Here is a 43,106-nt window from a genome sequence, read left to right as displayed (position 1 = left end):
GAATTGATGTGTCTCCTTGTTCATAGGCTTTAACTATTTTTTGGCGAAACTCGATCAAATAAGGTTTCATTTTTTCTGCGATCGCTACTGAACATAGTGTACCACAGATACATGGAATTTGCTATATTTTTGCTTCAGCACAAGTAGCTAACGAATAGCTCTCCTCTGGCTACCGCCAGCAAGCAAGGCGATCGCTTACCCTTAAAATTGACCAAATGCCACAAAAACACTACGCGGCGACTGAAATATCGCATCCAACCACTGCTACCGCCCCTGAACCGAATGCGATCGCCCTGCCTGACTATTGGGCGCAACCCGATTTCAAATTTGGGGATACGGTGACAGACAATGAAGAATCTTATATCGTCATGGGCCTAGTAATGGACACAGACTTGGACATTTGGAAGTACCTGTGTCGCAGCCGAGATAACACAGAACACTTCTTCTGGGAACATCAACTCAGACTTGCTTAAACTTCCAGCACGAAATATTGACACTTTGTTGAGCGACGGCGATCGCGAATAGCCGTCCTCAACAACAAAGCACGATGGGCTGTAAACCATGCTCAACAATGATGCAATTTACAGCCTTAAAACATCACAGTCAAAAGCTACAAGCAATCCAGACAGCAGTATCCACCCTCGAATCAGCCATCTGGATGATAAAAACTGCTCTAGTAGCCTCTCACTAATGCAACTTGTGACCTAATAAAACATAAACCGAAAGAAACAGGCTCATCTCCAACAGAATTGCTGACAATTGAATCAATGAAAGCAATGGATGAATCACCGCTCAAACCTAATCCCTTGCTCTTCAACTTAGCCTTAATAAACCATTAGTTAGCCCTAGAGAATTGATGTGCTTACAACTGCAACTCTCCCCAAAAACCAACTTGACAAACCCAACGGAAAAACTGAAGTCGTCCGAGTACGTCTAACCACCTTTGAAAAGGCAGATTTAGTGAAACGTGCCGCAGAAGCAGGTGAAAAAAGCCTGTCAGACTACTTGCGTAAACGCGCTTTTAGCCTTAACCACACAGTCCCCCCTATCAATGAAGGAACTTGTGCCCAACTGCGAAAAATGAGCATACACATTTGCCAAATGACCAGAGGTGTAGAGACAGCAGTAAAAACAGGAAAGTTACCCAAACAAAGCCTAGAAGTTCTGCAAGAATTCAGCCGAATGCTAGGCGAATATCACCAAGAACTAAGAGGGAAAATCAGAACAGAACTTTTGAGCGAAACCCGCGAAGAAACACCCAATCAAACAATCGCGCAACTAGCCAATAGTCATCTTTGACAATCTCAAGCACAGCTAAAAGTTCAACATCGAACCTAACAATTGCATCAATATAGGAGGTGAGAAAAAATGGCAGCCAAACTATCAACTAAAACCAACTCCCAAAGACAATTTTCTGCCCCAAAGCGTACTTGGTCTGTCCTAACAGCCACAGATCCCAAGCACGTCAAAAAACTAGAACACATTCAGGAAACCCTCGATGCTGCCATAGAAGCAATCCAAGAAGAAGGCGGCATTGAGGACTGGGAAGAGTTCAAAAACTTCGTTGAATCCTTCAACAAACGACCTGACAGAATCAATGAATCTGGCAATCAGAAAGCTAGTGTCAGCATGGATTTAGTTACTGAAGGAAAAGAAGGTGAAGTGTCTGGCTTTGTTTTCTATTTAACTAAAGACCCCAGCCAGAGAACCAGCGGTGTTTATTTAGTAAAAAATCTGAAACAGGCTGACGTTGAAACCAAAAACAATAACAATTACTATACTCCATCCCAAATTATGGGCTTAATCGGGCTGGATGCCAGTGATGAATTAGAGGAGGACAGCATTTCCGAAGAATTTGATGAAGAACTTGATGATGAATTGGAGGATGACTTAACTGATTTAGAAGAAGATACAGACCTTCCCAGCCACAATACCTCAACTCGCAAATCATCCCAGTCTAAACAGCAGCTAGGAAAGCCAACAACTTCTCAAAAAACTGCCAGCAAAACGCCCCAAAAGGAGGAAGAATATGATATTGACGAGTTACTATCCGATAGCGAGGATGCTCCTATTCCCAATGGTGTCTTGGGTAATATCGCTAAAAATCGCAGCATTCAAAATAATAACGGACAAATCAAACAACAACTGCCTAAAAACTCCGAACCAAAATATCCCTTACTCGACACCCTTGAAACTGTTCTAAAAGAAACCGAACGCCAAGGTGGAAATGTCGCTGCTACAGGAAGCGAAATTAACGGATTAACCGTAAGTGGCTTAACCGTCCAAACTGCCTCTTTAATGGGGCTAATTGGAGCCAAAACTATTGGAGAACTAATTGATTACATTGAACGAGCAAGGGAAAAAGAACAGGCAGAAAAACTCGAACAAATTCTCGAACAAATTGACTCATTAAACACTCGCACCGACCGAGTTGCTACTCGTGCTAAACAAGCTGATGTCATTGCAGGTATCGAAGCAATAGATACACGCACAGAAAAACTTGCTGAACGGGCTAAGCAGGTATTAGAACCACCTGCTGCAACTGAACCAGAGGAACTGGAAACGAGCCAGCCTCAGAGAATAGATCCCGACATTGAAGCCAAGACTGCCAAGGGAATTAAAATCACCAATCCCGAAGCCAAAGCAGATCAAATTGGCAAAAAAATTGACGACCTAGAGAGCAAACTTAACCCAAACTCCCAGAAATCTAGACCTCTACAGCTCGATAAAAATACCAGCATCAGCGAACAGCTAGACCAAATCCAAGACTATCTAGGCAACCTCTCAAAAAGATTGGATCGCCTGGAAAGCATCGTTGACAAACTGGAGCAGAAAATGACCATTAAAATGCCTGTTGAATCAGAATTTAATCCTAATTCAAAAGTGCCAGAAGCTCGCCAAAAAGTTCAGCCCACAGTTAACAGTATCAACGAAGAGGAAGGCGAACCAGAGGATCTTCTTAGCAAAATGGTAGCTCAAACAAAAGTACAACAACAGCGAGAAACTGTGGCAGATTGCTTAGTCAATTATGCTTTCGCTACAGGGCAATCTCCCCGATCGGGAATTGCTTTTGATGGTGGCGGCAGCTTATATGTAACTGCTGAAAACAACGAAGTTAAACTTGTCGTCAAAGGCAGCGATAATAGCGAACTTTTTTCAGGAACCAAGAAAGAAGAACGCTGGAAATTTGAGCCGGGGGACAAGCTAACTCCAGAAGAAAAAGAAGCCATTTTCAAATTGCCTCAATCGGAAGCAGAGTATAACAATTTAGCAACTGCCCAAGCTTTAGTTGAAAAGTTTCAAGACACCTTCCCCAAACGCTTCAGCGGGGAAAAAGATCCAGTGTTTCCTTGGAGAGAATCGCGTCGCGAAGACGGCACTCCAGGGGCAGTCAAATACGAATTTGAAATACTGGATCTGCCGGACGGGTCAAAACAACTGATCGGAACTGACCCCCGCCAAGGTGACGCACAAGTGTTCGATGCCGTACTGGTCAAAGGAAAGCCGCCAGACATTCGACAGTGCCACATTGCTGTTGAAGAAATGGAGGCTGTAGTCGGCTCCCCAGAGCCACAAAAAACCCAATTTAGAGAGTCTCACGCATCTAAAGACTACAACTATACCTCGCCAGAACGCAAAGAACGATCGCAAGAAGACAGCAACGAATTGCAAGCTTAAACCACTTTGAGGACAAATCCAATGCAAAACGATTACTTACACAACAACTACCACTCTCATAGAGATCGCACCAGCGTTGCTAACCAAAGCATTATCCACAAACGCCGCAGCCATTTTAGCAAATTCATGCGTAAATTCAAACTCAATAACGCCGATTTAGCCTTCATTGCAATTTGCCTAATTGCAGCCATTTATCTAACTCTTGTCCAACCCTTATTCGTCAGCGTATTTAGCTGTGCATCTCTGCTGTTCTTCGGACTGTGGCAAATTGCCCGCAGCGTTCCCATCCTCGAAAAACTGCTAGGCAGCAAAATTCGCTTCTGGCACTTAGCCGTTGCTGTCATCACAGTCACAATGTTCCTGAATAACTTTCAAACCCCAGCCCAAGCCATTTTTCTAAGCGGTCTCCAAGCATTTATGACCAATCTAGCAACCGAAGCTGGAGCCGCCGGAGGAGGTACAGCTATTGACGAATCAACCATCGCTTTAATTTTCAATGCCATTCGAGGCGTATTTCTCTTATTAGTAGCCGCCGCAGCTTTATTCGCTTACAACCAAGCGCAGCAAGGCAACGATTGGCGGCCAATTGTCACCCAAATTGCCCTCGCCTTCGGCATTGTAATTGCCATAGACGTTGTTACCTTCTTATTCGTCGGCGACGGCAGCGGTACAACAGCTCGTTTTGCCCCCAACCTGCCACCGCTGGGAGTAATTACAACTTTGACCTTTTAGAACTAAAAAAAAGGAGTCACCAATGGCTTTACGAGATCCCGAAAAAGACTTTATCAGAGTCAATAAAATCCTGGGCAAACAAGCAAGTATCGGGTTCATACCTGCCAATCAAATTCTACCTTGGTGCTTCTTAACCGCCATTGCCTACACCTTAACAATGGGTCTATTTAGCCTGGGATTGGGTTGGTTCTTCACTGTCTCGCTTTGGCTAATTGTAAGCTGGTGGCTCCTCACAGGAAATCAACCCCACCTCTTTACTGACAAATTCCGCAAGCCCCCCGGAGATGAGTGGTGTAGCGGCGACAGCTTCTATATTTCTCCCATCTCTTCCCTGCGCCCTCCTAGCATCCAAGGCAAACCTTACGATTCACAAATCCGCATCAAATTGAAACCCAAAATTGTACCCAATCAATATGGGGGAAGGAGCAAATTTATGCCTTTCCAAAATGAAATTAATCTCTGTTGTTTAGTGGAAATTGAAAAAGATGGCAGGCAAGTATCTGGGATGCTCCTCAATAACGGGACTAGCTACCAACTGGTATTTGGATTCCGCCTCCGAGGACTTCATAACCTACTATTTAGGAGCGAAGTATCAGCATTTGCAGCTTCTCTTGAAGAAGGAATGAAAGACATCCCAGCCAGTGAAAAAATCACTTTCTGCACCGGTTGTTACAGTAGCGATGCTGCTCGGCAAAAAGAATTAGAACAACTAGCTGACACCGCTGAACTCCAACCCGTATCTGTACTGCTCAGAAATGAACAGCGCCGCCTCCAACAACAAACTCATCAAGGCACTAGACAGGTATGGGAGCAAATTGCTTTCTGTACTTGGACTGCCGATAACGAAGGCGAAACCATCTCCAGGGATTTCATTGGCAAAGCCATTGATGGAGTTAAAAAATTGTGCGATTCCATTGTGGAAACCATTGCAGGTAACACCCGAATTTACAGAGAGCAATTTTACACCAAGCTGCTTCTCAACTCTTTTGAACAAGGATTCCTCCGCTGGGAAATTCTGTTAAATACCAAAATGGGACTAGAAATTAGTCCTATGAATTCCTCAGAACTTTGGGAGTGGCTGTGGCTGCGATTTAACAGCAGTAAACCACCGCAAATCCCTCAAGTTGTTAAACTTGAAGAAACCCATTCTGGCTATCAACTCAGCGAAATTAAGACAACTGACAAACACATTTGTACAGTTTTAATTGAAGGAACGAATGGCGTATCCTCCTGCCCCGAACACCGCAAGACCAACAACCGCGTCTATCTCACCGGCAAGGGAAAAGAATGCGCTGTTCTGACAATGTATGACGCGCCCGCAGGCTGGATTAATACCCGCCAGCAATTGAAATGGATTTGGGAGGTAATGTCCTCAAGCTACGTCCGCGATACAGAAGCTTGGATAGAAATTAGCGCTGGAAATTCCCTTGTAATTAATGATAACTTAGCCCGACAAGCGAAAGGAGCAAAAGCCGCTAGTAGCCGAGCGATAACTAAAGGGCAAGGGCGCGATATTGGCGCTGAAATTAAACAGGAGGAATCTTTTGATGCCCAGCGCCGACTTTACCAAGGAGCCGTACCTCTAAATGCAGCCGTTGCCTTTTTAGTGTACAGAAACACAGCGGAAGAATTGAGCCAAGCCTGCAACGTACTCTCTAATAGTTTTGGAACTGCGAAAGTCATCCGCGAGCGGAACGTTGCCTGGGATATTTGGCTGCAATGCCTACCGATTACTTGGAAATGGTTGCTGCATAGCGGTTCATTTTTGAGCGAACGCCGCCTCACCCTCGACACTGAAACTGCCGCTGGAATTCTGCCGCTAACAGTTCCCCGCGACTTGGATAAAAAAGGAGTTGAATTTATCACCCATCGAGGCGGAAAGCCAATTTTTATCGACTTGTTCTACAACCAAATTAGCCGTGCTTTAATTACTGGCGAATCGGGTTCAGGCAAAAGCGTTTTGGGCTGGCGTTTTACCCTTGAAGCCTTAGCGAATAACATCCCTGTTGTCGGGATGGACATCAGCAGCGGCGGTAACAGTACCTTCAAAACCGCCATCGAACTTTTGGGCGACCAAGGCGCATATTACGACATCAGCCAAGGGTCTAGCAATTTAGTAGAACCACCAGATCTCCGCAAGTTCGACAAAGCTGAAAGAGAACGAAGAATGGAATCTTGGAAAGAATTTATCCGCAAAGCTGTGGTGGCGATCGCAATGGGCAAAATTCACAACCCCCACTTAGCCCAGCGGGTCGATTCAATTATCCTACGAATGCTCGATATGTACCTTAGAGATCCAGAAATCATCGCTCGGTACAACAAAGCATTTGAAAAAGGTTGGCAATCCCCAGAATGGCAGCAAATACCAACTCTCCAAGACTTACTGAGATTTTGCAGCAAAGAAAGGCTCAATCTTAAGTCCTTTGAAGAACTGGATAGGCTAGCCATCAATCAAATCCTCAGCCAAGGAAATGCTTTGCTAACATCCCGCTTGGGAAAAGCCATCGGTCAGCCCAGCACATTTTCCCCAGAACCGGCTGTTAAATTCTTCGCCCTATCGGGACTCTCTAACGAACAAGATGCCTATTTAATGGCAATTAACGCCCATGCTGCTTGCATCCGCAACGCTCTTTCTCACCCCAAAAGCTTATTTATTGGAGATGAATTGAGCGTCCTACTCAAAAAAGATGGTTTTGCATCAGTTGTTGGCGAACTTTGCGCCACTGGCAGAAAAGATGGCATAGCTGTCTTGCTATTAAGCCAAGATTTTGATGCTATCTGCGAATGTTCGGCAGGAGCACAAATTCTGCAAAATATGGTCTACCGAATTACCGGCAGAATCACCAATTCTGGGGTAGCAGCCGCTCACAAATATTTAGGGTACGACCCGCAAATTATCAGTTCAAATGCAACGGAATCTTTTCTGCCAAGGGCTGCTGACCTCTACTCGTGCTGGCTGATTGAGAAAGGAGGAAGATTTTGGCGATCGCGATTCTACCCCGGAGAGATGATGTTGGCATCAGTTGCTAACAATCAAAATGAAAAAGAAGCCCGAGATCGCATCATGGCTCAATACCCTCCTACCCTCAAAGGGCAGCTTCAAGGGCTAAAGCATTTCACCCAAGAATACATTGCAGCGGTGAAAGAAGGAAAAGGCTTCGACCACATTGGTCAAAATTTAGAAATTGCCACCATAGCTGCCAATCCTCAGCCAAAAGTAGCATCCGACGTTCGCAGTAACAAGTCTCAAGTTTTTGCAAAAACACCAAAATAACTGCCATGAAATATCAACTTCAATTAATGCAGCAACCTGCTACAAAACTAGCAGCAGTTTCCCTGTTAGCCAGTTTGGAATTAATCGTTCAAGTCAGGCCAAGTTTAGCTCAAACAACTCCTCCTTTCGTACCCGGTACACAAGAAACGACTGTAAAAACTCCAGCCCCAAGCGTTTTCGTACCCGGTACACAAGAAACGACCGTAAAAGCTCCAGCCCAAAACATTTTCCTGCCAAATACACCCGAAACGACCGTGAAAGCTTCAGCCGCAACTGCGGGAAGTTTCTTAGCACCCATTCAAGATGTTTTCAAACAAGTCAACGATTTTATCGGCGACATCCAAGGTTTCGTGCAAAACGAGCTATTTGGCTCTTTAAACGAACTCCTGTCCTCCTCTCTCGGAGCCATCCAAATTCCCGATTTAAGCCAAGTCAGCAGCCAAATTATTAAAGCTCCAACATCCCAGACAGAAGGAACAAAACTGTCAGATTTACTCGAAACTAAATCGAGCAAATTAGACGGCAAAGGTTCATATAACATCATGTCTGACTTAGACGCTCAAGCTCAGCGCAGCGCCGCCATCGGCATAGCTGACGGAGCAACCCTCAGCAAAGAAGCTCAAAACAACAGCTTCCAAGTATTACAAGCCACTCGCCAAGATACCGAACAAAACATCCAATTGGGCGAAGAATCCCAGAGCCTCGATGTTACTCAACAAATTCTCCAAAACCTCTCGCAACAGACTGCATTAAGCGCACAAGTCCAGATGCGAAATTTACAGGAAGCTCAGCAAGCTCGCACAGATCGGGCCATTAATAATGTGCTGCTGTCGCAAGCTGCTAAGGAAATATCCGCGCTCAATACGGGAGAGCGCCGAGGCAGCACAGCGTCTGGAAACCAAGCCAGCTATCAGGCGGGAATGCTGATGCTCCCCGGCGGTGGCTATTTGGGAAAACCGAATGACAGCAGCACAACCCCGATTTCAACTAACAGATTTGTCGCTCCCAATTAATGCTCCTAGCAGTTAAATTGAATCCGCAATTCTTGGCATAGTTTTTGTACCGAATAACCGCCTGATCAAATACAAAACTGAAGTTTTTTCGAGGAAAAATGAAAGAGTTTCTAGCACAAATTACACCACCGACGAGTGGTGCAGAAGGGTCAGCCTTGGACATCGTTAGCGAGTCAATTAACCTGGCTAAGACTACCTCAGAATCTTGGGACAAAGTTTGGATTAGCACGATTGACCCAATCGCTTCTGGGCTATGGGTCGGTCTAGTATCCCTCGGCATCACCCTAGCAGCCGTCAGCATCCTGTTCTTAACTCTAAGCAGCGGGAAAGACATTATCGAAAAGCAGTCATGGTCAGAACTGGCAGCACTGTTCGTCTGGCCGCTCGTCATCATGCTGTTCCTCGGCGCTAACGGCAAATTGCTAGCCAATACCGTCATTTTTACCAGAAGTTTTGCCTACAGACAAGTTCAGAGTGTCCTAGAAGCGCAACTAGGAGAAATGACATTTAGGGACGCGATCGCCAACGTCACTATCAGTAACATCGGCCGCCAACAACTCGAAAATCTCTACGGTGAATGCCGAAATAAAGTCGGACAAGAACTCGTAACCTGCTGGAATTCCAAGCAAGAAGCGGCTCAGAAAATCGTTAGCGAAGCTGAAAGGCAAGCCGCCGGTTCTGCCCCTCTGCAAGCGCTGCGGGCTTTTGGTGAAACCCTGTGGAATAATAGCTTGCTCGGTGCTGCTCAAGATGCCACGACTTTCATAACTGACCCCGGTTCAGTGTTTCGAGAAAAAGCAATACCGATCGTCCGATTCATTCTCTATAGCATCCAGTGGGCGTTTGTCAACATCCTTGAAGCAGCCCTTTTACTAACAGCACTCTTTTCCCCAATCGCCATGGGACTGTCGCTACTTCCCTTGCAGGGTAGACCTATTTGGGCTTGGGCAACTGGATTTCTAAGCTTATTTGGTGTCCAACTTGGATACAACATCGTCGTCGGGCTAGCAGCCACCGTGCTAGTCAATTCTGGAGCCGAATTAGCCAGCGATGTCGCCTTCCTCTTTTTCATCAGCATTTTCGCACCCGGCTTAGCCCTATTAATCGCCGGCGGCGGCGGAATTGCCCTATACAACGGCATTGCTAGCAATGCTAAACAACTCGTCGATGTTTTGAGCAATGCCATAGGAGCAGCCGCTAATTTGGCGATGAACAAAGGATTTAAGTAATGTCACTAATTACCAAAAGATTTTATGAAGCTACAAAGATTTTCACAAACTGCATTGTTGCCAGAAGCTAAAAATCTACTGGCATTGTGCTTCCTCATCCTAACTGGAGTAAATATCCTCGCCCTAATTCTGCACCTCTTCGTCGCGTACCGAATCAACTCCGTAGCTGCTATGAAGACAACGCAAGTCCAGCTAATCAACGGTCAAACTTACTACGTAGCGGAACGAGATCGGTTTTTTCGGTATCCCTCAGTCATCCAAAATTTTGTCAAAACTTGGGCCGAGTTAACCTTCAACTGGGACAATAAAATACCAGGAACTAACGATACAGATTCAGGGATTAAAGTCAATTCCAAACGAGTTCCTACCAGCACTTATTTTGCTTCGTTACTCCTAGAACCTAATTTTGGCAAAGCTTCCCTCCCTGACATCGCTGAACTCGTCCCCAATAAAGTTTTTACGGGTCAATTGCGAGCAACTGTCATCATTTCTTTTTTATCCGAACCCAGAGAAGTTCGTCCCGGCGAATGGGAAATTGACATGATTGCCACCCGGCTACTTGTAGATCGCACGTCAGGAATAGATCAAAGAATTCCTTTCAATCGCACTTTCCGAATCAAAGCAGTAGAAATCCAAACCCCGCCGCTAGGTAGCCAAGCCTCAGCTTTTGAACAGAAAGTTTATGAGCTTCGCTCGGCCGGCTTAGAAATCAACAAAATTACCGAATTCAAACCCAAATAATCGGATAAAAACCCAAATAATAGGAGATAAAAACATGAGTGGAAAAGAACTTCAAAATGGGCGCGGATTTGATGGCGAACCCGATGAAATTGAAGAAGTTTCCTACAATACGCCACCTAAAAGCACAACTAGCCACCCTTTTAATGGCAACAATTCCTCTAATGAAGCCAATAACTTTTCCCACAGTTTTAATGGCAACAACTCCTCTAATGAAGCCAATAACTTTTCCCACAGTTCTAACAGTTTTCAGGCAGCTAACGCTCCTAACGGCGCTGGCAGCAATGGCAAAAAGACGTTCGGCTCGACTGAGCGCGAGCCATTGAGCCGTGAGGAGGAAAGAGAACTAGCTGGACATGACGGAGAAGCCGATGAATTATTGACCTCTGAATACAGAATTAAACAGGACAACGAAGGAGCAGAAACTCATCCTGTTTCTGAGAAGCCCGAAGTTCGGACGTTTTCAGTATTAATGGGTACTGGCGCAGTTCTCGGCATCTTGGGATTCTTTTGGTTTGTCTTCTTTGCTCCTAAACCCGTCCGCCAACAAGCAAAAACGACGAACCCTAAACCGGTGCAAGTTTCTGAAGACGAGTCAGGAGAACTAAAAAGCCGACTGGCATTTCAAGATCAGCAGCGGACGCTAGAAGTTCAGCCACCTGAACCTAAAAATCGACCGACCCCTGCTCCCAAACCGACACCTGCACTAAAACCAGCACCAGCCCCTAGAAGGTCTGAACCCCCAAGGCCGGTTCAAAACTTTAATCCGCCACCGCCAAGGACAGTACAGACCATTCCTCAGCCACAGCCGCCTGCACCGCGCCCTTATCCTACGCCATTACCGCGCCCTGTCCCGCCGCCCGCACCATTGGCACTTCGACCTGTGCCACCACCAGAAAAAGTAGACCCTTACGAGCGCTGGGCCCAATTAGCTTCTCTGGGGCAAAGCAGAGGTCAAGAAATTAAAGAGCTAAATGGTCAAGGTATTGCTGCCAGTTCCGCAACTTTTCCGAACGCGATCGCGCCGGGGATGACAGCGGCAAACTACCCTGCCGTGCAACCAGCAATGCCAGTAACCACACCACCCCCCAACACAGTAGCAATTGCGCCAACAGCAGCACAGACACCACTCCCCAGCACAGTAGCAATTGCACCAGTACCATTGCCCCAACAGCAGCCGGTACCGCCGATTTCTCAAAACCCGCAGCCAGTGCTAGTCAGTTCGCCAAAAAGCCCACAATCGGCTGCACCAATGCAAGAGATACCCGCGATCGCTATTAACAATGCTGGCTCGACTGCATCAATGGCAGAGGGAGAAATACCAGCGATCGCTACTAACAATGCTGGCTTGGCTGTCAGCGCCAGTGGCATGAGTCCTGGTGAAGCTGGAATCCTCAACCGCACGACCGCCGAAAACAGCACAACAATTAAAGAGATAGCCATTGGCTCATCTGCTCAAGCCAAGGTAATCGTGCCGATGATTTGGGACGAAGCGGGTCAAAGCCCGACAGCCGGAAGGTTTGCCGTCCAATTGACCGAGGACATAATGGCAACTGACGGGGCGATCGCCTTACCATCTGGCACCGTCTTAATCACTCAAGTAGAAAATGTCACGCGCCCAAATCGACTGGTTTCTCAAAGCGTAGTAGCGCTTGTTTACCCCGATGCTGCTGGCCGCATCCAACAAGTACCCATTCCTCCCGGAAACTTAATCGTTCGCGGAAGCGATAACCAACCTCTCATTGCCGACAGTTTATTTGACAGAGGTTCTGAAATAGCCAAGGCTGATATTTTAGTAGGAATTCTTGGCAGCTTGGGGCGGGTAGGAGAAATAATTAATCGGCCCGCCCAAGAAACTTTCAGCCAGCAAAGCGGCTTTTTGGGCAATACGGCTGTTAAAACCACAACCTCACCTAAACCTAACATCCTAGCCGCCGCTTTAGAAGGATTCTTTACACCTACGGCCCAACGGCTGCGAGAAAGATCGGATCGCAACGCCCAAGAACTTTTAAAGCAAGGAAACGTAGCGATCGTACCAGAAGGAACTCAAGTTTCAGTATTTGTCAATGCCTTTGTCACAGTGCAAAGATAACGGAGGTAAAATAACCATGAACAAACTCACTCGAAAAATTCGTTTGGCTTTACTTTCTCCTGCCTTAATAATTGCCACTGTATTCAGTACAGTTAATATTGGGCAAGCTCAAACATCGGCGCTAAGAATTGTCGGAAGAGATGCAGCAATCAATACAACTACCAACCTTCAAGTATGGTCTGGTCGTTCCAGCGTTATTGATTTTAGCCAGACTGGTGAAGTCATTATTTACATCCGGTTAGCAGATCCTTCCAGGGCCGTGTTTAACACTGATGCTGAATTAAAAACTAACCAAGCTAGAACAATATTTCTCCAACCGATTCAACCCTTACAATTCCCTGGCGCTACCACAGCCAACATTACTAACCTGTTCGTTAAAACTCGCTCTCCAGAAGGAATTGAGCGCCTTTATACCTTTAATGTCGTTCACCAGAATGGGCAACCTACTAATAATGGCATTGCTATCTCTACGGTAGTGCCTGGCCTAGAGCCCAGCGTAACTTTAGCAGACAATCGAACGGCGGCGCTCAGTGACATCGAACGGGGATTAGATATTGCCATCCTTCGAGGTTACACGCCTCCCAATGACCCCGTTGTTTTCAAAGTTCGAGAGTTCATCTCTCTAGCTCGAAATGGCACAGCTATTGCTAAAGCTGCTGAGAGAACTAATCTATCAATGTCTGTTGTTATTTCACTAGGGCAGCTAGGGTTGAGCCGCGAACCTTTGTATGAAATTCCAAAAACGCCATCTCATAAGCTCCCCCTTTAACTCGAAAGCCAGGAAATCAAACCCGTTTACTCAACCAAAAGACACTCTAAACACACGCCCAGCTTGGTTACAGAGGATTCAATAACTTTTATAGCAACCGCCTTGACGGTTATGACGTTCTGATTTCCACCAAACCATTCGGCTGAGCCATTCGGCAAAGCTCAGGGAGCGCGCGGACGGTGAGCTTGCGTTGCCCTGAGCGTTCGACTGAGCGTGGTTCGGCTGAACGCTCACCGTCGAAGTCTTGCCGAAGGGTCGAACTGCACGGCGAAGCCCTTGATTCTATTCCCTTCTTCCCCTAGCCCCTAGCTATACTTCCGCGCCTACCGTCGCGGAGCGGCTAAAACTGAACTAACAATCCCCCACCCGGCCTACAAACAAAGCGACCTACTGAAACCACTTTCCGCAGAGAGCGCTAATTGTAATGACTAAAAGCTCACCCGCCACTATCCCACTTGCATTGGTTACGGGAATTACGGGCGATCGCGTTATAGCGTAAAAACACAACTTTTCGCTCTCCTGAAACAGATCGATCTCCTCGTACAGCAGGTGTAATCCGCTGAACTAATTCTCAAATCAGGTTTATTTCTCCTCAGTTAATCATCCAAAAGGATGAAGTTAATTCTCCGTTTTTTCAGCCAATCTAGCCATGCTGCATCATGTTGTCAACTGTTGCAATCTAAAAAGGTTAGCAATGCTTACCGCGAAAATTTGATCGGGAGTTTTCTGTTAATATGACTATCCAAACTATCAACGATGTACTATTTCCCCCTTTCCTTTTTACCACTCTCTTTTGCTTAACCTCAGTATTCCTGCACAAACCTGAAGCAGCCCAAGAAGAACTCACAGACAATCGAACCCCAGTAAATGTGGCAACAGTCGCAACACCATCCAGTGATAACGATAGCGAGGTAAATGGATCAACAGTTGAAATTGAGAAACCAGCCACCTCCCATCGCGCTAGCCATCAGAACACAGGCAAAAAAACACCAAACAAACCAGTACAACCAATTGATTTTGCCGCAGCAAGCACAACCTCAGTTCCTGCCGTTAATACTTCACTAATTTCACTTAGGCAAGCTCGCAAAATTGCTAGCGCTATCAAGGCTGCTGCACCAGAACTAGGGTTCAAGCAAAAAGTTAACGGCTCTGATTCCTCTATTGAATGGTTGCAGGCTCAAATCAAAAATCGCCTGGAAAATCATCCTCTAATTGTGATACCTATCATCCTCAAGCTTGCTCCCAAAGCAGTGATTGCAGATACCCTGCCATTTGCTACTTCCGAACTCGGTGAAAGTGCGCGTTCAGTGTCCTAGCAGCGAACGAAAAGTTTCTCAACCAACCAGCGTACTCGTTACCCTCCGAAAATTATAACAATGCCCAAGCCTTACGAAGCCTTGGGCATTTCTTTTGACTAGAATGAGCAATTTTCCAATAAAATCCTAATTTTTTTCTTAAGGAGGGACGAAACTAGCAAAACAACTTGCAAGGTAAATCAAAAAATAGTATAATCAAATTATTACAAGCGCCACTTCTATGTGAGGGTACTGTCATGGCGGCAATTAAACCTGTTACCTTCAGAGACATAATAGACGCGATCGCCACCTTGCCCATTATCAACTTTCCTGATAATTTAAGTCAGTTGAGTAGCAATAAAAGCTCATCTAAATGCAATAAAAGGCACGGGCTGCGGCTGAGGAGGCGCAGTGCTATAAAGCATCCCATCAAGCAGTAACAGCTTTTCGACAGACTTGACAATACCTCCCTTTCGTCCAACAATAGGGGTGCTTTCATTTTGGAGGGCAAAGCCTGTGAAAGTTCAAGGTAACGGGCGTGCTAAGATTTTGACACCTGCTGAAATAACTCGGCTGTTCGACCGAGGGTTTCTTACAGCGAGAGATAGGCTTTTGTTTGCTGTGACTTTTTATTGTGCCTGTCGTATTTCTGAGGCGTTAGCTTTAACAACTCAGGATATTGTTGGTGGTATAGTGACGCTGCGGAAAGCGACAACTAAGGGTAAGTCAGCAACGCGAACGCTGCCGCTACATCCGATGTTGGCGAAGTATTTAAAGGCTTACAATCCCGATGTGGGTTTTTTGTTTCCGGGGCGAGAGGGTACGAAGCCTTTGACGCGCTCTCAGGCAGATTTGATTTTTAAAGATGCTTGTAAGCGGGTAAGAATTAAGGGGGCTTCCACTCATTCGATGAGGCGGACGGCACTGACGAATTTGAGCAATGCTGGGGTGCCATTGCGGGTGATTATGGAGATATCAGGGCACAAAAATTTGTCCTCTCTTCAGCGCTATTTGGAGGTGCAGCCCGAACAGCTCGTTAAGGCTATCGGTCTTTTGAAGTGAGACGATCGCTTTATGGTAGCTTGAACATTTGACCGCAGTCCCTACCCACAATCAAATATTATTTTTCCAATCCTGGCTAACATTTCATAGGTTTGAAAACCTAGGAGCAACTGATGGTAACTATTCACAGGTCAGGGCGTACAACAACAGAACTCACCTGCGAGGGTGAAAAACCCCCAAATAGGTTGGGGTCACATAACCTCGCCAGCGATAGCTGCGACAGTCAAGGGGGAACTTTTAACTCTGAACTTCCCGACACCCCCATTGAAACCGCAAGCACTAAGGATATGGGAACTGGAGTTACTCGGTTACTCAAGGCCAACCAGAACACAAACAGCTCTCCTCAATTCCAACAGCCACAGCCGGAAAACGATGCGAACAGTTCTGTCACTTTGCCTGAGCCAGAACTATTCTTTCAAGCCGTAGGATTAGTGCGTGGGCAATACCTCCCCAGTGCTGGGACTCCTGGACAGGGGATTCTGCTGCTAAATGACAATTTAATGACACCCACCAATTTATTAGCCTCTGCTGCCTACACGGTAGATAAACATTCTGAACTGCTAGAGTCACCTCAAGTTTGGATCGTCTATCCGCGCCCCATGCAAGAGTCTCCCAGACTCCACTTTGCCATCCGAGGAGTCAGAAATCCGCTCCCAGGGGAAGATGCAGAGGTTATTGAGCAAAGCGTAGACGGTTTTACAATCCGAGGGATAGTCTGTTACCATAAGGTCGGTTCGGATGAGTTCGCTGTCAGAGTTTACCGAAATTTCCGACCCTGGCATGAACTGGATGGGACTAAATATAAACCTTACTCCTTCACCATTGCTGGAATGCTGCCCACCTCAAGTTCTGCCTATGGACAGTTTTGGAATTTGAAGGTCAAAAGAGTCTCTGACCGATTCGTTTTAGAAGAGGCTACGTTTGTTGCTCAAGTCTTGCCCCCGAAGGAGCCAAAGAAAAAACGCTCCAAGCATCGTCAAAAGCCTTAGTGTCTGAGCCTGTTTCCAAGTGTCTGACGTTTAGCGGGTAAGGTTTGAGAGTCGCCTCTCGCCCCTCCCCTAAGAACCGTGCGTGACTATTTCTAATCACACGGCTCAAGCCCTACTTCAAGCCAGTTAACTTGGTTTTGCTATGTACCTGCTTATGACACGCTTTGTGTAAGTGCTTTAGGTTTTCTGAGTCGTCAGTTCCACCTTCAGTCACAGGTATTATGTGATGGGTTTCTATTGATTCTCCGTTAAAGAGGCTGTCACCACACACAGGACATCTCCAGTTTTGGAGTTTGGCTATGGCTTCATATTTACTGCCTTTTGCCCAATATTTCTTCCCGTAGTCAGTGGCTCGTTTTTGCCAGTATTCTCGGAGTGAGGGGTCATCAGGGCTAGAATTTCCTTTGACTTTGATGTGCCTGATTATGGGTGTACTACTGATGTCATAGAGGATATAGGATTTCTCTTTACCCTTTCTACCAGTCCCTTTGCACATGAAAGTCCCATTTTTCCCTCGGAAGCTTGCGTGGTAACGCTTTTGAACCCATTTCGCAGATTTATTGGGATGCCTACGCTTTGCCCAATACCAGAGGTAGTGCCATACACGGTTTTCTATGTATGAGAAGGTTTCTTTGCTGACTGCTCCTCTGTAGTAGTTAGCAAAACCCCTGAGAAGCGGGTTTAATTTTTTGATAACATCTTCTTGAGTGCAAGCCTTCATATTGTCTAAAGTTTCCTTTATCTTTTTGCAGAAAGCTAACACTTTTTCTTTCTGGGGCTTGATTAGAAGTTTGCCTTTGTATTGGCGTAGATTGAACCCCAGAAAGTTAAATCCGTCATCAATATGAACCACTGATGTCTTCTCAGCACTGATTTCTAGACCTCTTGAAGACAACCACTGCTTTATCAGAGTAAGCACTTGTTCCAAGGATTGTTTATCCTTTGCAGTAACAATAAAGTCATCTGCATATCTGATGATGCCTAGCTTTGGGTCGGATTTTTTTATGAATTGTTCTAACCCGTGCAGTCCGATATTGGCTAATAACGGACTTATCACACCACCTTGAGGAGTGCCTGTCTCGGTAGGGCTGTGGACACCTCTATCGGTAAACCCTGCTTTTAACCATTCTTTGATAAGCTCCCTTTTTGGGAAGGTTCCTATCATAGTCAGAATAGATTCATGGGCAACATTGTCGAAGAAACCTTTGATATCAGCATCTAAAACCCAGGTATCTTTTTGTCTGCTGTCACCACGGCGTGGCTTTTGATTAACAGCTTTTGCAACCTACGAAGTTGCTTAAACTGCCCAAGTTTTCTGGCACGGAAGATTCTTTGACGTAGGTTCCTAACAACTTTTCGGACTTGCTTCCAGTTAACCTGTGACCAGTCTGTAAGTTGTCCATCGACTCCATTTATCAGGCTTGCGCTTGACATCTAATTTCCGTCTTTGTTGCCTCAGACCTACTCACTTCATTCGACCTATTTTGAGACTCTGTAGGGTTTACCCTGTTGTATTGCTTAGTTTTCTGATGGGTGAGGATGGGTGACTATTCTGCGACGGGATTAGTGTTCTTACATTTACCAGAGTGTCAAGCCAGTAAACCAACCCGTTTACCTTTTGGTTAGAGCCTATCAGGACTAATTTGGCTCTTTGGTGAATCACGCAGTTTAATCATCACCTTAGACTATGTTCATCCTTCCTATCTCCCTCTTGCTCCTAACCGCTTAAGTCCTAGCAGTCATGGTTACTTTTGGGGCTTGCATTCCGTCTGTTTCGTTACCTACTTGGACGTAGCCAGACTCAATGAGTCCTTTCCATGAGGGTTTGGGGTAAGAATCCCAAAGGGGAGTAGGCTCCCCATACTATGCAACCAGTTCAGGTCGCGCTGACACTCCCACCGTTAAAGGGAATGGGCTTCCGTTTGGGAAAAAATCTGCGCTCGAGTACATCAGCCAGATTTTCGGCTACATCAATGATATCAATGTCAGCCAGCTAGGTTATGCTAGTTAAATTAAATGCTAAGAGCCAGGTTTCATTAACAGGAGCCTGGCCGGACCAACGAAAAAACATACATAAACATTAGCATAATTCCCAAGGAATTAGCACGCAAGGCGCATACGCTTGTCGGGTAGTTATGTAGCAATTGGTTCCGGCAACAGCATCCAGGAAAGGGCTCTAGCGTCATCAACATTAAGAGGAGTTCTATGCAGGGAAACGCATCCGGTACTAAACCCCCCGCTCGCTCGCCCGAATCCAATGACCTTCGCGACCATTGGGAAAATGATGTACTACCCAGACTGACACCAGAGATGGTGTATACAGACCCATCTCACCGCTTTCAGATTTCCAGCGATCGCTGGCGAGGGGGCAGCCCTTTCCGAGAGAGCAAGTCAGGTACTTCCTTCGCTGTCTGGCCATCTACACTGCGATTCTATGATTCCGGCATGGGATTTGCCGGAAATCCAATTTCCTATGTCCACAGCCTAAAAGTAGGGCGTTGGGAACACCCCAAAGGGAAAGATTGGGTGGAAGCTCTGCGGGCACTGTCTCACCTCGCGGGGGCCTTTGACAATTTCCCTACTCGCGAACCTTCAAGAGAGCAAATCGAGCGAGCGCAAAAGTGGGAAGAGCGCCGGAGTATCTTTTCTGCTGTCTATATCACCTGCGCCCAGCATCTGTGGAGCGATTTAGGCTCTGATGCTCTAAACCATTTAATAGAAGAGCGGGGCTTTACGGAGTCAGAGTTGCGCGATTTGGGTGTGGGCTTGTATCCAACTCTAGAAATAGTACAGGCAGCGATAACCGAGCAGCAGTTCAACATTAGCTTAGCTGAGCAATGCGGGGTGTTAACTCGTAAATGGGAGGGATACGTTGTGTTTCCGTGGCACAACCCCTACGGCGAACCTTTGACGCTGTACGGACATTGGCCTGCATCTAAAGCAGATATTCCCCTCAAGAAAAACCATGTCGGCTGGAAGAAAGAACACGACACCGCGCGCCGCGCATGGAATAAACTCTCGGAGGCTCAAAAAGTTGCACAGCCTTGGACTAATGCCCAAATTCCCAAAAAGTACGCCTGCTGGAATCCTAAAGATGAGTTGGGTTCCTGGCTGGCAACTAAAGAATCCCCTCTCTATTTTGATAGAGTTGTTAAAGCGAACCACCACGAAGCAGTGCTAGTCGAAGGTGTGACCGATGCAGCGATCGCTCAAGTTAAAGGAGACTCTCGTGTCATGGCTTGCGTAGCGGCAAGCTTGTCTGGAGAACAAGTCCAAACTCTCAAGCGGCATCGGGTGCAGCGGGTCAACGTTTGTCTCGATCCCGATAGTGCCGGAGAGAAGGGAATAATTAGCTGCATTAAGAGTTTACTTTCTGGAGGCATTGCTCCTTATGTAGCTCCGCTACTGCCTCTCGACGATCTCGGTGACGGGGACCCGGATCGGTTTATTATCTCTCGCGGTATTGAAGCGTGGCAGCAGCATACGAGTTTTGACAGTGCGACTCACGGCTTGCGGTGGATGGCCCGGTACATCGTTGCCACCGGACGTAAGGGAGCAGAGGAATTATCTGATGCCGCACGAGAGGCAATTTGGCAGGAAGCAATCCGCTTTACTAATACTGTCGATCGGCAGTGGGAAGACGCGATCGCCACTTACTTTTGGTCAGAAATAAAACTGGCTGTAGGGGCGGTGGAAATTCCAGTTCTAAAAGAATCGACAATTATAAAACGTGAATCGGTTCTAGCAACCGTTTCTCTCTTACAGGGCAGCGATAGCGGCGGCTCTCAGCGCAGCAGATCTGTTCATGGCAGTGGAGGCGATCGCTTTTTTAATGATAAAAGTTACTGTGATGGTGATGGCGGGAGTGGTGGTGGGTTTAACGATAACTACGATGGCAATGGCTTTGAGTCGCGCAATGACTGGGAGGCTCCGATGACTTGTAACGGGGAAATAGGGAAGTGGTTTCGCGATCGAGAGGGTAATGAAAAATTTAGACCACTTGCTGACTTTGATTTTATCATTACTGGGGAAATTGCGGCTCCAACAAGTTCTAATTTGGGTGGGGGGTATTCTCTTAAAATTAAGCGCTCTTTCGATCGGCGCGAAGTTGAAGTGGTGATTTTTTCCTTGGAAACAATTACGGTTAAAGAGTTTATTACTACTCTCCTCAGAAAAACCGGATTTCATTTGAATTGCCGTATGTCTCAGACTGATTTGGTGGCGCTTATTCACGCTCGTCTTGAAGAATATCACCGCAATCGGGCTGGGAAAGTCTATCGCTGCATTGATAGGTTCGGGCAGCAGTCGGACGGAACTTGGGTATTTGCTGACTGCCAATTTAAGGCAGACGGTACTGCGACTGATTCAAAAGAATCGGGGTGGATTTATAACCCTCAATTAGGAGCAGTTGACCATATTCTCTGTCCTGAAATTCAGCCGCCCAACCCTGCTGCTTTGCGAAAGTTGATTGAAGCTCAGCGTAAGTTTGCTGGCTCTTCTTTTATGTATTTCTTGCTGTGCGATGGTTATGTGGCAGCGTCGCTGCACTTTCAGGAAATTATGAGGGTGGAAAAATTCTTTCCCATTCTTAATCCTTATGGAGATCCGGGTAGTAAGAAAACTATTGCGGTTCTTTCTGCCATGTCTATGGCGGGCTGGGGAAATACGGAAAGAGGAGCTATAGCGCGATCCAGTGTCAGTATGGCTTACGAACGCCTGAAATGTCTGGGTTCGATTCCTAGTCTGTGGGATGACCCGCCGGGAAAGACGCGGATTGATAGAAATATTTTGGACGATTTTTTTCAGAGTCTTTATAATGGCTTGCCTCGGCAGGTGCGGGGTAATTCTCAGCAGCCTTTTTCGCCGATGATTCCGACTTCAAATCACAGTTTGGGGGAAACGAATCCGGCTACGAAAACTCGCATTATTCCGCTGTTCATGCCTGTGATTAATGATGGCGAACGCAGCGCTTGGGGGGAGCTATCTGAAGCTCGCGAGCAAGCTTCGGGGGCATTTGGGCAGTTAGTGGCGATCGGGTATTCGCAAGCTCTTGTGAAGGCTTTGCGCGATCGCTTGTCTCGGCACTTGCCGACTGCTCACGACCGAGTTGCTGATAATTTGGCCATTCTCGTGTTTTATACCCAGAAAGTTGCAGATTTGGCGGGGTTGGACATTGATGTGGAAAAGTGGACGATTGCCAATTTGTGTGAACCTCTGAATGAGAGTTTGACGGGACTCAACTGCGTTGCAGATTTCTTTGAGAAGTTGGAAGCGCTTGTTTCTTACGATTCTGTTGGTTCTTGGAATGTGGCAACGGTGGAAACTAGAGAGGAAGGTCGAGTGCTGGCGCTGCACTTGCCTTCGATTTGGCCGGAAGTAGAGCGGGAGTTTAATCCGGCTTACAACCGCCCGGTGCTGGAGCGGGTGTTGGTGTCTATTGGTGCGATAAAAAATAGAAGTGCTAAGTTGCACTCCAGCCGAGACTTGGTGTTGGCTTACAATCGGGCTAGGCTCACCGCACGGGAAGATGCTCAGGGAAATGCAATTCTTCCTACTCCGCCGGAACGGGTCAATAAGAAGTGCTTGCTCTTGCCTGAGAGCTTGTGCAATGCTCTCAATTTACAGTGGCTGTTGGACTTGAACGGCCCGGACAGTGATAGTCCCGGTGGGTTTGGGGGAGGGGATGGCCCTGACGATCCAGATGGCTCGCCTCCCGGCTCTAAGACAGGGGGCGGTACTGATGTTGAGTCCGATGAGGAGTGCGAGATTTCTCAACAGTTTCACTGTTCGCCAGATTTAGGAGGTTCAAGTAACCAAGTGGGGAACGGTACTAACATGAGTCTCAATATTGAGGTTACTCGCTCTGGCTCAGATGGGGTAAGGGTTTCGCACAGTGGAGAAACTGTAAGTAACCAATTTAATAAGGTGATGCCAAAAAATATTGGAGTTGGGATAACAGTGGTAACATCTGGTTCAGAAATGTCTGAAAGTTATGGCAGAAGCCATATTGGGCCATCGGGTACTTCAAGTTACTTAGAAGTTACTCGACTCGAAAGCTTGGTAACATCTGGGGAAACTGCGGCTAACAGAAAGGATTTTGCAGAAAATAGACAAGAAAGCAAAAGTCGGGAGGCGATCTCGCGAGATGGAGCAAGAACTTTTATCTACTGTTGAGACCGAATTATCTACTGTAACTCTTGTTCCTGGGGTGGTGACTTCAGGGGGCTAATTGCTAATCAGAGCACCTGTTCGTTAGCTTGAGTAATTGCTCGCGATCGCGTTGTGTACCGCATCGGGCAACTTCATACCCCGCTGGTAAATTTCTTGCAAAACAATGCACTCAAATTGAGAATTGGGGTCAGTTTGCGATCTCAGGCACTCGTATTGATGTTCGCGCGAACCGTCATGGATGTGTCGGCTGACGCTACTAGGGGTCATTTCCTCCAAGAGCGATAGAAGATATTGCTGGTGGCAAATTCAATGAGTAAATCATCAACGAAGGCAGGAATCTGGGTATAAATTTTTATTAATTCATTTCCTTCGATGACCGTTTTCGATAATAAGGCTAGTTGATAGATAGGTAAATTAGTTTCCTATTCACTTCCTTTCTGATTGGTAGTAACTCCTTGATTTTTATTTGTTAAATAATCAAGAGTTTCATCGCCAAATATCTTCTCCTGATAACGTTGTAGGATTCTCTAAAATTTCTTTTTCTCTACCCTGGCAATAAATTTCTACTTGAATGTCTCACTGGGGAAGTCAAGGCGATAAACATTGCATAGTTTCTAGGTCAAATAGCGGCTATCGCCGCTATTGGGAGTGACTTGCTGATTTTCTACTTTTCTTAAAGGCGATTTAGGGAATTTTTATGAATGAACACAATTTTACTTTATTACCGATTCCCTTACCACCAATGTTGCCCAAAATGGTAGGAGTTGTGGGTAATAGCAGATATTTTTCAACCGCTTATTGGGGCAGCAAAGCAACCTGGTTCGATGGCAGAGGATTAGGAACTTTTAGTTACTTTGGCGTATACTCACCGCTAATTGAACATCCAGCTTTAGCCATTCATTTAGAGCCATACCACCTGGGCTCTGACGATGTACCGCCAACTCAGGCAATTTTGTGCGATTGTCTGGAACAGAAAATGTACGTAGGTGACTATGCAGAAGTCGAAAAAGTTTTAGAGACTCAACACCCGCCAGTGCCCAATCTGTCACCTGAAGAATTCTCTCAATTGTCAGAACAAATTGCTCTTAATGAGGCAGAGTTTGACCTCGAACAGTTTCAGCGGTTAGGAATGTTTGAACTATTTGCTGGACACAGCGAACAGCAAAAACTAGAACTGGTGGAATTAGTACAGTGGCTCGATCGACTCGTCACGGACGACTTGCTACAACAGTATGTAGAAGCTGCTAAAAAGGGCAATTGGACAGCCATTTCAGTGCTGCAAAAATTGTCACAGCGCCTCCAAAAATCTTAGTTAACAACTACATCCGACTTGTTACAGTAGTGGAAATCCAAGCTTTTGCAACATTTCTTCCAATCGTTCGCGCCCACTTAATGCTTGCGCTACCGCTCTGAATCTCGTGCTTTGTCAAGTTATTTAACAAAAAAACTTGACGTAATAGCCTGAATTAAAGATAATGAAATAGAGGCGATTTCTGGAATTTCAGGCATGAAAACAAGTCCAATCAACACCGCCCTTTACATTCACCAGCAAATTCTGGGGCAGGGAGAAGGCTACTGGCGGCACTCAGATTTTACCGGACTACCACCCGCCGCTGTGAGCAAAACTCTATCCCGAATGGCAAAAGAGGGAGAGCTCGAGCGAGTTAGCAAGGGACTGTACTACCGACCCCGGCAAACGCGCTTTGGTCGCAGCCGCCCTTCTCAAAGTGAGATTCAAAAGTTGCCAGTGGCTCAAACTTTGCAGCCAGCAGGACTTAGCGCTGCTAACCTCTTGGGCTTCACCACTCAAAATTCGATACAAAGTGAGTTTGCTACTTCAGCGAATAGCGTTCCCCGCACCATTATTGGCTCGCGCGCCAAAGTTCACACCCGCAGGCCAGAAACCTGGAAGCATCTTTCTAACACAGAAGCAGCGTTGCTGGATTTGTTGAGGTCGAGGGCAAAGTTGAGCGAATTATCACAATCACAAACTAAGCAACGTCTGCTAGAGTGCTTCAGTGAAGGCGTGAGCTTTGAGCGCTTAGTAGCGGTAGCAGATGCCGAACCGCCCCGCGTGAGAGCCATGCTAGGCGCAATTGGTCAAGAACTCGGTAAAAGTTGCCAGTACCTCCAAAAACTCCGTCAAAGCTTAAACCCCCTTTCCAAGTTTGACTTTGGGATTTTGAGGAACCTGCGTTATGCAGAGGATTGGCAAGGAAAGTGAAACTTTGTGAATCTGCCGATTTTCGCGATGCTATCCTAGCGGCCAAAGAACACTTTGCGAACTTCGGTCTTACCGAAGCATTTATCGAAAAAGATTACTATGTCACTGAGGCGCTGCGAATTGTAGCGACTCAGTGGCCAACTCAAGTTATTTTTAAAGGTGGAACCAGTCTATCAAAAGGATGGAAACTTATCGAACGCTTCTCGGAAGATATTGACTTATTTTTAAACAAAGATGCGTTTACCCCGCGTTTAGGAGAAAGTCTAGCCGAGCGAGAGTTGAAAGCAATAGAAACTGCTGTTAGCCAACATCCGAGATTAACATTAATCCCATCTCAATCTCAATCCAAACGAGGCATCTACCGGCACAGTTATTTTATCTACCCTCAAGAAATTTCTGGGGTGGCAACAATTAGCGATCGCCTGTTTTTAGAAGTAGGAACTCGCAGCGGCACTTATCCGGTGGAAACTGTCTCGCTGTCCTCCTATCTCGCTGAATTTCTCGGCGAAATTGGCAACAGTCTTAAGGCTGAAGATGAATCGTCTTTTCCTATGACTTTGCTGCATTTCCGGCGCACTTTTGTAGAAAAACTCTTTGCCATTCATGCCAAAGTAAGGCAATACCAGCGCGAAGAAGTTTCTTTAGGATCGGCGACTCGCCATTATTATGACCTCTTTTCTTTAGCACAGACACCAGAAGTTCAGCAAATGTTAGGGAGTGGAGAATATAGCGATATTAAACAAGACTGCGATCGCCTTAGCCAGAAAGCATTCAAACAAGAATATGACCCCCCTGAAAACCTGGTATTCTCCAACAGCATTGCCCTGTTTCCCATAGGAGAATTACGCCAAGCAATCGCCAAGGAATATCAGCAGCAGTGCCAAAATCTCTGCTACGGCAATTATCCAACATGGGAGGAAATAGAAGTTTGCTTTTCTGAACTACGTAAGCAACTTTAGCTGGGGATAGTAACTTAATTCCCACTCTTCAAGCAATTAGTGTAGTAATTTGATCTAATTAATTTTGAGGTTCTCAAATTACGATATAAAGCTGCTGTATAGAACTCTCCTGACTAGGGCTAATCTCAGCCAAGCTAACCTAAGAGGCGCGAATTTGAGGGGCGAGTTTTGATTACTTCTGAATCCTCTACAGGGGTGGTTTGGTTAAATTAATGTATTCGCTGTAGACTAAGCCAATCACCATCCAAATGAGTGTTTGTAGATGCCGATGGTCTGCCCAGGGCATAGATTGACCAAACAAGGTCTGTAGTTGATGATAGAGTTAGGAGGTTCTCATTGGTTTTTGTGGTTGTGTGGTAACTTTCACAATAAACCGGAAATGCCCTTCGACTATGGGTTAAACCTCTTTTCCCTTGGAGTTTTGTCAGTCAACCAGGTGTCAACGACTGTGTATAAGTTTCACCCGTGGGCATCGCCTTTTTCCTTTTTCTGCACGTTGATACCGAACTCGATGTTTCTGGCTAAATTTATGGATCTGGTTTTCGGTCTTCCTCTTTTGCCCAGTTGGTATCCGATAAATCCAACAGCATGAAAAATATGTCTGTGCCAACTATTCAGCAACGTCTTGATAAATTACTCCTTGCTTTACAAGACTCTCGCTTACTTAACAATCGCGGGATTGGGAACGAAATTGGCTTTTATATATTTGATTATGACCCCGAACACGAGCCATTAGTGCAACAGCACGTTGCTCGTTTAAAGCTGCAACTGATAAATTCTCTCAATAGTCTTAAAGTAGGGGAGATTAACCTCTACCATGCCATTCTAGAAATCTTGCAAGGACGGGGAGTTTTGCAGAAAGCATTTGATTTGGAAGCAACTAAAGGTAGCGCAGTTCTGAGTAAAACTATTTTTCCTTTGGTGCGTCCTGCTCAGGTTGTTGAGCATATCCAGAAAAAATTGAGTGGTCAGGAGCAACTTGTGTTTTTGACAGGGGTGGGCGCGAGTTGGCCTTTGCTGCGATCGCACACCATCCTCAACAACTTACACCCAGTTCTCGATCGCACGCCACTGGTGATGTTTTTCCCCGGTTCCTACGATGGTCAAGAACTTCGCCTATTCAACACTTTTAAAGACGATAACTACTACCGAGCTTTCCCACTTATTCCCCGACAGGAGCGTTAATTATGAATATGAATATCTCTGAATTATTTCTTAAAGACATTCACCGTAATATCAATGGTGTGATTAAAGTTGGTCAACTTGACAGCGATAACATTCGCCAAGAACTTGAAGAATATGTCATCACTCACGAACTAGATAAACACTTTCGCACTTTCTACGATCGCTATACTACGGCACTAGATACCCCAACTGACAAAATGGGGGTTTGGATTTCTGGGTTCTTTGGTTCCGGTAAATCTCACTTCCTGAAAATCTTATCTTATTTGCTGGATAATCGCCCATTGGGGAACCGTCATGCTTTAGATTACTTTGACGAGTCGCGAGTTCCAGATGCAATGTTACGCGCTAGTATCACTAAAGCGGCACGGAATTCTACAGATGTAATTTTATTTAATATTGATTCTAAAGCCGATGCTAATAGTAAAAATGATAAAGAGAGTATTGTAAAAGTTTTTCAGAAAGTTTTTGACGAGCATTTAGGATATTTTGGTACAGTTCCAGCAATTGCCGAATTTGAACGCCAATTAGACCAACAAGGGAAATACGCAGCTTTCCAAAACGAATTTCAACAAGTTTCTGGACTGGACTGGAAAGAAAATCGGGATGCTTGGGGATTTTCCCAAGATGAAATTTCTACTGCTTTACAAACCGTTACCGGGATGAGTGCGGAAGCTGCTTCTCGTTTGCTTGATTTTAACGCACAGAATTATAGCTTGAGTAGCGAAAATTTTGCTCGTCTTGTTAAACAATACCTTGATAAAAAAAGCATTGACCACCGCTTAGTATTTATGGTGGATGAAGTTGGGCAATATGTAGGAGATGACAGCCACCTGATGCTAAATTTGCAAACGGTTGTTGAAGACTTAGGAATTCATTGTCAAGGACGGGCTTGGGTTGTTGTTACTTCCCAAGAAGCAATGGATGAAATTACCAAAAATCGCATCAAAGGGCAGGACTTTTCTAAAATTATCGGTCGATTTAGCCGACCTTTAAGTTTATCTTCAGCTAATACAGATGAAGTTATTAAACTGCGTCTATTGAATAAGAAAGAGGCGGCTATTCAAGGTTTAGAAGCCCTTTACCATCAAAAAGTTGCTATCTTAAAAAATCAAATTACCTTTACAGTGGACTGTGCGGAATTACCAGGATATCGTAATGCCAAAGAGTTTGTTGCTGCCTATCCTTTTATTCCTTATCAATTCAACTTGCTGCAAAAGGTTTTTACTGCAATTCGGATGATGGGGGCTGCGGGTAAACATTTAGCATCGGGAGAGCGTTCTTTATTAGATGCTTTTCAACTAGCTTCCAAAGCAGTAGCAAATCGAGAGTTAGGGGCATTAGTTCCTTTCAATACATTTTATTTAGCTGTGGAAGGGTTTTTAGATAGTGCTATTAGTCAAGTTATTGACCAAGCAGCACGAAATTCTCAACTGCAACCGTTTGATGTTGAATTACTAAAAACGCTGTTTATGATTAAGTATATTAAGGAAATTCGCGCTAACTTGGATAATTTGACGACTTTGTATTTAACTAATATTGACCAAGATAAGTTAGCATTAAAAGCGGAAGTTGAAGCGGCTCTTAACCGCTTAGAAAAACAAACGCTAATTCAGCGGGTGGGAGATGAATATAACTTCCTGACTTATGAAGAACAGGATATTGGACGAGAAATTAAAAATACCGAAATTGATCCTAACGAAGTAACAGCAGAACTGCAAAGTTTAGTTTGGGATTCTATTTTTACCGATAAGAAACTTCGTTACGACCAACGACATCAGTATTCTTTTAATCGGAAGTTAGATGAGCAACCTTACGGACAGCAAATTAGCGATTTAACGCTGCATATTATTACACCTTATGCTGATGGTTATAGCCAATTTCAAGAAGATGCTTATTGTCGTCTTAATACGAGTTCAGGGCAAGAGGTTTTAGTCAGATTACCTGATGACCAAACTTTACTAGATGAACTGACGGAACTGGTTAAAACTAATAAATATGTTCGGCGCAAAAATAGCGGCACTCTTACTACTAGCGTGCAAACGATTTTGGCTACTCGCAGTGAAGAAAATACTCGGCGAAAGGAACGTATTACTACTACTTTACAAAATTTAATTGAGCGTGCAGATGTATTCGCTTGCGGTAGCAAGGTAGAAATTAGCACTCGTGACTCGAAAAATGTTTTAACTGAAGGGTTAACTTATTTAGTTGATAATGTTTACAAGAAGCTGAATTATGTTGATAGTGGGTTTGAAACTGAAGAACAGGTAAGTATTGCTTTTACCCGCGAACATCAAGAACAAAATACTTCGGGACAGGCGTTTAATGCAGCCGCTCATAGTGAAATGTTAACTTGGTTAAATGATGAGGCAAGAACTCATCGGCAAGTGACAATTAAGGGTTTAATTGATAAATTTGCAGTTCGTCCTTATGGCTGGTCAGAGTTAGATATTCTGGGTGTAATGGCAGAAATGGTTAATCAGGGTAAGTTAGAATTGCGCTTGGCTCAAGGGACGGTAAATTCTCAAGAATTAGGGTTAGTTGCTAAATTAAGAAGTCGCAGAGGAATTAGTGAATATACTGTACGTCTCGGTGAAGTAATCAATTCTGCTAGTTTGAGAGTTGCTAAGGATTTAGCAAATGATTTATTGGAAGTTACACCCCCAAACGATCCCTTGAAGTTATTTGAAATTTACCAAAATAGCTTAAAAGTAAAACAGGCAGAATTACAAACTTGGTTAGAACAGGGACGATTAGAAGAACTGCCTTTTATTAAGTTATTAGAAACTCATTTAATTCTGGTAAAGGAGTTGATAGGTAAGGAAAGTCCAGCCGAATTTTACCATGCTGTTCGCGACCATGAAAATGATTTGGAAGATTTGATTGAAGATGGACAAAAGCTAAAATCTTTCTTCACTGTACAAGTTAAAGTATTTGAGCAAGCGAAGCAGGATTTAAAATTTTTGGAACTGGAGTTGCGTCATATTAATGATACAGAATTATTGCAGCGAGTAGAAACAGTGCGCCAAATTTTGGCAATGATAGACCCAACGGCGAAAATTCCTCAATTACCTATGTTATTGCAGCCCGTTAAAGATAACGTGCGTGAGGTTTTACAGGGACAAATTGAACAAGCAAGTTCACTTTCTGAAAATATTAAACAACAGCTTGTTGAATATGTCCAAGTTGCCTATCCTACTCAACAAATTGATTTGGAGGAGTATTTTACAGAGATTGAAGGGGCAATTTCTGTGATTAAAAATGCCACTAATATTGATTCTGTAATTGCGCGACAAAGTGAATTAGAGGGATTTGTCAATAAGTTTAAACAAAAAATTGATGCGGCGGCGGCTCAAATCATCAACAGCGCTAAAGAAAAAACAGGTTCTTATCAGGTGAATGCGGTAAAAGCTATTGTACCAGTGCGGGTGGTGAGTTATGCTGCTAAACCTGTTTTAGAAACCGCTGAGGATGTAGAATGTTATTTAGCAACGTTACGAGGAGCTTTACTAGGAGAAATTGAGCAAAACCGTCGCGTGCGTCTGGAATAAAGATTATCTCCGTTTAATAGATACATTCAATTTGGACTGTTAGTCTCTTTACTGAAAATGAACCGCAACTCTGTTAAAACTTTGGCTATTTGGGCGCGTCGTCACCTCCGGGAACAAGTTACGGCGCGGGCTGCTTTATATGGGATTACTGCTAAACAATTGGTGGAACCAACAACGGTTTCTGGGGGGTTGTTAGTTGCGGGGCAAACTTTGGATGCGCGGGAGGCGAAGCAGTATGAATTATTGCGTCAACATTTGAAAGAGTTGATGCAGAAAGGGAAATTGGCAGAAGCGGTTGAAACGTTAATTGATGAAATTGCTTATACTTGGTTTAACCGTTTAATTGCTTTGCGCTACATGGAAGTAAACGGTTATATTGGGCGGGTTTTAAGTAGTAGTGATTCGATGTTTGTTGACCCGGATATTTTACGGGAAGCGAGTGAAATTGCCGAATTAGAAAAGTTACCGGCCTTAAATTTAGAGGTATTAAGTCAGTGGCGCAGTTTGGCGAGTCGGGAACCTAATTCCGATGAGTTTCTGTATCGGCGGTTGTTGTTGTGTCAGTGTGAGGCTTTGGCGGATAGTTTACCGTTTTTGTTTGACCGCAGCCAGAATTATATGGCGTTATTTATGCCGGGGAATTTGTTAAATCAGGATTCGATTTTGCGGCGGTTGGTGAGTGATATTAGTGAGGAAGATTGGCTGGCGAAAAAACCGGATGAGGAAGACCAACAGGATGTGGAAATTATCGGTTGGTTGTATCAGTTTTATATTTCGGAAAAGAAGGATGAGGTGATTGGGGCAAAGTCTAAGGTGAAGGCGCAGGATATTCCCGCAGCGACGCAACTTTTTACGCCTCATTGGATTGTCCGTTACATGGTGGAAAATAGTTTGGGGCGGTTGTGGTTGGAGTCTCATCCTGAGTCGAAGTTGCGGGATTATATGCCTTATTATTTGGAGAATCCTAACCAAGAGGGGGAAAAAGAAGGTTTTAAACCGTTACAACCGGAAGATTTAACGGTTTGTGACCCTGCTTGTGGGAGTGGTCATATTTTGGTTTATGCTTTTACTTTGCTGTTTTTGATTTACCGGGAACAAGGGTATTTAGAAAGGGATATTCCTGAGTTAATTTTGACCCATAATTTGTATGGGTTGGATATTGATGAACGGGCGGTACAGTTGGCTAGTTTTGCGGTTTTGATGAAGGCGAGGGCAATTAATTCGCGGATTTTTAGGAAATCTTTGTCGTTAAACCTTACGGCGGTGCGTGGGACGAATAGCCAAAGTTTACCGCTTGCTTCGGAGTTAGATGCTAAAGATTGGCAAGGGTTGATTGAGGCGTTTAAGGATGCGGATAATTTGGGGAGTTTGATTGTTCCGCCTTCGTTTGATGGGGAAAAGTTAAAGAGACAATTGGCGGCGTTAGAGGCGAGTGATTCGTTGTTTAAGGGGTTTGTTCCAGCGTTGCGAGGGTTGGTTTTACAGGCGGAATTGTTGAGAAAGCAGTATTGGGTGGTGGTGGCAAATCCGCCTTATATTGGAGGTAGATCACTTAATGATACTATTAAATTATTTTTAGAAAAGAACTATTCTGATACCAAATCAGATGTTTTTGCGGCTTTTATAGAGCGGTGTTTACTTTTATGCTCTATAAATGGAGGGGTAGGATTAATCACACCTTATGTTTGGATGTTTATTTTAAGTCATGAAAAATTACGGGCAAAAATTGTAAAACAATATACTTTAACTACATTAGTCCAATTAGAATATAACTCTTTTCCAAGCGTTACGACTCCAGTTTGTACCTTTACTCTCCTTAAGAAGTATCATAAAGCTTATGTAGGCGATTACATCAATCTTAGTCAGTTCAAAGGCTGGGAAATTCAAGAAATTAAAACTCTTGAAGCTGTTTCTAACAAAGATTGCCCTTGGCGATATCAAATCCAGCCTGATAACTTTAAAAAAATTCCTAGTCAAATTATTGCGTATTGGGTAAAAAAAGATATCATAAACATTTTTCAGTCAGAAATTTTGCTAGAAAAAATAGCATCGCCCATGCAAGGCTTGGCAACTGCTGATAACACTCGTTTTTTAAGGAATTGGTTTGAGGTTTTCTATAGCAATATAGGATTTTCTCTAAATAGCAGAGAAGAGGCAAAACTATCACAAAAAAGCTGGTTTCCTCATATTAAAGGAGGCGAGTTTAGAAGATGGTATGGCAACTTAGATTGGGTTATTAATTGGAAAAATGATGGAATGGAGTTGTTTGCATTTAAACCAAAATCTGTAATTCGCAACCCTAATTATTACTTTACTCCTGGTATTTCTTGGACAGAAGTTACAATTGCATCTCCTTCTTTTCGGAAATTTCCTAAAGGATTTATATTTGATCAAACAGGGCCTTTACTTACGTTAAAGCAAAATTCTAGTTCAATTCAAGATTTATCTTTATTAGGGCTTCTGAACTCTCATGTTAGCTCTTATTTCTTTAAGTTTCTCGCTCCAACCATGCACGTTACTTGCGGTCAAGTTTCAAAGTTTCCAATTGTCAAAATTAGCCCAAAATATACTTTAACAATAATAAAAATTTCTCAGGATTCAATTGATTTATCAAAACAAGACTGGGATAACTTTGAAACCTCCTGGGACTTCCAAATCCATCCCTTACTAAGATATAATACCCCCCAACTCTCAGAAGCCTTTAAAAACTGGCAATTCGACAGTGAAAACGCCTTCCAACAACTCAAACACCTAGAAGAAGAAAATAACAAATACTGGATAGAAGCATACGGTTTACAAGACGAACTCACCCCAGAAGTACCTGACGACCAAATCACCATCCGTCGCGCCGACCAAAACCGCGATATTCGTTCCCTCATCTCCTACGCCGTTGGTTGCATGATGGGGCGCTATTCCCTCGATCAACCCGGATTAATTCACGCTGGACAACCCTTTGACCCCACACAACACAGCATTTTTCCCGCTGATATTGATGCCATTATTCCTATCACCGACCAAGCTTACTTTGATGATGATATCGTCAACCGCTTTGTCGAATTTATCCGCGTCGCTTACTCACCAGAAACCCTCACCGAAAACCTTGATTTTATAGCCGATACCTTAACCCGAAGAAGTGGCGAAACCTCCCGCGATAGAATTCGCCGCTACTTCCTAACCGAATTCATTTCTGACCATATCCAAACCTATAAAAAACGCCCGATTTACTGGCTATTCACCAGTGGCAAAAATCGCGCTTTTAATGCCTTAGTTTACCTGCATCGTTACAGTCCAGACACCCTCGCCCGACTCCGCACCGACTATGTTTTAGAACAGCAAGTCAAACTCGATGGCGAAATTTCCCGCACTCAACAACAATTTGATAATGCAACCAATAGCGCCGCCAAAAAAGCTGCTACTAAACGCTTAAAAGAATTGCAAACCCAGCAGCTAGAATTACGCGACTATCAAGCTAAATTACAAACAATGGCCGATGCCAGAATTAAACTAGATTTAGATGATGGCGTTGCTTATAACTATACTCGGTTTAAGGGTTTAGTTTATGAAGGAAGCGATCTGAAAATGGCAGATTTAGAAAAAGCTGCACAATGGAAATTAGAATTGTTAAAAGTTGACGGTTAACGACTCTCTAAAATGAACACTACCCGCATTCAAAGTAGCATATTAACTTTATTTCAAGATGATAACCGTTGGTCACACCCAGGACGACGAGTAGTGTTTTGGTACGATTCAGATGGACAATTTACAGATGCTTTCAACGAATTACAATTAGATGGCATCAAAAAATTACAACTTGGCGATACTCCCTTTACCGTCAAACATCACCTATTCATCGAACAACCAGAACAACCTTTTTTACTCTACGCACCTTTTCCAGAACCCCCAAATCAGGATAATTGGTTACTCGATATTCAACTATCCGGTTTAACCTTTTCTGCTGACCCCGCTGCCCTAATTTTCGCTGATTTAAGCTTAAAACAACGGAGTCTGGAAATAACAATTCGAGAACGTCTCAAATTTTTTAATAGCCGCAAACGTACCGAAGCTTTGCAAAATATGGCTTTACCCCCAGATACCGACGAACGGGGGTTATTTTTGGCAATGTTATCGGTTGTAACGGGGTTAAAAGTCCCCGATGCTGGCGCAATGATTCGCCAAGTTTTATTAAAAGGTTTATTGGAATCAGATAATTTACTTTGGAAGGACATTGAACGTTTTGTTAAACCTCAAGATTTCTGGCAAATCGTGCAGGAACATACAGGTTTTGCCGACACCACTCCCAGCTTGCGAAAACTGTTCATACAGCTACTCATCACTCATTTTGAAAAGTCATTACAGGGGTCAATTCCAGATAGTTTAAAAGCCCAAGTTATTACCTCCGGACAACGGGCTTACGCCTTCATCGACCAGTGGATGCGCGACCAACAAGACTCACCAGGATGGAAAGAATTAAGCCAACAAATTGCAGAGGAATTAAACATCCTCGATGCCATCCAGAATTTATCCCCAGAAGTCCTCTATGAAACCGCTACTTTTGAAGTAGTAGACCAAGCCATCATTCGCGCCTGCGTCAAAGCCTTACGTTCCCCCACCCCTGACCTCACCCCTTGGCCAAACTGGTTACAAGCCCGACGCACTTTGTTTTGGTTCTTCAAATACGAACCTTTTTATTGCGCCTTGGATGCAGCTATTGAACTTTTAGAATTAAAGCGCCAATATCCAGAAGGCTTTCGGATGCCTGCACCCCAACTCTTTCAAGCTTATGCCAAACAATTGTACCGTTTTGACCAAACTTACCGTCAGTTTATTGTTGCCAGCGATGCAGCTTTTGGCGATATCCTCAAAGAATTAATCGATGATATAGAAAACCTTTACACCCAATGGTATTTAGATGAATTGGGGGAAGCCTGGTCAGATTCCCTAGAAAACAGTTGGGAATTAGCAGATATTCCTAGCCAAACTAACTTCTTCGGACGGCACGTACAACCAATTATTAGCGGAAAAGACCGCGAAAAAAAAGCTTTTGTGATTATCTCCGATGCCCTTCGGTACGAAGTCGCCAGCGAACTCGCAGAAGCTATTCAAAAAGAACTTCGGGGAAAAACTACAATTGAACCTTTGTTTGGCGTTTTACCCAGCATCACTAAGTTAGGGATGGCGGCGCTACTACCTGGGATGAAGCTGGAGTTACTGCCTGGAAACAATGATGTGCTCAGAGACGGACTGAGTACCCAAGGGACAGCAGCGCGTCAGAAAGTATTAGATCAAAACAGTCGTGTTGAAGCAACAATACTGAGTGCCCAAGACCTGTTAACAATGAGTAGTGAGAAAGGACGGGCAGCGATTTCCGCCTACCGTCTCGTCTATATTTACCACAACAACATTGATGCCATTGGTGATAAAGCCGCTAGCGAACATCAGGTATTTGCAGCTTGTTCTGACACTATTAAAGAACTGGTGCGACTGGTGAAAAAGATTTGTAATTCTCTCAACGGAACTAATGTATTAATTACCTCAGATCATGGGTTTTTATACCAGCGCCGTCTAATTGCTGAAGCCGATAAACGCCCTTTGCTACGGGGGGAAGGAGTGCTAGAAACAAGTCGTCGCTATGTTTTGGGGCGAAATTTAGAAGCTGATTCCGGGACTAAAGCCTTTAACTTACCTTATGATACTGGGGGTGCGATCGCGATCGTTCCTCGCGGTAGTTTGCGTTTTGCCGTCCAAGGTGCAGGTTCCCAATATGTACACGGTGGTGCTAGTTTACAAGAAATCTGCATTCCCGCGATCGCCTACCATCACCAACGCGCCGTTAAGGGGGATGAAGGGCCAGCCCGCAAAGTGGGAGTGCAAGTCAACGCCAGGGCGCGAAGAGTGACCAATAACCGCTTTAGCCTCAGTTTAGTACAAACGGAAGCTGTAGAGGGGAGATGGCGATCGCGTCAGGTAACAGTTGCCCTTTATGACCCTGAGAGTTTAGCACCGATTACAGACGTGCGGGGGGCAGAATTAAGTAGTAGTAGTGTTAGTCCTAGCGATCGTGAATTTAGCATTCGTTTGACTGTAACTACAACCAATCCACCAACAACTGCTTACTTAATTGTGAAAGATGCCGATGATGAAAGCGAAATTTTGCGAGAAACTTGGACAGTAAATTTGGGAATTACCAATGATTTTGGGGATTTTTAATTTTATTTTATAGATGAGATTGAAGAATATTTCAACCTATACATCAGGAACTATATAAAATTTATGCCGATTTTATTTAATGAAAAAGATTCAAATTCTTTAAAAGAAATTATGATATGCGAACTTACTAAGGCGGCCAGGATAGAAAAAAAATGGGTGTTTTATGCAATTACTTGCTATTTTAAGCCTCAAGTCATTTTAGATTTTCTTGAACAAGCCAAAAATATACTGGGTAACAAATTATCAGGTATTCACTTATTAGTTGACTTTAAACAGTCTGTCAAAGAATTAGTAAGTTTAGAAATCGAGCAAACTTCTTTTTTGGAAACCGAGCAAACTTCTTTTATAGAACAGATCAGCAAAAAAACAGGACTATCTCAACAATATATTTCCTATACTCCTATAGATGGCGGTAAAAATATACTTTTCCATGCCAAATCATACGCCTTGATTAGTGAAGAAAAAGACTGGGTATTTTTAAATGATTATTCCGGTTTTGTTATAGTAACATCAGCAAATTTTTCGAGCAATGGTTTTAACAAAAATATCGAAATAGGTCATATATTGCATGACGTAGCTTCCATGAGGGATTTTTCTTCTTTAGTTAGACATCTGGAAGAAAATTATACTGTTTCTGCTGAAAGAAAAGCAGAAATTAAAGAATTGGAGTTAGCTATTCAACTTCTTTCAAAAGGTAGCTTCTATCATAAATGGTCTTCTTCATTTGATTTAATATTTCGCTTAAATCTTTCTCAAGAAGAAATAGAAAGATTAGATGAAGCAGCAAATAATCCAGAAACCAAGAGAAAGATTAAGCATTTTAAGACCCAACAGATAAAAACTATTAAAGATGACCCAATAAACCTTCAGTCAATTTTTGCGATTTGTCCTAAGCCTATACCATCGGATATCTGGAGAATATACAGTATTGATACTTTATTAGGTAAATGGGTTCCTAATGAAATTGGTCAATTAATTGAAGAAGAAGTAGAAGATTGCTGGCAAATTTTTCAGCCTCTTATTAAAGAAGTTTGTACTCCTGAAAAAATAAAGAGTTACACCGATGAGCTAAAAGAGTTCGTCAAAGAGAAAATTGACGAACGAGTGATTAAACTCGATATCGATAATTTATCTGCTGTTGCTTCTTGGGAAAAAAGAGTTGAAAATTTGTTTAAGAATGAAAATCGTTTAAAAGTATATATTAATAGATATGAAAAGATTAATCTTTCTGTAACAGAACTTGATCAAGATATAATTAGGCAAGTTTATTATAGAATTAAGGATTTTTATAATCAAAATAATCATAATCAAGGAATAGCTAAATTTGTAGCAAATTTAGCAGACGATTTTCAAGATTATAAAGAAACAAAAGAAGACAACTTTAATTTAAATATACCACAGGAATTAGTCGCTGAAGCTAAAGATAGCTTAATTAAAAATAGGAGAGGAGATTTAGATAAAATTAAGCAGGGTGAATTATTTACTGCTTTTAAGGTAGTTGTTAACCAAAGCACTGTAAATAAAATTTATGAACGCTTTGATGGTATTTTTATTTGTTTAGAAGATTCTTCTAAACAATTGCCGAAAGATGTCCTTGTTTATAAACTCATAGGAGACGACAAAGAGAAAAAAATCTCAGTAACTAAATTAAGAGCTTTTAAGAAACAAGCTCCAGAAAATAAAAATGAAGAAAATGATGATGATGAAGAAACTGTCTAAAGAAAGTGCCTTTTTCTAGCATTGATCTAGTAACATATTGTTAATACTTAAAACCTTTTAAAAAGTTATATACTTTAACCCCTAACATGGATGACCTCGACCAAAAGCTAAATCAAACTTACCCCGGCAAAGTAGTTCGTAAAGACCTCACCCAAAGGATCAAGGAAGGTGCTAACGTTCCCGTTTACGTGCTGGAATATTTACTAGGAATGTACTGCGCCACTGATGACGAAACCACTATTGAAGAAGGTATTCAAAGCGTTAAACGTATCCTTGCTGAAAATTACGTCCGTCCTGACGAAGCAGAAAAAGTTAAATCCAAAATTCGGGAATTAAGCAGATTTACCATTATCGATCGCGTAACAGTCAAATTAAACGAGAAAGCTGACATCTACCAAGGAGAATTAGCGAACTTGGGAATCAAAGGGGTAGTAATTGACCCAGATATTATCAAACGTAATGAAAAGCTTTTAGGCGGGGGTATTTGGTGTATCTTACAACTAGAATACGAAGCTGGAGCAGATCCAAGCCCTTTCATTGTCAGCAGTCTCAAACCCATCCAGATGCCAAATGTGGATATGGATGAACTGTTTGCAGGTCGTCCAAATTTCAGCAAAAATGAATGGATCGATCTGCTAATTCGCTCTGTAGGACTAGAACCAACTACATTTACTGAAGATGTGAAATGGCATTTGTTAGCACGGATGGTGCCATTATGCGAAAACAATTATAATTGCTGCGAATTAGGCCCACGTTCTACAGGCAAATCCCACATTTATAAAGAAGTTTCGCCCAACTCAATATTAGTTTCAGGTGGTAAAACTACTGTTGCCAACTTGTTTTACAACATGGCATCTCGCCGAGTAGGGCTAGTAGGCTTATTTGATGTAGTAGCCTTTGATGAAGTCGCCGGAATTAGCTTTCACGACAATGACGGCGTGCAGATTATGAAAGATTATATGGCATCTGGATCGTTTGCACGGGGAAAAGCAGAAATTTCTGCCAACGCTTCAATGGTATTTGTGGGCAATATTAATCAAAGTGTAGAGTCCTTGGTTAAAACTTCTCACCTGCTTGCCCCTTTTCCCCAAGCAATGATTGATACAGCATTTTTCGATCGCTTTCATGCTTACATTCCTGGTTGGGAAATTCCCAAATTTAGTCCGCACAACTTTACTAAACAGTATGGCTTTATTGTGGATTACCTAGCCGAATGGCTGCGGGAAATGCGGAAACGTAGTTTTGGAGATGCGTGCGATCGCTATTTTCGTCTGGGAAATAACCTCAAGCAACGAGATGTACAGGGTGTCCGCAAAACAGTATCAGGACTGTTAAAATTACTATTCCCCGATGGCTCATTTAGTAAAGAAGACGTGCGCGAAGCACTGGTATATGCACTGCGAGTCCGCCGTCGCATCAAAGAGCAACTAAAGAAAATTGGCGGGATGGAATTCTATGATGTCCACTTTAGCTACATTGATTTGGAAACTCTAGAAGAACACTTTGTCTCTGTACCAGAACAAGGGGGTGTAAGTTTAATAGGTGAAGATGCCCTCGCCCCTGGTCATTTGCACTTTGTCAGCACAGGCGATAGTGAGATGATTGGCACATTCAAACTAGAGTTACAAACAATACCAGGAAACGGGAAGCTAGTTCGCACCGGAGTAGCCAGTAGCAGCCGTATGAAAGACCGCATGAATATTGCCTTAAATTTCTTCAAAGCCAACGCTCACCGAGTTAGCGGCACTATTCATCCAGAAAACGTAGATTTCTTACTTCAATTATTAGATTTGCAAGGGGCGGGACTTCCCCAAGAGTGCGGACTAGCTTTGTTTATCTCCTTATGTTCAGCATCATTAGGACGAAGCATACAACCCCAACTAGCGATTTTTGGTGAAATGACCTTGGGTGGTACAATTACCCCAGTTAGTCATCTGGCAGGTAGTCTGCAAGTAGCATTCGATGCAGGTGCCAAGCGCGTTTTATTACCAATGACCAGTGCGGCTGACCTGCCTACTGTACCCCCTGAACTATTTGTCAAGTTCCAAACATCTTTTTACACCGATCCTGTAGATGCAACATTCAAAGCACTGGGTGTTAGTTGAGCATCAAACGCAGGTAAAGTTCTTCTCCATCAAGCAAGAGTTGCTGACGTAACGCCCCTGGAATAGGAATAGGTCTAATTTCATAATTCCCTCGTGGCTTGATGGCTTGCAATAACCCTGCACTCACAAGTACCAACACCGTATTGCTTGCAGTTTTCTGGTAAGTTAAATCCGACCACTTTGCGATGGTTGAACTTTGCTCCCGCTTAGTCTCGAAAAAGCTTCGCAAGTCAGCAGGATTAACCGTGTAAACAAGGCACTTGAGTTTATCTAACAATACTTCATCAATCAGTTCTCTTAGAAGAAGGTCAGAGCGCAAAATTAAAAACAGATTGGTCAGGCGACGAATATCAGTAATACCTGTGGCTAGCAATTTAATGTAACTAAGGTCTACTTTTTGCAGGCGGTGGAAGACCGTGTTCAATGCCCGACGGCGTGAAGTCAGAGAACGCAATTGAAATAAGTCCTCTTTTATTACTTGTTGCCGAATTTCATCGAAAGTCGCTCCTTGGTGTATCAGTTGAGCCACTTTTACGGTTTCGGTGAGGATAAAGGCATTATTTGTGCGAGCTATGTAGGAAGTAGAAGTCATTCACGTCAAGTAAGAGCTGCGAGTTTAACTAAAATCTGTTCCCGCGCTAAACCGAAACATTAATATTTTTTCCGAAGACTTGATAGTACCATCAATACGCCGATATTCTGCCCACTGTTTCACTCCCATATCGCGAAAACCTAGTTTATAATACAATGCGTAAGCTTCTGGGCGGCATACAGAAACCCGCAGTAAAGTCGGTTGCTCTTTAAGAGCACCTATCGCCTTCATTAATTGAGTGCCAACACCCTGATGCCGAAACGCTTTTACTACGCCCAAGTCCGCAATATAATCTAAATTTTCAACATCAATTTGAAAGCAGTCCTGAAAGAAATTTGCTGAGAGCGACACGGGATTATTTGAAAATAATGCCGAGCTTTCCCATAGTTTACTCACCTTGAAGGGAATGCTGGCACAGAAACCTACAACTTGATTATCAGGCGCGATGCCTACGGCAGGCTTCGCCAACGCAACTGCCAAATTCCCCATTTTTAAATAGGAACTTAGAATTTGTTCCAAATCAAAATTACTCCATTGCTGAAATTCTGGGGGTTCAGCAAAAATGTTCTGATAAGTTTCGATTAAGGAAGATAGGTAAACAGGAAAAGTGCGCGAATTAACAACCTCAATTTTATACTGCATTTACTTCATATACTATCGCTCATTCGTTTCACCTCACATCTAAGCTGTCTCGGCGCTTAAAACTTCGCCGATTCGACAAACTTCGCCAAGAAACGACACAAAAGTGAAGTTTTCAATGAAAATCATGCGCTTGCGCCTCCACATCCCAGCATCGTCTTTGTAAAATCGCCAGCCAGGAAATTCGTATTGTTCAATAACGCGATCGCGTAATAAATATTCGTGCATTTTATCCAACTCGCTTTGATCGTCCAGAGCACTGCCGTCCGAGCCAATTAGCTCCGCTGCCGTTTTTTGCTGAGCTGCTAGCGCAGCTCCGTTGGCAAACAATATCCGCTGATCGGCTATTTGCTGGATATAGACTGGGTTAGAACTACCGTAAAGCGCCGCAAAATCAATTTGGCTTTGTTCTATTGGTGTGGCAGGGGAGAGTTTTTGGACGGCCGCTCCGATTTCTTTAGGCGTAGATATGACGGAATTCTGTGGTTCGCTCGATTCAGTATTAGCGATCGCTTTAAGCTTTGAATCGAACTGATAGCCACGCACCGCGCTTGGCCAGCGCAGCTCAACGATGCCGCCTAAATTTTCGGCCGTTTGAACTAACTCCTGGCAAAGTCTTTCTAGCCAGCAATCAGCAGCTTGCTGGCTAGGAGCTATGATTGATGGTGTTCCGTTGTTTAGCTCCACTCTCCAGCCATCTGGTAAATATTCGTGTAATTCCATAATTATTTATCTCCCTATAGGTTCTGTTCGCATTCGCACGGAAAACTTTGCTGATACAGATCGATTAACTTTTGAGCTTCCCAACCAAGCGCCGCAGCTAATTTCACAAGCTCCACCGGACTAGGCTTTCCACCAGAGCGCAGCAACAAAAGTTTATCTTCAG

The 43,106-nt window shown here is 43.9% G+C and carries 30 protein-coding genes; 24 read left to right on the top strand and 6 right to left on the bottom strand.

The window, feature by feature from the left end:
• Positions 1–215: 215 nt before the first annotated feature.
• The 14 genes from PY364_RS09895 to PY364_RS09830 all read left to right on the top strand — a co-directional run bounded on the left by PY364_RS09895 (position 216) and on the right by PY364_RS09830 (position 16,871).
• Positions 216–473, top strand: a complete 258-nt coding sequence (locus PY364_RS09895; RefSeq protein WP_275522179.1) for a hypothetical protein — start codon at positions 216–218, stop codon at positions 471–473.
• A gap of 385 nt (positions 474–858) precedes the next feature.
• Positions 859–1,299, top strand: coding sequence for a hypothetical protein (locus tag PY364_RS09890; RefSeq protein WP_275522178.1), 441 nt, complete (start codon positions 859–861; stop codon positions 1,297–1,299).
• Positions 1,300–1,368: 69 nt separating this feature from the next.
• Positions 1,369–3,678, top strand: coding sequence for a hypothetical protein (locus PY364_RS09885; protein WP_275522177.1), 2,310 nt, complete (start codon positions 1,369–1,371; stop codon positions 3,676–3,678).
• Between the two features lie 21 nt (positions 3,679–3,699).
• Positions 3,700–4,410, top strand: a complete 711-nt coding sequence (locus PY364_RS09880) for a hypothetical protein (protein WP_275522176.1) — start codon at positions 3,700–3,702, stop codon at positions 4,408–4,410.
• Positions 4,411–4,432: 22 nt separating this feature from the next.
• Positions 4,433–7,684, top strand: coding sequence for a hypothetical protein (locus tag PY364_RS09875; RefSeq protein ID WP_275522174.1), 3,252 nt, complete (start codon positions 4,433–4,435; stop codon positions 7,682–7,684).
• Positions 7,685–7,689: 5 nt separating this feature from the next.
• Complete coding sequence (locus tag PY364_RS09870) at positions 7,690–8,697, top strand: hypothetical protein (RefSeq protein WP_275522172.1); 1,008 nt, start codon at positions 7,690–7,692, stop codon at positions 8,695–8,697.
• Between the two features lie 98 nt (positions 8,698–8,795).
• Complete coding sequence (locus tag PY364_RS09865; RefSeq protein WP_275522170.1) at positions 8,796–9,926, top strand: hypothetical protein; 1,131 nt, start codon at positions 8,796–8,798, stop codon at positions 9,924–9,926.
• A gap of 24 nt (positions 9,927–9,950) precedes the next feature.
• Positions 9,951–10,667: a hypothetical protein gene (locus PY364_RS09860; RefSeq protein WP_019488112.1), complete on the top strand. Its 717-nt coding sequence runs from the start codon at positions 9,951–9,953 to the stop codon at positions 10,665–10,667.
• A gap of 34 nt (positions 10,668–10,701) precedes the next feature.
• The gene (locus PY364_RS09855) at positions 10,702–12,756 is read left to right on the top strand and encodes a hypothetical protein (protein ID WP_275522169.1); all 2,055 of its coding nucleotides are present in this window, start codon (positions 10,702–10,704) and stop codon (positions 12,754–12,756) included.
• A 16-nt stretch (positions 12,757–12,772) separates the two neighbouring features.
• Positions 12,773–13,525, top strand: coding sequence for a hypothetical protein (locus PY364_RS09850; protein WP_275522168.1), 753 nt, complete (start codon positions 12,773–12,775; stop codon positions 13,523–13,525).
• Positions 13,526–14,259: 734 nt separating this feature from the next.
• On the top strand, positions 14,260–14,841 hold the full coding sequence (locus tag PY364_RS09845; protein WP_275522165.1) for a hypothetical protein: 582 nt from the start codon (positions 14,260–14,262) through the stop codon (positions 14,839–14,841).
• Between the two features lie 236 nt (positions 14,842–15,077).
• A complete protein-coding gene (locus PY364_RS09840) occupies positions 15,078–15,260 on the top strand; it encodes a hypothetical protein (protein WP_275522164.1) in 183 nt (60 codons plus the stop codon).
• A 76-nt stretch (positions 15,261–15,336) separates the two neighbouring features.
• Complete coding sequence (locus tag PY364_RS09835) at positions 15,337–15,882, top strand: site-specific integrase (RefSeq protein WP_275522163.1); 546 nt, start codon at positions 15,337–15,339, stop codon at positions 15,880–15,882.
• A 113-nt stretch (positions 15,883–15,995) separates the two neighbouring features.
• Positions 15,996–16,871 (top strand): hypothetical protein, encoded by an 876-nt coding sequence (locus PY364_RS09830; protein ID WP_275522161.1) that lies wholly within the window; start codon positions 15,996–15,998, stop codon positions 16,869–16,871.
• A gap of 112 nt (positions 16,872–16,983) precedes the next feature.
• Here the strand turns inward: PY364_RS09830 and PY364_RS09825 are convergent, their stop codons facing one another.
• Positions 16,984–18,081 (bottom strand): reverse transcriptase domain-containing protein, encoded by a 1,098-nt coding sequence (locus PY364_RS09825; protein ID WP_275522180.1) that lies wholly within the window; start codon positions 18,079–18,081, stop codon positions 16,984–16,986.
• A gap of 8 nt (positions 18,082–18,089) precedes the next feature.
• On the bottom strand, positions 18,090–18,305 hold the full coding sequence (locus PY364_RS09820) for a reverse transcriptase N-terminal domain-containing protein (RefSeq protein WP_275522160.1): 216 nt from the start codon (positions 18,303–18,305) through the stop codon (positions 18,090–18,092).
• Between the two features lie 771 nt (positions 18,306–19,076).
• Here PY364_RS09820 and PY364_RS09815 point away from each other — a divergent pair.
• Complete coding sequence (locus tag PY364_RS09815; protein WP_275522159.1) at positions 19,077–23,045, top strand: toprim domain-containing protein; 3,969 nt, start codon at positions 19,077–19,079, stop codon at positions 23,043–23,045.
• A 78-nt stretch (positions 23,046–23,123) separates the two neighbouring features.
• On the opposite strand, the gene PY364_RS09810 is transcribed toward PY364_RS09815, so the two are convergent.
• A complete protein-coding gene (locus PY364_RS09810) occupies positions 23,124–23,309 on the bottom strand; it encodes a hypothetical protein (RefSeq protein WP_275522158.1) in 186 nt (61 codons plus the stop codon).
• 430 nt (positions 23,310–23,739) lie between these two features.
• Here PY364_RS09810 and PY364_RS09805 point away from each other — a divergent pair, with 430 nt between their 5' ends.
• From PY364_RS09805 to brxL, 9 genes are all read left to right on the top strand, one after another.
• Positions 23,740–24,354, top strand: a complete 615-nt coding sequence (locus tag PY364_RS09805; RefSeq protein ID WP_275522157.1) for a hypothetical protein — start codon at positions 23,740–23,742, stop codon at positions 24,352–24,354.
• Positions 24,355–24,549: 195 nt separating this feature from the next.
• Positions 24,550–25,266, top strand: coding sequence for a DUF6088 family protein (locus PY364_RS09800; protein WP_275522156.1), 717 nt, complete (start codon positions 24,550–24,552; stop codon positions 25,264–25,266).
• Entirely contained in the window at positions 25,263–26,225 is a 963-nt protein-coding gene (locus tag PY364_RS09795) for a nucleotidyl transferase AbiEii/AbiGii toxin family protein (protein WP_275522154.1), read from the top strand. The genes PY364_RS09800 and PY364_RS09795 overlap by 4 nt, the downstream gene beginning before the upstream one ends.
• Before the next feature lie 597 nt (positions 26,226–26,822).
• Complete coding sequence (locus PY364_RS09790) at positions 26,823–27,410, top strand: DUF1788 domain-containing protein (protein WP_275522153.1); 588 nt, start codon at positions 26,823–26,825, stop codon at positions 27,408–27,410.
• 2 nt (positions 27,411–27,412) lie between these two features.
• Complete coding sequence (brxC, locus tag PY364_RS09785; RefSeq protein WP_275522152.1) at positions 27,413–30,958, top strand: BREX system P-loop protein BrxC; 3,546 nt, start codon at positions 27,413–27,415, stop codon at positions 30,956–30,958.
• Positions 30,959–31,015: 57 nt separating this feature from the next.
• Positions 31,016–34,597, top strand: coding sequence for a BREX-1 system adenine-specific DNA-methyltransferase PglX (gene pglX, locus PY364_RS09780; RefSeq protein WP_275522151.1), 3,582 nt, complete (start codon positions 31,016–31,018; stop codon positions 34,595–34,597).
• A 12-nt stretch (positions 34,598–34,609) separates the two neighbouring features.
• Positions 34,610–37,165, top strand: a complete 2,556-nt coding sequence (pglZ, locus tag PY364_RS09775; protein ID WP_275522150.1) for a BREX-1 system phosphatase PglZ type A — start codon at positions 34,610–34,612, stop codon at positions 37,163–37,165.
• Between the two features lie 63 nt (positions 37,166–37,228).
• The gene (locus PY364_RS09770; RefSeq protein WP_275522149.1) at positions 37,229–38,884 is read left to right on the top strand and encodes a hypothetical protein; all 1,656 of its coding nucleotides are present in this window, start codon (positions 37,229–37,231) and stop codon (positions 38,882–38,884) included.
• An 86-nt stretch (positions 38,885–38,970) separates the two neighbouring features.
• On the top strand, positions 38,971–40,989 hold the full coding sequence (gene brxL / locus PY364_RS09765; RefSeq protein ID WP_275522147.1) for a protease Lon-related BREX system protein BrxL: 2,019 nt from the start codon (positions 38,971–38,973) through the stop codon (positions 40,987–40,989).
• Here the strand turns inward: brxL and PY364_RS09760 are convergent.
• Genes PY364_RS09760 through PY364_RS09750 form a run of 3 tightly spaced genes read right to left on the bottom strand, consistent with a single transcriptional unit; the run spans position 40,982 to position 42,943 of the window.
• Positions 40,982–41,581, bottom strand: a complete 600-nt coding sequence (locus tag PY364_RS09760; protein ID WP_275522146.1) for a DUF1819 family protein — start codon at positions 41,579–41,581, stop codon at positions 40,982–40,984. The genes brxL and PY364_RS09760 overlap by 8 nt on opposite strands.
• Positions 41,582–41,605: 24 nt before the next feature.
• Positions 41,606–42,223 (bottom strand): GNAT family N-acetyltransferase, encoded by a 618-nt coding sequence (locus PY364_RS09755; RefSeq protein ID WP_275522145.1) that lies wholly within the window; start codon positions 42,221–42,223, stop codon positions 41,606–41,608.
• A gap of 39 nt (positions 42,224–42,262) precedes the next feature.
• A complete protein-coding gene (locus tag PY364_RS09750; protein WP_275522144.1) occupies positions 42,263–42,943 on the bottom strand; it encodes a hypothetical protein in 681 nt (226 codons plus the stop codon).
• Positions 42,944–43,106 lie beyond the last annotated feature (163 nt).

This window comes from Kamptonema sp. UHCC 0994, assembly GCF_029167235.1.
In the GTDB taxonomy this organism is placed as follows: domain Bacteria; phylum Cyanobacteriota; class Cyanobacteriia; order Cyanobacteriales; family Microcoleaceae; genus Kamptonema.
The sequence above is the reverse complement of the archived record's forward strand: the minus strand, read 5'-3'. Positions and strand labels throughout refer to the sequence as shown.

Coding starts and splice junctions, on each gene's coding strand:
- PY364_RS09830 (WP_275522161.1), top strand. CDS start 15,996: ATGGTAACTATTCACAGGTCAGGGCGTACAACAACAGAACTCACCTGC.
- PY364_RS09805 (WP_275522157.1), top strand. CDS start 23,740: ATGAATGAACACAATTTTACTTTATTACCGATTCCCTTACCACCAATG.
- PY364_RS09755 (WP_275522145.1), bottom strand. CDS start 42,223: ATGCAGTATAAAATTGAGGTTGTTAATTCGCGCACTTTTCCTGTTTAC.
- PY364_RS09885 (WP_275522177.1), top strand. CDS start 1,369: ATGGCAGCCAAACTATCAACTAAAACCAACTCCCAAAGACAATTTTCT.
- PY364_RS09770 (WP_275522149.1), top strand. CDS start 37,229: ATGCCGATTTTATTTAATGAAAAAGATTCAAATTCTTTAAAAGAAATT.
- PY364_RS09850 (WP_275522168.1), top strand. CDS start 12,773: ATGAACAAACTCACTCGAAAAATTCGTTTGGCTTTACTTTCTCCTGCC.
- pglX (WP_275522151.1), top strand. CDS start 31,016: ATGAACCGCAACTCTGTTAAAACTTTGGCTATTTGGGCGCGTCGTCAC.
- PY364_RS09845 (WP_275522165.1), top strand. CDS start 14,260: ATGACTATCCAAACTATCAACGATGTACTATTTCCCCCTTTCCTTTTT.
- PY364_RS09760 (WP_275522146.1), bottom strand. CDS start 41,581: ATGACTTCTACTTCCTACATAGCTCGCACAAATAATGCCTTTATCCTC.
- PY364_RS09865 (WP_275522170.1), top strand. CDS start 8,796: ATGAAAGAGTTTCTAGCACAAATTACACCACCGACGAGTGGTGCAGAA.
- PY364_RS09815 (WP_275522159.1), top strand. CDS start 19,077: ATGCAGGGAAACGCATCCGGTACTAAACCCCCCGCTCGCTCGCCCGAA.
- PY364_RS09860 (WP_019488112.1), top strand. CDS start 9,951: ATGAAGCTACAAAGATTTTCACAAACTGCATTGTTGCCAGAAGCTAAA.
- PY364_RS09800 (WP_275522156.1), top strand. CDS start 24,550: ATGAAAACAAGTCCAATCAACACCGCCCTTTACATTCACCAGCAAATT.
- brxL (WP_275522147.1), top strand. CDS start 38,971: ATGGATGACCTCGACCAAAAGCTAAATCAAACTTACCCCGGCAAAGTA.
- PY364_RS09820 (WP_275522160.1), bottom strand. CDS start 18,305: ATGTCAAGCGCAAGCCTGATAAATGGAGTCGATGGACAACTTACAGAC.
- PY364_RS09810 (WP_275522158.1), bottom strand. CDS start 23,309: ATGACCCCTAGTAGCGTCAGCCGACACATCCATGACGGTTCGCGCGAA.
- PY364_RS09875 (WP_275522174.1), top strand. CDS start 4,433: ATGGCTTTACGAGATCCCGAAAAAGACTTTATCAGAGTCAATAAAATC.
- PY364_RS09880 (WP_275522176.1), top strand. CDS start 3,700: ATGCAAAACGATTACTTACACAACAACTACCACTCTCATAGAGATCGC.
- PY364_RS09790 (WP_275522153.1), top strand. CDS start 26,823: ATGTCTGTGCCAACTATTCAGCAACGTCTTGATAAATTACTCCTTGCT.
- pglZ (WP_275522150.1), top strand. CDS start 34,610: ATGAACACTACCCGCATTCAAAGTAGCATATTAACTTTATTTCAAGAT.
- brxC (WP_275522152.1), top strand. CDS start 27,413: ATGAATATGAATATCTCTGAATTATTTCTTAAAGACATTCACCGTAAT.
- PY364_RS09895 (WP_275522179.1), top strand. CDS start 216: ATGCCACAAAAACACTACGCGGCGACTGAAATATCGCATCCAACCACT.
- PY364_RS09870 (WP_275522172.1), top strand. CDS start 7,690: ATGAAATATCAACTTCAATTAATGCAGCAACCTGCTACAAAACTAGCA.
- PY364_RS09750 (WP_275522144.1), bottom strand. CDS start 42,943: ATGGAATTACACGAATATTTACCAGATGGCTGGAGAGTGGAGCTAAAC.
- PY364_RS09840 (WP_275522164.1), top strand. CDS start 15,078: ATGGCGGCAATTAAACCTGTTACCTTCAGAGACATAATAGACGCGATC.
- PY364_RS09855 (WP_275522169.1), top strand. CDS start 10,702: ATGAGTGGAAAAGAACTTCAAAATGGGCGCGGATTTGATGGCGAACCC.